This is a genomic window from Marinobacter sp. (assembly GCF_039977835.1).
Lineage (GTDB): Bacteria > Pseudomonadota > Gammaproteobacteria > Pseudomonadales > Oleiphilaceae > Marinobacter.
Genome location: NZ_JBDWCL010000053.1, coordinates 1 through 43,716, shown reverse-complemented (window position 1 = coordinate 43,716; position 43,716 = coordinate 1). Strand labels below are relative to the sequence as shown.

Annotated in this window: 44 protein-coding genes and 1 pseudogene; 17 read left to right on the top strand and 28 right to left on the bottom strand. The window is 58.5% G+C overall.

The window, feature by feature from the left end; translation table 11 throughout:
• A pseudogene (locus ABJM11_RS16255) lies at window positions 1-190 on the top strand (hypothetical protein); the annotation flags it as partial.
• Here ABJM11_RS16255 and ABJM11_RS16250 read toward each other — a convergent pair.
• The 5 genes from ABJM11_RS16250 to ABJM11_RS16230 form a co-directional block, all read right to left on the bottom strand.
• Complete coding sequence (locus ABJM11_RS16250) at window positions 182-568, bottom strand: hypothetical protein (RefSeq protein WP_348296658.1); 387 nt, start codon at window positions 566-568, stop codon at window positions 182-184. The pseudogene ABJM11_RS16255 and the gene ABJM11_RS16250 sit on opposite strands and share 9 nt — an antisense overlap.
• 183 nt (window positions 569-751) lie before the next feature.
• Window positions 752-1,306, bottom strand: coding sequence for a gamma-glutamylcyclotransferase (locus ABJM11_RS16245; RefSeq protein WP_348296657.1), 555 nt, complete (start codon window positions 1,304-1,306; stop codon window positions 752-754).
• Window positions 1,307-1,345: 39 nt separating this feature from the next.
• A complete protein-coding gene (locus tag ABJM11_RS16240; RefSeq protein ID WP_348296656.1) occupies window positions 1,346-1,978 on the bottom strand; it encodes a MarC family protein in 633 nt (210 codons plus the stop codon).
• A 79-nt stretch (window positions 1,979-2,057) separates the two neighbouring features.
• Window positions 2,058-3,011, bottom strand: coding sequence for a 23S rRNA pseudouridine(2604) synthase RluF (gene rluF / locus ABJM11_RS16235; RefSeq protein WP_348296655.1), 954 nt, complete (start codon window positions 3,009-3,011; stop codon window positions 2,058-2,060).
• An 18-nt stretch (window positions 3,012-3,029) separates the two neighbouring features.
• On the bottom strand, window positions 3,030-4,034 hold the full coding sequence (locus tag ABJM11_RS16230) for a helix-turn-helix domain-containing protein (RefSeq protein WP_348296654.1): 1,005 nt from the start codon (window positions 4,032-4,034) through the stop codon (window positions 3,030-3,032).
• A 110-nt stretch (window positions 4,035-4,144) separates the two neighbouring features.
• Here ABJM11_RS16230 and ABJM11_RS16225 point away from each other — a divergent pair, with 110 nt between their 5' ends.
• Window positions 4,145-5,053, top strand: coding sequence for an alpha/beta hydrolase (locus ABJM11_RS16225; RefSeq protein ID WP_348296653.1), 909 nt, complete (start codon window positions 4,145-4,147; stop codon window positions 5,051-5,053).
• Window positions 5,054-5,119: 66 nt separating this feature from the next.
• The gene (locus tag ABJM11_RS16220) at window positions 5,120-5,992 is read left to right on the top strand and encodes an alpha/beta hydrolase (protein ID WP_348296652.1); all 873 of its coding nucleotides are present in this window, start codon (window positions 5,120-5,122) and stop codon (window positions 5,990-5,992) included.
• A 4-nt stretch (window positions 5,993-5,996) separates the two neighbouring features.
• Here ABJM11_RS16220 and ABJM11_RS16215 read toward each other — a convergent pair whose 3' ends face one another.
• Together ABJM11_RS16215 and ABJM11_RS16210 are read right to left on the bottom strand one after the other, a co-directional pair.
• Window positions 5,997-6,830 carry a hypothetical protein gene (locus ABJM11_RS16215; protein WP_348296651.1) on the bottom strand — a complete coding sequence of 278 codons (834 nt, stop codon included), beginning with the start codon at window positions 6,828-6,830 and terminating at the stop codon, window positions 5,997-5,999.
• Window positions 6,820-7,440 carry a TetR/AcrR family transcriptional regulator gene (locus ABJM11_RS16210; protein ID WP_348296650.1) on the bottom strand — a complete coding sequence of 207 codons (621 nt, stop codon included), beginning with the start codon at window positions 7,438-7,440 and terminating at the stop codon, window positions 6,820-6,822. The genes ABJM11_RS16215 and ABJM11_RS16210 overlap by 11 nt, the downstream gene beginning before the upstream one ends.
• Window positions 7,441-7,622: 182 nt before the next feature.
• Between ABJM11_RS16210 and ABJM11_RS16205 the strand changes: the two genes are divergently transcribed.
• The 5 genes from ABJM11_RS16205 to ABJM11_RS16185 all read left to right on the top strand — a co-directional run bounded on the left by ABJM11_RS16205 (window position 7,623) and on the right by ABJM11_RS16185 (window position 14,545).
• Entirely contained in the window at window positions 7,623-9,719 is a 2,097-nt protein-coding gene (locus ABJM11_RS16205) for a 3-hydroxyacyl-CoA dehydrogenase NAD-binding domain-containing protein (protein WP_348296648.1), read from the top strand.
• A gap of 61 nt (window positions 9,720-9,780) precedes the next feature.
• Window positions 9,781-10,962 (top strand): acetyl-CoA C-acyltransferase, encoded by a 1,182-nt coding sequence (locus tag ABJM11_RS16200; RefSeq protein WP_348296647.1) that lies wholly within the window; start codon window positions 9,781-9,783, stop codon window positions 10,960-10,962.
• 445 nt (window positions 10,963-11,407) lie between these two features.
• Window positions 11,408-12,595, top strand: a complete 1,188-nt coding sequence (locus ABJM11_RS16195; RefSeq protein WP_348296646.1) for an acyl-CoA dehydrogenase family protein — start codon at window positions 11,408-11,410, stop codon at window positions 12,593-12,595.
• 9 nt (window positions 12,596-12,604) lie between these two features.
• Window positions 12,605-13,753 (top strand): acyl-CoA dehydrogenase, encoded by a 1,149-nt coding sequence (locus ABJM11_RS16190; RefSeq protein WP_348296645.1) that lies wholly within the window; start codon window positions 12,605-12,607, stop codon window positions 13,751-13,753.
• An 18-nt stretch (window positions 13,754-13,771) separates the two neighbouring features.
• Window positions 13,772-14,545: an SDR family oxidoreductase gene (locus ABJM11_RS16185; RefSeq protein ID WP_348296644.1), complete on the top strand. Its 774-nt coding sequence runs from the start codon at window positions 13,772-13,774 to the stop codon at window positions 14,543-14,545.
• Window positions 14,546-14,563: 18 nt separating this feature from the next.
• On the opposite strand, the gene ABJM11_RS16180 is transcribed toward ABJM11_RS16185, so the two are convergent.
• Both ABJM11_RS16180 and ABJM11_RS16175 read right to left on the bottom strand, forming a co-directional pair.
• On the bottom strand, window positions 14,564-15,529 hold the full coding sequence (locus tag ABJM11_RS16180; RefSeq protein WP_348296643.1) for a threonine/serine dehydratase: 966 nt from the start codon (window positions 15,527-15,529) through the stop codon (window positions 14,564-14,566).
• A 53-nt stretch (window positions 15,530-15,582) separates the two neighbouring features.
• Window positions 15,583-17,160 (bottom strand): NAD(P)/FAD-dependent oxidoreductase, encoded by a 1,578-nt coding sequence (locus ABJM11_RS16175; protein WP_348296642.1) that lies wholly within the window; start codon window positions 17,158-17,160, stop codon window positions 15,583-15,585.
• A 317-nt stretch (window positions 17,161-17,477) separates the two neighbouring features.
• Here ABJM11_RS16175 and ABJM11_RS16170 point away from each other — a divergent pair, with 317 nt between their 5' ends.
• The 3 genes from ABJM11_RS16170 (at window position 17,478) to pntB (ending at window position 21,206) form a co-directional block, all read left to right on the top strand.
• On the top strand, window positions 17,478-18,110 hold the full coding sequence (locus tag ABJM11_RS16170; protein WP_348296641.1) for a TetR family transcriptional regulator: 633 nt from the start codon (window positions 17,478-17,480) through the stop codon (window positions 18,108-18,110).
• Window positions 18,111-18,221: 111 nt separating this feature from the next.
• Window positions 18,222-19,799, top strand: coding sequence for a Re/Si-specific NAD(P)(+) transhydrogenase subunit alpha (locus tag ABJM11_RS16165; protein ID WP_348296640.1), 1,578 nt, complete (start codon window positions 18,222-18,224; stop codon window positions 19,797-19,799).
• Between the two features lie 12 nt (window positions 19,800-19,811).
• The gene (gene pntB, locus ABJM11_RS16160; protein ID WP_348296639.1) at window positions 19,812-21,206 is read left to right on the top strand and encodes a Re/Si-specific NAD(P)(+) transhydrogenase subunit beta; all 1,395 of its coding nucleotides are present in this window, start codon (window positions 19,812-19,814) and stop codon (window positions 21,204-21,206) included.
• A 4-nt stretch (window positions 21,207-21,210) separates the two neighbouring features.
• On the opposite strand, the gene ABJM11_RS16155 is transcribed toward pntB, so the two are convergent.
• The 5 genes from ABJM11_RS16155 to ABJM11_RS16135 all read right to left on the bottom strand — a co-directional run bounded on the left by ABJM11_RS16155 (window position 21,211) and on the right by ABJM11_RS16135 (window position 25,149).
• Window positions 21,211-22,341: a patatin-like phospholipase family protein gene (locus tag ABJM11_RS16155; RefSeq protein ID WP_348296638.1), complete on the bottom strand. Its 1,131-nt coding sequence runs from the start codon at window positions 22,339-22,341 to the stop codon at window positions 21,211-21,213.
• Window positions 22,342-22,372: 31 nt separating this feature from the next.
• The gene (locus ABJM11_RS16150; RefSeq protein WP_348296637.1) at window positions 22,373-22,912 is read right to left on the bottom strand and encodes a hypothetical protein; all 540 of its coding nucleotides are present in this window, start codon (window positions 22,910-22,912) and stop codon (window positions 22,373-22,375) included.
• A 69-nt stretch (window positions 22,913-22,981) separates the two neighbouring features.
• Window positions 22,982-23,569 (bottom strand): exopolysaccharide biosynthesis protein, encoded by a 588-nt coding sequence (locus tag ABJM11_RS16145; protein WP_348296636.1) that lies wholly within the window; start codon window positions 23,567-23,569, stop codon window positions 22,982-22,984.
• 27 nt (window positions 23,570-23,596) lie between these two features.
• Window positions 23,597-23,908, bottom strand: coding sequence for an outer membrane protein assembly factor BamE (gene bamE / locus ABJM11_RS16140; protein WP_348296635.1), 312 nt, complete (start codon window positions 23,906-23,908; stop codon window positions 23,597-23,599).
• Between the two features lie 128 nt (window positions 23,909-24,036).
• Window positions 24,037-25,149, bottom strand: coding sequence for an NADH:flavin oxidoreductase (locus ABJM11_RS16135; RefSeq protein ID WP_348296634.1), 1,113 nt, complete (start codon window positions 25,147-25,149; stop codon window positions 24,037-24,039).
• A 90-nt stretch (window positions 25,150-25,239) separates the two neighbouring features.
• Between ABJM11_RS16135 and ABJM11_RS16130 the strand changes: the two genes are divergently transcribed.
• Together ABJM11_RS16130 and ABJM11_RS16125 are read left to right on the top strand one after the other, a co-directional pair.
• Complete coding sequence (locus ABJM11_RS16130) at window positions 25,240-25,728, top strand: helix-turn-helix domain-containing protein (protein WP_348296633.1); 489 nt, start codon at window positions 25,240-25,242, stop codon at window positions 25,726-25,728.
• A 157-nt stretch (window positions 25,729-25,885) separates the two neighbouring features.
• A complete protein-coding gene (locus ABJM11_RS16125) occupies window positions 25,886-26,644 on the top strand; it encodes an OmpW family outer membrane protein (protein WP_348296632.1) in 759 nt (252 codons plus the stop codon).
• Between the two features lie 99 nt (window positions 26,645-26,743).
• Here the strand turns inward: ABJM11_RS16125 and ABJM11_RS16120 are convergent, their stop codons facing one another.
• Entirely contained in the window at window positions 26,744-28,066 is a 1,323-nt protein-coding gene (locus ABJM11_RS16120; RefSeq protein ID WP_348296631.1) for a DEAD/DEAH box helicase, read from the bottom strand.
• 350 nt (window positions 28,067-28,416) lie between these two features.
• Here ABJM11_RS16120 and ABJM11_RS16115 point away from each other — a divergent pair, with 350 nt between their 5' ends.
• Together ABJM11_RS16115 and dsbG are read left to right on the top strand one after the other, a co-directional pair.
• Window positions 28,417-29,265: a TlpA disulfide reductase family protein gene (locus ABJM11_RS16115; RefSeq protein WP_348296630.1), complete on the top strand. Its 849-nt coding sequence runs from the start codon at window positions 28,417-28,419 to the stop codon at window positions 29,263-29,265.
• Entirely contained in the window at window positions 29,262-30,038 is a 777-nt protein-coding gene (dsbG, locus tag ABJM11_RS16110; RefSeq protein ID WP_348296629.1) for a thiol:disulfide interchange protein DsbG, read from the top strand. Before ABJM11_RS16115 ends, dsbG begins: the two co-directional genes overlap by 4 nt.
• Before the next feature lie 36 nt (window positions 30,039-30,074).
• Here the strand turns inward: dsbG and ABJM11_RS16105 are convergent, their stop codons facing one another.
• From ABJM11_RS16105 to ABJM11_RS16085, 5 genes are all read right to left on the bottom strand, one after another.
• On the bottom strand, window positions 30,075-30,530 hold the full coding sequence (locus ABJM11_RS16105; protein ID WP_348296628.1) for a DUF302 domain-containing protein: 456 nt from the start codon (window positions 30,528-30,530) through the stop codon (window positions 30,075-30,077).
• 66 nt (window positions 30,531-30,596) lie between these two features.
• Window positions 30,597-31,517 (bottom strand): lysophospholipid acyltransferase family protein, encoded by a 921-nt coding sequence (locus ABJM11_RS16100; protein WP_348296627.1) that lies wholly within the window; start codon window positions 31,515-31,517, stop codon window positions 30,597-30,599.
• A gap of 91 nt (window positions 31,518-31,608) precedes the next feature.
• Window positions 31,609-33,135: an NAD(P)/FAD-dependent oxidoreductase gene (locus ABJM11_RS16095; RefSeq protein WP_348296626.1), complete on the bottom strand. Its 1,527-nt coding sequence runs from the start codon at window positions 33,133-33,135 to the stop codon at window positions 31,609-31,611.
• 172 nt (window positions 33,136-33,307) lie between these two features.
• Window positions 33,308-33,610, bottom strand: a complete 303-nt coding sequence (locus ABJM11_RS16090) for a YkgJ family cysteine cluster protein (RefSeq protein ID WP_348296625.1) — start codon at window positions 33,608-33,610, stop codon at window positions 33,308-33,310.
• A gap of 45 nt (window positions 33,611-33,655) precedes the next feature.
• Window positions 33,656-33,931: a hypothetical protein gene (locus tag ABJM11_RS16085; RefSeq protein ID WP_348296624.1), complete on the bottom strand. Its 276-nt coding sequence runs from the start codon at window positions 33,929-33,931 to the stop codon at window positions 33,656-33,658.
• A 424-nt stretch (window positions 33,932-34,355) separates the two neighbouring features.
• On the opposite strand from ABJM11_RS16085, the gene ABJM11_RS16080 reads away from it, so the two are divergent.
• A complete protein-coding gene (locus tag ABJM11_RS16080) occupies window positions 34,356-35,246 on the top strand; it encodes a carbohydrate kinase family protein (RefSeq protein ID WP_348296623.1) in 891 nt (296 codons plus the stop codon).
• A gap of 27 nt (window positions 35,247-35,273) precedes the next feature.
• Here the strand turns inward: ABJM11_RS16080 and ABJM11_RS16075 are convergent, their stop codons facing one another.
• Both ABJM11_RS16075 and ABJM11_RS16070 read right to left on the bottom strand, forming a co-directional pair.
• A complete protein-coding gene (locus ABJM11_RS16075) occupies window positions 35,274-36,578 on the bottom strand; it encodes an HD-GYP domain-containing protein (protein ID WP_348296622.1) in 1,305 nt (434 codons plus the stop codon).
• 141 nt (window positions 36,579-36,719) lie between these two features.
• On the bottom strand, window positions 36,720-37,280 hold the full coding sequence (locus ABJM11_RS16070; RefSeq protein WP_348296621.1) for a TIGR00730 family Rossman fold protein: 561 nt from the start codon (window positions 37,278-37,280) through the stop codon (window positions 36,720-36,722).
• A 102-nt stretch (window positions 37,281-37,382) separates the two neighbouring features.
• On the opposite strand from ABJM11_RS16070, the gene ABJM11_RS16065 reads away from it, so the two are divergent.
• Window positions 37,383-38,417: a histone deacetylase family protein gene (locus tag ABJM11_RS16065; protein WP_348296620.1), complete on the top strand. Its 1,035-nt coding sequence runs from the start codon at window positions 37,383-37,385 to the stop codon at window positions 38,415-38,417.
• A 6-nt stretch (window positions 38,418-38,423) separates the two neighbouring features.
• Here ABJM11_RS16065 and ABJM11_RS16060 read toward each other — a convergent pair whose 3' ends face one another.
• The 6 genes from ABJM11_RS16060 to ABJM11_RS16035 form a co-directional block, all read right to left on the bottom strand.
• Window positions 38,424-38,966, bottom strand: coding sequence for a YgjV family protein (locus ABJM11_RS16060; RefSeq protein WP_348296619.1), 543 nt, complete (start codon window positions 38,964-38,966; stop codon window positions 38,424-38,426).
• 45 nt (window positions 38,967-39,011) lie between these two features.
• The gene (locus ABJM11_RS16055; RefSeq protein ID WP_348296618.1) at window positions 39,012-39,221 is read right to left on the bottom strand and encodes an acetyltransferase; all 210 of its coding nucleotides are present in this window, start codon (window positions 39,219-39,221) and stop codon (window positions 39,012-39,014) included.
• Between the two features lie 230 nt (window positions 39,222-39,451).
• Window positions 39,452-41,050: an alkyl hydroperoxide reductase subunit F gene (gene ahpF / locus ABJM11_RS16050; protein WP_348296617.1), complete on the bottom strand. Its 1,599-nt coding sequence runs from the start codon at window positions 41,048-41,050 to the stop codon at window positions 39,452-39,454.
• A gap of 222 nt (window positions 41,051-41,272) precedes the next feature.
• Window positions 41,273-41,836 (bottom strand): alkyl hydroperoxide reductase subunit C, encoded by a 564-nt coding sequence (gene ahpC, locus ABJM11_RS16045; RefSeq protein WP_348296616.1) that lies wholly within the window; start codon window positions 41,834-41,836, stop codon window positions 41,273-41,275.
• Window positions 41,837-41,971: 135 nt separating this feature from the next.
• The gene (locus tag ABJM11_RS16040) at window positions 41,972-42,721 is read right to left on the bottom strand and encodes an NAD(P)H-dependent oxidoreductase (protein ID WP_348296615.1); all 750 of its coding nucleotides are present in this window, start codon (window positions 42,719-42,721) and stop codon (window positions 41,972-41,974) included.
• A gap of 125 nt (window positions 42,722-42,846) precedes the next feature.
• Window positions 42,847-43,578 (bottom strand): sodium-dependent bicarbonate transport family permease, encoded by a 732-nt coding sequence (locus tag ABJM11_RS16035; protein WP_348296614.1) that lies wholly within the window; start codon window positions 43,576-43,578, stop codon window positions 42,847-42,849.
• Window positions 43,579-43,716 lie beyond the last annotated feature (138 nt).

The following is a 43,716-nucleotide window of genomic DNA, read 5'->3' as shown; positions in this document are numbered from 1 at the left end:
CAAAACCGTAAACAGTGCAATCCTACTGCTGGTGATCGGCAACGCCATGGCATTGATCAGTGACGTCTTCATCAAACTGATGGAACCCGGCGCGCCGATCTTCCAGTTTGCCTTCCTGCGCTGCGTCATCACCCTGCTGCTATTACTTCCCCTGGCCGGCCAGAGGGTTCAATCCGGATACTTAGCGGGTCACGTCGATGAGTAGCTGAATGCCCTGCTCTACGGGATGATAACCACCGTTGTAACGAAACCGGTAACGGCTATCATGGTCATAGCGTTGATGATGGCGGCTCTTGTTCCAATGCCGCTTGTGGCCATGGTAGCCGTGTTTATGCTGGTGGTACTTCTTGTGTTTCCAGCCATGCTTGCGGTCGCCGTAGCCGTGGTCGGCGTACCTATCACGATGCTGCGAGGTCAAAAACTTCTTGTGGTGGGGGGCGCCCTTTCCGTAGTCCGCCTTCTGATGGTACCCCGCCTTGTGATTTTCACGCTTGTAAGAGTCGGCCATGGCCGGTGCGGTGGCCATCATCAGGCCAACAAGACAACTTCCGATCAGAAACTTTTTCATCGCTCATCTCCCGATCTTTCCGGATCCCGGAGTTCAGCACTCACAGGCACTTTGTGAGTGCTCCCTAAGTTCAGAGTACGGATTTACCGGGCGATGTCAGGCAATCGGGAGCCGCTTTGCACTTCTTTTACGTTGGCGCAGGCGGTCTTTACAATGATGAGAGCCGGTTGACCTTTCCCGGTTTCAAAGCAGGTGGGATTCCAGTTCAAATACGTGGGAATCATGATCCCCAAGCGCTCTGAGCGCCTCCGCCAGTTTCAGCAGATATTCGCTGTTGGGGCCACTGGGGCCGGCAGAGCGTGCAATCTGACGCGCAATGTCCAGGGAAGAGGCGGGGCCCAGAAAAGCGGCATTGTCTTCGGTGGCTCTGTAAACAAGACCTTCTGCGCCGTTACCATCGTCGAACACCATGGGAGTGCTGAATCGCAGGTAGCCGTTCTTTTCCCGTACATCCAGGTGCTGGAAAACCTCCGGAGATACCCGGTAGGCAATGCCCTTGCAAAGAGCGCCCGGCTGCTCAATCAGCGTTACTACCCGGCCAGGCGCCTCTGGTGTGCCGCGATGGTCATGGGAGCCCTGCCAGAAACGGCGGGCCCAGCCCTCAATGGTAGCGGGCCGTTGTTCGAGGAACGGGAAATCCACTTTGTAGATCAACGAACCGTAGCCAAAAAGCCACACGGAGGAGACGCCGTCGAACTGCTGTCGGCTGCGGTTATGCTCCACGGTATCAAATGACATGATGCGCTGCCCCCCGCTCACGAATGCTGGTTGAGATTATCAGGAAGTGGCCGTCGACGCGATAAATCCGGCAATGCCCGTCAGCACGATTTCCGCCGCCATGGCGGAGAGAATCAGGCCGCTGATCTTGGAAAGTATGTTCAGCCCGGTCTTGCCCAGCACCTTTTCGAGGTAGCCCGACAAGTGCAGCAATACCGCCAGGATAACCAGCCCCGACACCAACCCCAACAACCCGCCGGCCACTTCAGGCACACTGTTCAGCTCGGCCCCATAAACCAGTATGGCACCAATGGTGGCGGGGCCAATCATCACCGGGATGGCCAGCGGTACTACGGCAATATCGTCACGGTCTTCGTCCGGCAACCCGGTGGCATGGTTGCGGGTGCCGCTGGTAACCAGACTGATGGCGGTCAGGAACAGCAGGCTGCCGGCACCGATCCGGAACGAGTTCAGGGTAATGCCGATGGCGCTGAACAGCAGTGGACCGGCGAAAAACAGGACCAGCCCGAGGATCAGCGCTGATACGGTGGAGCGGCGGATAATGGAGCTCTTTTCCGCGGCCGGCAGCCCCCGGGTCAGTGCCAGAAACATGGTCACCACAAAGAATGGCGCCAGCAGAAAGAGGAAACGGATTGTACTGCTAATGTAGGTGCTTACAAATGCTTCAAACATTCGGAATATCCGGCCAGGTCTAAAAGCGCGATAGCATACCGGCAGTGAGGCCCGAGCGCCGTACGGAAGTGAACCTACTCTACCGTTTAACGCTGGGTTTCCGCGGCTTGCGCGGCTTTACCGGTCTTGCGGGTTTGCCCGGCCGGGGAGGTTTACCATGCTTTCCGGCCGGCTTCGCTGGCACTCCGCCTTTTACATTTTTACCCCGCACAGCCTGAGGCGGCTTGCCGGTCTTTTTGTCGGTTTTTTTCCCAGCCGGTTTCTTTCCAGCCGCTTTCCTGGTTTCGCTGCGGGTGTCCGGACTGACCTCCGATGACGAATCTCGGATCATGTCAAAAAGCCCCTTCAATTCCTTCTCACCCAGGTCACGCCACTCGCCGACCGGCAATCCCTTGAGGCTGATGTTCATGATGCGCACGCGCTCGAGCCTGGTGACGTCGTAATCAAAAAATTCACACATACGGCGGATCTGGCGGTTCAGGCCCTGCACCAGGGTGATACGAAATACGAAACGGGACACCTTCTCCACCTTGCAGCGCTTGGTGACCGTGCCCAGTATCGGCACTCCGGCACTCATGCCCCGTATAAACTCCGCGGTTACCGGTTTGTTGACGGTAACCAGGTACTCCTTTTCATGATTGTTGCCTGCCCGCAGGATCTTGTTCACCAGGTCGCCGTTGCTGGTCAGAAAGATCAGCCCCTGGGAGTCTTTGTCCAGACGGCCGATGGGGAAAATCCGCTCACCGTGGCCCACGTGGTTGACGATGTTCCGGGGTTCCGCCGGGTCGGTGGTGCTGACCACGCCTACAGGCTTGTTCAGGGCAATAAAGATCAGGTCTTCCTCGTCCCGGGGTTCAATCAGCTGGCCGTTAACCGTGACTTTGTCACCGGGCAGGACCTGGTCCCCAACCTGGGCGGCCTTGCCATTGATGACGACATTGCCGTTCTCGATATAGCGGTCGGCTTCCCGCCGGGAACACATGCCACTCTCACTGATGTATTTGTTGAGACGGGTCGAGTTTTTACCGGGCATGGGGTTCCTGTTCTGGGTCTAGGCCACTTTGGGGGAAACATAGCTGAAACGCTTGCGATATTGCTCCATGGTACAACCTACCGTTCGTTTGAACAGCCTTCGGAATGAACTGGCGTCTTCGTAACCCACGCTCCAGATAATCCGCGCGGTCTGCTCGCGGCTGGATTCCAGCAGGTGTTTGGCCGCCTCGATTCTCAGATGCTGCAGGTAACCAATGGGAGTTTCCCCGGTGGCCTCCTTGAACCGGCGCTTGAAAGTGCGGGTGCCAAGGCCGGCCACAGCTGCCACCTCATCGATGGTCAGCGCATCCGCATAGTGCTGCTCGAGCCAGGTTTGTGCCTTGCGGATGGCATCATCCTGGTGGGCTTTCTGGCTGTAGAATGCCATATAGGGCGTCTGCTCCATCCTGCGGCCGTCCAGTACCAGCATTTTGCTACAGGCCAGTGCAACGGCGGGGGAGGCAAACCGCTCCACCAGGTACATGCACAGATCCACGAACGCCGTCGCCCCGCCGGCACAGATGATCTGGCCATTATCCACCAGCAGTTGGTCTTCCTCCAGTCGCAGCTGCGGGTAACGGCTACGGAAAAGCGGTGCAGCCCGCCAGTGCGTGGTTGCCACCTGGTCTTCGAGCAATCCCGCTTCCGCCAACACGAAACTGCCTGTGCAGACACTCGCCAGCACGGCACCCCGTGCCAGCCCTTCCCGCAACCAGCCATACAGGGGACGTGAAGGCGCCAGGGTCTGCTCCAGGCGCTCCGCACCCACGGCGGCTTCCACGGATGAGCCCACCACGATCAGGTCTGGCTCGAAGTCTCCGCGCCCGCAGGTAGGCGTCACCACTGCGCCGCTGTACCCGCGGACCGGCTGATCGTCCACCGTCACCACCTGACAGTTGAACAGGGGGTCCCTTTGACCTGCCGGAGCTCGGCCGCAGTAATTGGCAACAGTGAAAAAATCCATGATGCCGTGCACACCGGACGCATGGCAGTTGGGAAAGGCGATGATGGCAACGTTGAACATGGATATGGCCTTTTCAGCATTTTATATGTCAAATATGACACTCCTGCTGGCCATCGGCAAGCCCTAACCTGAACCTGTCATTCACCAATGCAGGAAGAAGGACTTTCACCATGACCTCACAAATCAACACCCGGTCAGAGATCTTTCAACGTCCGACTAACCAACCCGCTCCAGACCCTACTGGATTTTCAGCCACACGGCTGGCGCTCCAATTGTACGGCAGGGTTTCACCGCAGAAGGCCGGTCGGCTGGTCAACCGCATGGCCTTCAGGCCCTCGCGATTGCCCGTGCCGATTCGCTATGAACCCCTGCTCGATAACACCGACAGCTACACTCAACTCCAGCATGGCGCCCGCACCATACCGGTCTACTCCTGGGGCGAGGGCCCGGTCATTCTCGGCGTTCACGGTTGGGCCGGTGCCGGAATCCAGTTTGGCGCCTGGGTAAACCCGCTGGTGGAAGCCGGCTATCGAGTGGTGCTGTTTGACGCCCCCGCCCATGGCCGCGCCCAGGGCGAAAGCACCGACCTGTTTGAAATGGCCGAGGTTACTGCCAGGGTGGCGGCCAGCGTTGGCCGGGTTCATGGCGTTCTGGCACATTCCATTGGCTGTATTGCCGTGGCCCGGGCCATTGCGGATGGCCTGGAGGCGAATTACCTGGTGATGCTGGCCCCTCCAGCAGGCCTCCGTGCCGTTATGGACAACCTGGGGCGGCAACTGGGACTGAGCGAAGACGTTCTGGCGGCTCACCTTCAGCTGATGGAAGAGCGTTTCGGGCCATCGGTCTGGGAACAGCTCGACCTGGAGGCGTTGTCGCGGTCGCTGACCCAGCGGGGCCTGATCGTGATTGATGACGAGGACACCTCCATCTCACCCGATGAAAGCGAACAGATATACGACAACTGGGAAAAAGCGAGTGTTTTACGCACGCGGGGGCTGGGCCATCACCGACTTTTATGGAGCCCCATGGTTGTGGAAACTGTACTTCGGGATCTGGGCAGACCGGTGGACACGGTCTGATTGCACCATTCTGCACGGCGGTTTATGGTTTGGCAGCAGAACCGCCAAGAGACACGGAGTCCCGCAATGCACCTGTCCAACCCGAAACAGCAACAAACGCCCCGGGGCCGATTCGCCTGGAGGGAGGGCGGCAACCCCGAAGGCCCGCCGCTGGTAATGGTCCACGGCTGGCCGGAGAGCTCCTACTGCTGGGAGCATGTGGCCGCATACCTGAAACCGGGATTTCGCATTATTGCCCCCGATCTGCGGGGGCTGGGCGACAGTGAACGTACCCCGGACATCGACCATTACCGCAAACAGGAAATGGCGCAGGATGTGGTCAGCCTGCTGGACAGCCTGGGCATCGGCGACTTTCAGCTTGTAGGCCATGACTGGGGCGGCATTGTGGCCCAGGAAGTGGCCCTGGCCACCCCCGAGCGGGTGCGCCAGATGGTGATCATGAACATTGCCATCATCAACAATCTCAAGGGTAATCAGGAGGTGATCGAAAAGGTTCGTTCCGGTAGCGGCGCCGCCTACTGGTACCAGCACTTCATGCAAACACCGGGGCTTCCGGAGGCCATGATTCCGGGGGCCGAAGAAACCTGGCTGGGGCATTTCCTGCGTACCTGGAACGGACAACCTTTTCCACAGGATGCGATGGACGAATACCTGCGCACTTTCCGGATTCCGGGCACGCCCGGTAGCAGTTCCAACTACTACCGAACCTTTCACGACGACGCCAGACGTTGGGCCACCACGGCGGGGCATCGTTGGCCCATGCCCTCAATGTACATATACGGCAACAAGGACAAGGTGATCATTCCGGAATACCTCAATCACATCGAGGAATGCTTCGAGTCCCTGCAAGTGGAGCAGGTGGAGGCGGGACATTTTCTGCAGGAGGAACAGCCGGCTGCGGTGGCGGGCTACCTGAACGATTTTCTGGAAAGCAACTGAAGCGCTAGCGTGACGGGCTGACGAACACCCAGTTGGTACCCACGTTGTCGCACACAACAATGTCGTGGTTAATCACCGTGCACAGCGAGATATCCTCCGGAAGTTCGTCGTGGTAGCGGGCTTTGACCGCCAGGGTTTTCTTGTCCTGCTTGAGCAGGGTAAAGGTCCGCTCCATGCGCCTGGCAAAGTCCACACCGCCTTCTTCGATGGTGTGAAAAGCATTATGGAACTCGGTGAAGCTCATGGTATTGGCACCCAGCCCGATATCTACCATGTTGGGGATGTACCGGTCGTAGGCGTCTGACAGGTAACGCCGCACCGCTTCCTCGTCATTGCGGTTACCCTCGAAGGGGCTCAGGCCCAGGCGGTTTTCCGGCGCCAGAGCGCCGTCTGCGAGCCTGTTGTTGGGCAGGTTTTCCATCAGTTCATAGCGGCGTTGTGGACAGGTGATGCGCTGGCCTTCCAGGCGGCACTCTGCCAGCCGGCCTGTGGGTTCGGGTTCATCTCCCTGCTGAGCCGGAATATCCTGAGAGCCTGCCGGAGCCGGGCCATCGTCTGACCTTGGAGGCTCTGTTGTCGCGGAAGCACCGGGATCGGGCACGTCCAGGCCTATCCGACCGGCAGGACGACGCAAAAGCAATGCCTGGACCCGGGGATCATTGCGCTTGAAATCCGTTGGCGACGGCAGGCCCGCGCCCTGCCCCTCGGCGACAGTTTTACAGTACAACTGTTCAAGTTCGGTTTTTGCGCCGTCCATACAGGCGTCATCCGCAAGGGCGGCCTGGGTGGCGCCAAAGCAGACACCAAACACCAGCAGTCCCAGCCATCTAGCCCTCATCACGCTGCCCCAACGCCACTCGTGCCATCAGATCCTCCACCCGGCGGATGGTCTCGGCATCCCCTTTCTTGCCCGTGAGTACCACCTGGGAGCCGATGGTGGCCACGTACATCAGTAATGACAGGTCCCGGATGCGTTGGGGGTCACTGCTCAGGCGTTCATAGAGTTCGCAGTTCTGGTTGATGCGGGCTTCGTCCACCTCCGTTACCAGATTCGCGGCATAGTCATTGCGGCGGGCAAAGTCCCGCACCGCCAGTTCCACCTGCAGACGGCGGATATTGCGGGAAGCATCGGTGAGCAACAACTCCAGGATCTGCCGCAACTCGGTTTCCACATCGCCGCCTTTGGGCTTCCAGTACTGCAGTTCGTGTAGACGACGGTCCCGCCAGCGGTCGAGAAAGCTGACCACCAGATCCTCATGGTCTTTGAAGTGCCAATAGAAACTACCCCGGGTGACACCAAGCTTTTTCGCCAGGGTCAGCACCCGCAGATGACTGAAACCGCCAGCAGCCACTTCCCCGGCGGCGGCGTCCAGCCAGTCGTCCCGGGTCAGTTGCGCTTTTTCAGGGTTCTTGCGGCGCGTACGTCTGGTCTGTCGGGCGTCAGTCATTCGGTGGTCGGATCCTGCTGCTGGCGATATCGGATGCATTCTACATGAACGGGGCCAGCACATCTGAAACCGTTGACCCCACCCAAAACATACATTAGTGTATGGACCAACAATACACCAGTGTATGGGGATTTCAACGCATATCTGCATACCAACCGATTCCAGTATCAGGGAGCTGCCCGATGAGTACCGCCCATTACGACGTGAACGGCGCGATTGCCGTTATCCGACTCGACAACCCACCGGTCAACGGCCTGGGCCTGGCATTGCGCCAGGGCATTGTAAGTGGCATCCGCCAGGCGGAAGCCGATGACGCCGTGAAAGCCGTTGTGTTGATTGGCTCTGACCGCGCCTTTTCCGGTGGCGCCGATATCAGCGAATTTGGCTCTTCCAAAGCCACCGCCGAACCCAACCTGAACACCGTGATCAACTACGTGGAAAGCAGCCGCAAGCCGGTCATTGCCGCCATCAGCGGCGCCTGTATGGGTGGCGGGCTGGAACTGGCGCTCGGGTGTAATTACCGCATTGCCAAACCTGACGCCCAGATTGCCCTGCCAGAAGTGAAACTGGGCCTGCTACCCGGTGCCGGCGGCACCCAGCGCCTGCCACGGGTGATCGGTGCCGAGCACGCCCTGAACATGATTGTCTCCGGCAGCGTGGTGCCGGCGAAGCAGTTCCGGGGCAGCGCGCTGTTTGATGAACTTGTCGATGGCGAACTGCTGGACGCGGCCATTGCCTACGCCACCAAGGTGGGGAACGAGAACCTGCCGCTGAAGAGAGTGCGTGACCTCAAGGCCAGGCACCCCAATCCGGAAGGCTTCTTTATGTTCACCCGCAACACCGTGGGTGCCATGGCAAAGAACTATCCCGCGCCGCTGAAGTGCGTGGACGCCGTGAAGGCCGCCGTGACCATGCCGTTTGACAAGGGCATGCAGGTCGAGCGCGAAGCCTTCGTGAACCTGATGCAGACGCCGGAATCCCGCGCCCTGCGCCACGCTTTCTTCTCCGAGCGGCTGACCAGCAAGATTGCCGATGTGCCTTCAGACACACCGGTTCGCGACATCAAGTCCGTGGGCGTCATCGGCGGTGGCACCATGGGCACCGGCATCAGCATCAACTTCCTGAACGCCGGGATTCCGGTGACCTTGGTAGAGATGAAACAGGAAGGCCTGGATCGCGGTGTGGCAGCCATTCAGAAAGTCTACGAAGGCCGTGTGAAGAAAGGCCGCATGAGCGAAGGCGACGCCAAGGCAAAGATGGCCCTGCTGACGCCGTCGCTGACCTATGACGACCTGAGCGATGTGGACCTGGTGATCGAAGCCGTGTTCGAAGAAATGGGCGTAAAGCAGTCCGTGTTCGAGAAACTTGACGAGGTGTGCAAGCAAGGCGCCATCCTGGCCTCCAACACCTCCACCCTGAATCTCAACAAGATCGCCAGCTTTACCAGGCGCCCGGAAGACGTCATCGGCCTGCACTTCTTCAGCCCGGCCAACATCATGAAGCTGCTGGAAGTGGTTCGTGGCGAGAAAACCGCCAAGGATGTACTGGCCACTGCCATGAAACTGGCCAAGACCATCAAGAAGACGGCCGTGGTCTCCGGTGTGTGCGACGGCTTTATCGGCAACCGCATGATCAACCAGTACCAGCGCGAAGCCCTACTGATGCTCGAGGAAGGTGCCAGCGTGCAGCAGATCGACAAGGCCATCGAGAAGTTCGGCTTCGCCATGGGCCCGCTACGCATGGCGGATCTGGCCGGCGGCGACATCGGCTGGGCGATCCGCAAGCGCCAATACGAAGAAAACCCAGACATGGTGAAGATGGTCGTGGCCGACCGCCTTTGCGAAATGGGCCGCTACGGCCAGAAGACCGGCGCCGGTTTCTATCGCTACGAGCCGGGCAACCGTAACGCCCTGCACGATCCGGAAGTGGACAAGGTGGTGGACGAAGTGCGCGCCGAACTGGGCATCACCCCACGCAAGATCAGCAACCAGGAAATCGTTGAGCGCTGTGTCTACGCCCTGGTCAATGAAGGCGCCCAGATTCTGGACGAAGGCATCGCCCAGCGTGCCTCCGACATCGATATGGTCTACCTGACCGGTTACGGCTTCCCCGTGTTCCGCGGCGGCCCCATGCATTACGCCGAAGAAGTCGGGCTGCCGAACGTGGTTCGCGCCATGCAGGCCTTCACCGAAGACCGCCACACCCAGCCAGGTTTCTGGGAGCCGGCAGCGCTGCTGGCCAGGCGCGCCGAGGAAGGCAAGGATTTCGACGCTAAATAACCGGTTCACAAATACCATCGGGGCGCCATGAAAGAAGGCGCTCCGGCACAGGAGAATTATTATGTCCAATGATGTTGTCATCGTTTCCACCGCCCGTACGCCCCTGGCCAAATCCTGGCGCGGCGGCCTGAACATGACCCACGGTGCTACTTTGGCGGGCCACGCCATCCAGCACGCGATCGAGCGCTCGAAAGTCGACCCCAACGAAATCGAAGACGTACTGATGGGCTGCGCCCTGCCCGAAGGCTCCACCGGTAACGATGTGGCCCGCATGGGCGCCATCCGCGCCGGCCTGCCGGTCTCCGTCGCTGGCGCCACCATCAACCGCTTCTGCTCCTCCGGCCTGCAGGCCATTGCCATGGCTGCCCACCACATTGCTGTGGACAAGGTCCCCGTGATGGTCGCCGGTGGTGTTGAGTCCATCTCCACCGTCCAGGCCAACGTGAACCAGAACTACTTCATGGAACCCTGGCTGGCCAAGCACAAACCGGAGCTCTACTGGTCCATGCTGGATACCGCCGAGACCGTCGCCAAGCGCTACGACATCAAGAAAGAAGACATGGACGAATACGGGGTACGCAGCCAGACTCTGGCCGCGAAAGCCCGTGAAGATGGCAAGTTCGACGACGAAATCGTGCCCATCACCACCACCATGGGCGTTGCCGACAAGGCCACCGGCCAGCTCAGCAGCCAGGAAGTTACCGTCAGCCAGGACGAGGGCATTCGCCCTGATACCAACCTGGAAGGCGTCAGCAAGATCCGCTCGGCGATGGAAGGCGGCGTAGTCACCGCCGGCAACGCCAGCCAGTTCTCCGACGGTGCTTCGGCCTGCGTACTGATGGACAGCAAAGTCGCCGAACAGCGTGGTGCCACGCCACTGGGCATCTTCCGTGGCTTTGCCGTCGCCGGTTGCGAGCCCGACGAAATGGGCATCGGCCCGGTCTTCGCCGTGCCCAAGCTGCTCAAGCGCGCCGGCCTGACGGTTGACGACATCGGCCTGTGGGAACTGAACGAAGCCTTCGCCGTTCAGGTGCTCTACTGCCAGCGCAAACTGGGCATCCCGATGGACCGCCTGAACGTCAACGGCGGCGCCATCGCAGTCGGTCACCCCTACGGCACCACCGGTTCCCGCCTGGTCGGCCACGCCCTGATCGAGGGCAAGCGCCGTGGCGTTAAGTACGTCGTCGTTACGATGTGCGTCGGTACTGGTATGGGTGCTGCCGGGTTGTTTGAGGTTGCCTAAAGCTCTGGTTGCCTATTGCTTGGGTGGAAGCGCCTGTTGGGTAGGGGGCTCCAAAACGCGCTCCTTCGGCACCTCCATGTGACGCTCGAGCTCCGCCATCCATGGCTCCGCACGGTTTTGGAGCCCCCTACCCAACAGCCGCCCATAGCTTTGTGCAGTGGCCAACAGGTGCAGCGTAAAAACGCGGAACCAGAACCGCGAAAGACAATTTGTTAAAGCAGGCATGCACAGACTCGAAGTGTCGGGCGGGGAGACCCTTTCAAAACTGTACGGAGCCATGGATGGCGGAGTCCAAGCGCCCCAGGGATGGGCCGAAGGAGCGTGTTTTGAAAGGGTCTCCCCGCCCGGCACAACCACCAAGAGCCGCAGGCCCGACAGTAATAACCAGCAGGCAGCTCCAAAAGCCAAAAACCATTTACCTCAGCCACCAGACAAGAGGTGCAACATGGATCTGAATTACACCGCCGAACAAGAAGCGTTCCGCGCCGAGGTTCGCCAGTTTCTTGAAGACAACCTGCCGGATGACATCCGTGAACGTGTGCAGAAACGCCTGCGCCCGGACAAGGCGATGACCGAGCGCTGGCAGAAGATTCTTTTTGATAAGGGCTGGGGTGCTTCCACCTGGCCGAAAGAATTTGGTGGAACCGGATGGGATCCGATTCAGCAGATTATCTTTGAGGAAGAGTGTGCCCTCGCCGGCGCGCCCCGCCAACTGGATTTCGGGCTGCGCATGGTTGCACCCGTGATCATGACGTTTGGTAGCGATGAACAGAAACAGCGTTTCCTGCCGGGCATCCTCAGTGGCGAAGACTGGTGGTGCCAGGGTTACTCCGAGCCGGGTGCCGGTTCTGATCTGGCCTCGTTGCGTACTTCCGCCAAACGCGAAGGCGACCATTATATCGTCAACGGTCAGAAAACCTGGACCACCCTGGGCCAGCACGCCGACTGGATTTTCTGTCTGGTACGGACCAGCAATGAAGGCAAGCCCCAGCAGGGCATTTCGTTCCTGCTGATTGATATGAACACCCCGGGCATCGATGTGAAGCCCATCATCATGCTGGATGGCGAGCATGAGATTAACGAGGTGTACTTCGACAACGTGAAAGTGCCCGCCGAGAACCTGATCGGTGAGGAGAACCAGGGCTGGACCTACGCCAAGTTCCTGCTGGGACACGAGCGTACCGGGCTGGCCAACGTGGGGCAGTGGAAAGCCATGATGAAGCGGCTCAAGGAAGTGGCGCGCCAGGAGCAGGATGGCCAGCGGCCGTTGATCGAGAACACCCGCTTCCGCGACCGGCTGGCGCAGCTGGATGCCGAGCTGCGTGCTCTTGAGCTGACCGTGTTGCGGGTTCTGACCGACAAGCGCGGCCCGGGCCCGCAGGCGTCTATTCTGAAGATCCGCGGTACAGAAATCGGCCAGCAGCTGTTTGAAATGTTGATGGAAGCCGGCGGCCAGGATGCCATTGCCCATATCCCGGAGGCGCTGGAGCTGGACTACAACGGTCCACGTGCGGGCTCCATGGAAGCCACGCCCTCTGCCGGCGATTACTTCAACATGCGCAAGCTGTCGATCTTCGGTGGGTCCAACGAGATCCAGCGCAATATCATTTCCCAACTCGTGCTAGGTCTTTAAGGAGGCGCTATGAATTTTGATCTGAGCGAAGAACAGCAAATGCTGAACGATTCTCTGCGCCGCTTCGTGACCAACGAATACGGCTTCGAAAAGCGCGGGGACATTATCAACTCCGGAACCGGCGTTGACCGGGCCACCTGGTCGAACTTCGCTGAAATGGGCCTGCTCGGGTTTACTTTCCCGGAGGACTACGACGGGTTGGGCGGCAACGCCGTCGACACCATGATAGTGATGGAAAACTTTGGCCGCGGCCTGGTCGTGGAACCCTATCTGGCCACCGTCGTGCTGGCCGGCGGGCTGATCCGGGATGCCGGTAATGAGGCCCAGAAAGCCGACATCCTGCCGGGTATCGCCAGTGGCGAAAGGCTTCTGGCCCTCGCTCACTACGAGCCGGGTGCCCGCTACAACCTGAGCCATGTGCAGACGACCGCCCGCAAGGATGGCGATCACTTCCAGATCAGCGGCCAGAAAACCGCCGTGCTCCATGGCGGCCAGGCGAACCAGTTGATCGTATCCGCCCGCACCAGTGGCAACGTGAACGATAAATCCGGACTGTCCCTGTTTCTGGTGGATGGCACCGCCAAAGGCGTCAAAGTGGACGACTTCAGCACCCACGATGGCCACCGTACCGCCGAGATCAGTTTCAGCAACGTTATCGTCAGCGCTGACAACCTGATTGGCACCATTGATGGGGCTTTCCCGGCCATCGAAAAAGCCGTGGATCTGGGCATTGCCGCCCTGTGCGCCGAAGCAGTGGGGGCCATGGAAGCCATAAACGCTGCTACCCTTGAGTACATCAAGACCCGCAAGCAGTTCGGGGTACCCATCGGCAAATTCCAGGTATTGCAGCACCGCATGGCAGATATGTTCATCCAGACCGAACAAGCCAGAACCATGGCCATCCTGGCCGCCAGCGAAGCCGACTCCGACGACCGGGCCAGCCGCCGCGAAGCCATTTCCATGGCCAAGACCCTGGTCGGGCAGGCCGCGCGTTATGTGGGCCAGCAAGGGGTGCAACTGCATGGCGGTATGGGCGTGACCGATGAGATGTTCGCCGCTCATCTGTTCAAACGCCTCACTCTGATCAACCTGCTGTTCGGCGATGCCGATCATCATCTGGCACAAGTCAGCGACGGCCTGCTGGCCAGGACCGCCTGAACCCTCAAGGAGGCAACCATGAGTGTGAAACAACTACTGGACCTGACCGGCAAGGTCGCTTTTATCACTGGCGGCTCCCGTGGCCTGGGCCTGCAGATGGCTGAAGCCCTGGGCGAGCTGGGGGCCCGAATTGCCATCAGCGCCCGCAAGCAGCATGAGCTGGATGAGGCCAAAGCGCATCTGGAAGCTCAGGGCGTTGAAGTGATCAGTATTGCAGCGGATCTGTCCGACCTGGAGGGTATACCGGCCGTGGTGGATCAGGTCGTCAGTCAGCTTGGTGACATCGACATCCTGGTCAACAACGCAGGTGCCACCTGGGGCGCGCCGGCGGAAGACTACCCGGCGGAAGGCTGGATGAAGGTGATGAACCTGAACGTGAACGCCGCCTTCTTCCTTACCCAGACCGTGGGCAAGCGCTGCATGATCCCCCGCAACACCGGCAAGGTGATCAACATCGCCTCCATCGCGGGCCTGTCCGGCAACCCCGAAGGCATGAAAACCATTGCCTACAACACCAGCAAGGGCGCCATGGTGAATTTCACCCGCGCGCTGGCCTCCGAGTGGGGGCATCACAATATCAACGTGAATGCCCTGTGCCCGGGCTTCTTCCCGTCGAAAATGTCCCAGGGGTTGCTGGATGCCCAGGGGGAGAAAATGCTGGAGCGCATTCCGCTGAACCGCTTTGGTGGCGAGGAAGACCTCAAGGGCGCCGCGGTGCTGCTGGCCTCCGAGGCCGGGCGCCATATTACCGGCCAGTGCCTGGCAGTGGATGGCGGCACGCTGGTCAGTTAAGCGTGCTCCACTAATCGGTCACAGGCACTGACTGACCTGTTCCGGGTCCAGGTTGCCGCCGGTAATGATCAGAACCGTGTTCTTCTCTGGTTCAGGCGGAACCTGGTTTTCCAGTAACGCTGCCAGGCCCACGCTGGCGCCAGGCTCCACATAGAGCCTGGCCTCGGTCAGCAGGCGCCGTGTGGCCTCCCGAATACCTGCTTCGGAAACCGTCACAATCCGGTCCACCACCTGGCGGGAGGCGGCATAGGTGCAGTCCCCCACCACCGCCGGCGCCAGGCTGGCAGCCCAGGTACTTACCGAATCCAGACTGGCGCCCGCATCCTGCTTTTGCCAGGCATTGAACATGGTGGCTGCGCCTTCCGGCTCCACACCGATCAGTTCCACCTCCGGCCGCTGCGTCTTGATAGCCAGCCCAAGTCCGGAAATCAGCCCGCCCCCACCAATGGGGCAGAGCACCCGATCCATAGCCGGTTGCTGACGCAGCAATTCCAGGCCCACGGTGCCCTGCCCGGCCATGATGCGGACATCGTTATAGGGGTGGACCAGGGTCAGTCCCTTCTCATCCCGCATTTCATGGCACAGGGCCACCGCTTGCTGGATAGTGCCCTGAACAATCACCTCGGCACCCAGTGCCCGGGTGCGGCGAATCTTCAGGGGACTGGAGCCCTCAGGCATGACCACCGTGAGCGGCACATCCTGCATGGCCGCCGCCCAGGCGAGTGCAATGGCGTGATTCCCGGCAGACACTGTCACCAGGCCGGCTTTGAGTTCGTCATCACTGGCGGTCAACAGCCAGTTCAGGGCGCCACGGGCCTTGAAGCTGCCAGTGCGTTGAAAGCTCTCGCACTTCAGCCCCAGGCGCTGGCCCATGGCGGCATCCAGGTCAGGCACATGCAGAAGCGGCGTTTCGCCCAGGTGTGGCCGAATACGCTGTTCTGCCTCACGAATCCCGGGTTGATCAGGAAGGGTTGGTTTGGTCATGGCGCGGCTCCTGTTTCTCCTTACCCAAACCATGGCCCCATCCGAGCCGACGATCAAGTCGCCGGCGTGGCTTCGCCCACCGCAACGGCCTCTGGCTCACACACATACTGCCCCGCATCAAACCGCCGCGTCTGCTGGCGGAACTGCCAGGCGAAGCCCGGCCACAGCGTGGTGTTCTTGCCGTTTTCGTTCACATACCAGCTCTTGCACCCAGTCTGCCACACCGAGTCGCCGAGTTTGGCGTGGATTGAAGCGTTGTATTTGCTGAGGGCGTCTTCCTTCACTTCCACACTCTTCCAGCCATACTTCTGCATCTTTTTGAGCGCATCCAGCACGTACTGGATCTGGCTTTCGATCATGTAGACCATGGAGCTGTGGCCCAGGCCGGTGTTGGGGCCCATCAGCATGAAGAAGTTGGGGAAGCCGTGGATGGTGCTGCCCTTGTAGGCTTCGGCGCCGTCTTTCCAGGCATCCAGCAGGTCCTGCCCGTTACGGCCGTGCACCATGCCGGCGGGGATCGGGTCCTGGGCCTTGAACCCGGTGCCGTAGATGATGCAGTCCACTTCCCGCTCATTGCCGTTGTTGTCCACGATAATATTGCCGCGCACCTCGCGAATGCCGTCGGTCAGCACGTCGACATTGTCCTGGGCCAGGGCCGGGTAATAGTTGTTGGAGATCAGCACCCGTTTGCAGCCAAAGTGGAAATCCGGGGTGACTTTCCTGCGCAGTTCCCTGTCCTTGATCTGGTTACGGATGTGGCGACGTGCCTGCAACTCACCGATCTTGAGGATGCGGGGGTTGCCCACAAAGCCCAGCACCCGGGCTTCCAGCATCCAGTAGATGCTCTGGCGGAAGGCATTGAGGGTCTGCGGGAACTTGCGGAACATCATCCGCTCCAGAGGGCGGATCTCGCGGTCCGGCTTGGGCACGATCCATGGTGGCGTGCGCTGGTAAAGGTCGAGGTGAGCAGCGTCTTTGGTTACTTCCGGGACGAACTGGATGGCCGAGGCGCCGGTGCCAATCACGGCAACGCGCTTGCCCCGGAAGTCGTAATCGTGGTCCCAGTCCTGGGAGTGGAAGCTTTTGCCTGTGAAGGTGTCGATCCCCTTGATGTTGGGGTAGGCCGGTGTGCTCAGGCCGCCCATGCCGGAGACGACGACATCCGCCTTGAAGGTGCTGAATGCCGGCAGATCCTTGTCTTTGCGATCCAGCTTATCGCCGGGTTTCAGGCCCTTGTCCTGCATGTAGGCCCAGAGTTTGGGGCTGTCGCAGGTCTCTACGGTCCAGCTCTGGGTCTTTTCATCGAACCGGGCGCCGGCCACGTGCGTGTTCAGGCGTACGTGTTTCATCAGGTCGTATTTTTCGGCGCAGGCTCGCAGGTAGGCCTGGATTTCTTTCTGCAGGGCGAACATGCGGGTCCAGTTGGGGTTCTGTTCGAACGAGAAGGAGTAGAGGGCGGACTGGACGTCGCAGGCGCATCCGGGGTAGTGGTTTTCGTGCCAGGTGCCACCGACATCGTCGCTCTGTTCCAGGATGACGAAGTTGTCGTAGCCGGCTTCTTTGAGCTTGATGCCCATGCCCAGGCCGGAGAATCCGGTGCCGATGATGGCAATTTTTGTTGTCTGACTCATGCTGCTACCTCGTTGTTCGCCGGCCGTCCGGCCTTGCCTGTTGTTGTGTGTTTCGCCATGATGACTGGCGGTATACACATGTATACACAAGGAAGTAGACAGCTGTATACTTTGGTTCGAACTGAAATGGTTTTTTGGCCTGGTTTGGTAAATGGCTGTCCTGTTTGTCCTTATGTTTTGGAGTTTGGGGCAATTGGGGAGGCCTTTCCGAAACACGCTCAAGCACATCCATGTGGCGCTTGAGCTCCGCCATCCATGGCTCCGCACAGTTTCGGAAAGGCCTCCCCAATTACCCCATCAAACCAAGGTGATACTTCATGAGTGTTTTGGCTGGCGGGAAGCTGAAATTGATTCAGGCGGCGCTTCGGTTGATTAACCAGAGCCGCAGCCTGACGTCATTGGGCTTACGGGAACTTGCCCGTGAGGCGGGCCTGAACCCGAATACTTTTTACCGTCACTTCAAAAACCTGGACGAATTCGGGTTGCAGGTGCTGGGGTATATCGCCGAAGACATGAAGTCAGGCGTGCGGGAGTTGCGGCAGATGGCGGAGTCGTCGGAGCAGGCGTCCCACGATACCGTTACGTTTGTGTACCACTACTTTCTCGCCAATCCTGCAGCAACCACTGTTGCTGTGAGGGAGCTGCACGGTCCGTCGCCCCTGCTACGAAGAGCTCTTGAGTCCCAGCTGGATGCCAGTGCCAGGGAGATGGCGGAGGATATTATTGACCGGCAGCTGGTCGCTGCCGTGCCAGCAGAGACGATCCATGAAATTTCCCGCATGACCATCCGCTACATCCTGGTCCGGGCCATGGATTACATCGAGAAGCCGGGTCAGCGGGAAGCCATACAGCGGGAAACCGAGCGCTTTATTAATCGCCAATTCAGAGGTGCGATGCTCGACCATCTGTCCCAGGCGGAAGTCGAGAGCCTTGCCCGGAAGTACGCCTGAAACCGCTCCACCCCTCCTCTTCGGACTAAGCCGAGCAAATCTGGCAACTTGCACTAGTATGTAGGTATCCAGACAACTGGTTCATCGGGCAATCCGGAGGACGTACCAACCATGAAAATCGGTATCCCCAGGGAAATCTTCAAGGATGAGCGGCGGGTTGCAGCCACTCCCCCTTCCGTTCACAAACTCATTGGCCTTGGTTACGAGGTGGTGGTTGAAGGCGGCGCTGGCGAGGCTGCCAATTACTCGGATCAGGCCTACGAGAAAGTGGGTGCGACCATCGCGGCCGATACCACCTCCTTGTGGCGGGAAGCGGACTTCATCCTGAAGGTCCGGGCTCCCATAGAAAATCCTTCCCTCGGCAAACACGAAGTGGATCTGATGAAGGACGGGGCCTTTCTGGTCAGCTATATCTGGCCGGCACAGAATCCCGAGTTGCTGGAGAAGCTGGCGGGAAAGAAGATTACCTCGTTCGCCATCGATAGCCTTCCCCGCATCAGCCGGGCCCAGAAGATGGATGCGCTCAGCGCCATGGCCAACATCGCCGGCTATCGGGCGGTGATTGAGGCGGCCAACAACTTCGGGCGGTTCTTCACCGGGCAGGTGACGGCGGCGGGCAAGGTCCCCCCGGCGAAAATCATGGTGATCGGTGCCGGGGTGGCGGGCCTGGCAGCCATTGGCGCCGCCAACAGCATGGGCGCCATCGTGAGAGCCTTTGATACCCGGCTGGAAGTAAAGGAACAGGTCGAGAGTATGGGGGCCGAGTTTCTGGAGCTGGACTTCGGCGACGAGGAAGGCAGCGGCGGTGGCGGCTACGCCAAGCAGATGAGCGATGAGTTCATCAAGGCCGAAATGGCGCTGTTTGCTGAGCAGGCGGAGGAGGTGGACATCATTATCACCACCGCCCTGATTCCTGGCAAGCCGGCGCCGAAACTGATCACCGCCGATATGGTGAAAGCCATGAAACCCGGCAGTGTGATTGTGGACCTTGCCTCGGAGCGCGGCGGCAACTGCGAGTTGACGGAGCCGGGCAAGGTCGCCCATCACCATGGTGTGACGCTGATCGGCTATACCGACCTGCCGAGCCGGATGGCCAAGGTGGCCAGCGACCTTTACGCCACCAATCTGGTACACCTGCTTACAGAGCTGACCCCGGAAAAAGACGGCACCCCGCTGGTGAATATGGAAGACGATGTCATCCGCGGCCTGACCGTCGTCCGGGAGAGTGATGTTACCTGGCCACCACCTCAACCAGAGGCGCCGGTGAGCCCGAAACCCGCACCGGGCACGGAGGAGCCGTCAGCTGCCGATAAAGCGGCGGCCAAGAAAGAGGCCGACCGCCGCAGCCTTGTCGGGAAAGGCACGCTGCTGATCGTGACGGCACTGGCTCTCTATGGTGTCGGCGCTCACGCGCCGGAAAGCTTCCTGCAACACTTTACGGTATTTGTGCTGGCCTGCTTTATCGGCTGGCAGGTGATCTGGAACGTGACACCTTCCCTGCACACCCCCCTGATGAGCGTAACCAATGCCATCAGCGGCATCATTGTGATCGGGGCCATTCTTCACCTGGCCCAGGCGGAGAATTTCGCCGTCGGAATCATGGCTTTTGTCGCGGTGCTGATTGCCAGCATCAACGTCGGGGGCGGCTTCCGGGTCACCCATCGCATGCTCAAAATGTTCCGCAGGTAGGAGGCGCCCGATATGAGTACAGGACTGGTGAGCGTGGCCTACGTGGTCGCAAGTATCTGTTTTATTCTCAGCCTGGGCGGCCTAAGCCACCAGGAATCCGCTCGGCGCGGTAACCTTTATGGCGTGGCCGGCATCATCATCGCGGTGGGGGCGACCCTGGCCAGCGTTGGCGACGGCGGCATTACCGCCATAGTGATTGCTGTGCTGCTGGGGGCAGGCATCGGCATTCCCATCGCCAACAAGGTGGAAATGACCCAGATGCCCCAGCTGGTGGCCCTGCTCCACAGTTTCGTGGGTCTGGCGGCCGTGCTGGTGGGGTTCTCCGGTTATATCGAGCCGTTAATTGCAACGTCCGGCGCTGAACACACCATTAAACTGGTGGAAGTGTTCGTGGGCATCTTTATCGGTGCGGTGACCTTCACCGGCTCGCTGGTGGCCTGCGGCAAGCTGGACGGCCGTATCGACAGCAAAGCCCTCACCCTGCCCGGCCGGCACCTGATGAATCTGGTGGCGATCATCGCCTGTGTGTTCCTGGGTGCCTGGTTCCTGGGTACCGACAGCATGGCGCTGGGGCTCATTGCGCTGGTACTGATGACCGTCATCGCCGCAGTGCTCGGTATCCACCTGATCATGGCCATCGGTGGTGCCGACATGCCGGTGGTAGTGTCCATGCTCAACAGTTATTCCGGGTGGGCGGCCGCCTCTATCGGCTTCATGCTGGGCAATGATCTGCTGATCGTCACCGGTGCCCTGGTAGGCAGTAGCGGTGCCATCCTCAGCTATATCATGTGCAAGGCCATGAACCGGTCGTTCATCAGCGTGATTCTCGGCGGCTTTGGCCAAACCACAAGCAGCTCAAGCGCCGCCGGTTCCGACCAGACGGTGTACGAGTCCAGTGCGGATGACGTGTGCGAGGAGCTCCGAAACGCCGACTCGGTAATCATAGTGCCCGGTTACGGCATGGCGGTAGCCCAGGCCCAGAACGGCGTCAGCGAAATGACGAAAATACTGCGGGAGCGGGGCGTGAACGTGCGTTTCGGCATCCATCCGGTCGCCGGTCGCCTGCCCGGGCACATGAACGTACTGCTGGCCGAAGCCCACGTTCCCTACGACATCGTGCTGGAAATGGACGAGATTAACGCCGATTTTCCGGAAACCGACGTGGTGCTGGTAATTGGCGCCAATGATACGGTGAACCCGGCGGCCGCTGAAGATCCAGGCAGCCCTATTGCCGGCATGCCGGTACTGGAAGTATGGAAGGCCCGGCAAGTGGTTGTTCTCAAGCGCGGCATGGCCACCGGTTATTCCGGTGTCGAGAACCCGCTGTTCTTCAAGGACAACACCCGCATGCTGTTCGGTGATGCCAAGGAAAGCATCGATAAACTGGTAGGGGGTTTGAGGGGCTGAAGGCTCAGGCCTCTTTGGCAAAGAACCGCTCGATCTGCCGGGCATGGCTTTGGCCATCCCGGTAGCCCAGTTTGATAAGGTCGCGGCAGAAGCGCTTGTCGAATAGCAGGAAACTGGCCAGGTTGGCGCCGGTAAACGCCGTCGAATCCGATGCGCCGGTAAGCCGCCGTAACACCAGAGGCATGGCATCAACGTATTTCATGGCGATCTCGTTAATAGGTTCAGACGGAGATATTTCCAGGATATCCACCGGGCTCAGGTCGAGCCCGGATTCCTTCAGCCGCTCTTCCGGTATCAGTGCCAGCAACCGATTGATAAGGCGCGAACGGTCAATGTCGTAATCCATCGTATCCAGGAACATGCCATTGAACACATGAGCCAGCACCTGCGTCAGCGTTGGCATGCCCGGTTTATCCTGCCGCACGGGCGGACACATGGCGTTGGCACTGACCCCAATCACCAGTACCTTTTGCGCTCCCAGCCGCAACGCCGGGCTGATATGGGCCATCTGCCGGGTAACGCCGTCACCAAAATACTCGCGGTTGATTTTCACGGGCCTGAACAGCGTGGGAATCGCAGCAGAAGCCATTATGTGGTCTATCGCCAGCTCCGTGCGCGTGCCTCCACGTTGCCCTACCGACCAGCCCTGAAGGCCCTCAGCCCCCTCAAAGAAGCAGACGTTCTGGCCAGAAGCATACCCACAGGCATTCAGTCCAACCGCGTCAATATGACCATCCCGGATGGTATTGCGAATACTTTCGAAATCAATTTCCTGCTCCAGCATCTTTCGCAGCGGCGAATTATTCAGAAAAGACACCGGGCCACTTTCGATCGGCCGGCTGATCAATTTGCGGGCAATGTCGCTGAAGCTGCGCATCAGGCTGATGGTATCAGCCCGGAACACCCGATCCATTGTCAGTTCTGACCACATTTTTTCCAGGTGATCGATGTTGTGGCGGAAGAGTCCACGATTACCAGCCACTGCCGTGGCGTTAATGGCACCGGCTGACGTACCGATGATGACCCGAAAAGGGTGACTCCAGTCCGGATACATATCCGCGATGGCGCGGAGTACCCCGACCTGATAGGCCGCCCGCGCGCCACCACCGGTCAGTACCACACCGGCTTTGCTCATGATGTCGCCCCAACCCGGTACTCGCGGTCAGTCACGCCTGCCTGATCCGTCGGCGCTTGCTGGCAAACGGATTATTGAAGCTGGTGTCATGTCCCTGCAGCCTGGCTTCGGGGTGGTTCTTCGTCATCAGCTCCTTGACCTTGGGAATATGCTTCTTCGGTGCATCAACCATAATCAGATACTGGCCCGCTTCAATATCGTCGTGAAAGGGCTCGATCCGATAGTTTTCACCCTGAATACCACCGAAGCCACCAACCCAGGCACCGGCCACAACAACAAAGATAAACAGGGCAATCCAGGCAGCCGCAGGCATTTCCAGAACATTCAGCAATGCCATGGGGACCAGAAAAGCGAGCGCCAGAGCGAAACCGGCTATGGCGCCACGTTCCACATATCTGGGCAGATCGGTGCGATCAAGGATGGAAGCGGTGTGCAATTGGTGAGTGTACAGCCCGGCCTCATCCTTGCTGACAATATGGAAACGCCAGTCGGTAACGCCATGTTCATGCAGGTCGTCAGAGATTTCCTTTGCACTGTCAATCGAAGATACCAGATAGAATAAACGTATCATGGTCTTTCTCCTTTTCCGCCAATCAATACGGCGTTCTTCATATGACAATCTAGTTCAAAATCTCCGGTTTTACGTAATCCGGGTGAAGATTACCGGGCCCGCAAGTGCAATGCCCCAGGCAAACAGGGCAAGACAACCATCTTTCGAAATCATCGCGAGGCCGAATGTCATAAGGGCAAGGCCGGCGATACTGGCACTGAACGGTACAAGCTCGGTTGCCGGCATAACCACCGCAATCACCATGCACGCCAGCGCCATTACATAAAGCCCGCCCCCCTTGACCAGGAACGTCAGCCGTGGGCGTATCAATCGATCAACGCGACGGGCGGGTGGGCGCAGCATTTCCAGCCCCTGCACAAGCTTGTCACGGGGTATCTGCCGCTGCGCCAGCCAGGCCGGCAGCCAGAAATGTTTTCTGCCCATAATGACCTGTCCCAGAGTCAGCAGAGTGAGCAGACCCATCAGGGTGGGCATGCCCGGAACACCGCTCAGTGGAGTCACCAGAATCAGCCCCACCAGGAGCACCACCGGCCCAAAACTTCTGCGCCCTACCGAGTCCATCATTTCCGCGATGGAAACGTACGACCGGTTGGTGGTTCCGGCTTCTATCCGGTCCAGCAACTCCTCGATATCAGCCGGGTCGCCCTGATGGTCCATGGCCACTGTCTCCGGAAAGTCCGACAGTTACTCGGTGGTGTTGTAGACGTAGGAGGACACGGTGCCATCCTGGTTGAACCGTACGACCAGATCGGTGGTTTCAGCGTCACCAAAGGCGGACCAGCGGTACTTGCCATAGGTCCACGTACGCTTGCCATCCTCAATACCGGTACGCCAGGGCTCGCCAAACATCTCCTGGATGTCTGAGCGGGTGGTTTCGCCGATCTCGATCTGGTCCACATTGTGGGTGGCGAAGTCGTGGCCGACGGTGGCGCAGCCGGTAAGAGTTATCGACAAAACAAGCAGGACGAAGGCAAAGAAAGATGTAACAGACCTCATGGTGTATCCCTTCTGTTGTTAATCAGTACATCAATCATACGGGTTTTGACTGAAGGTTAAATTACAGCCCGGAAAGACACAAAAAAGCCCCGGCATCTGGCCGGGGCTTAGCGTCAACGCATTGTATTTCAGTAGAGCTGCGCCAGCGACTTCTTCGCAAAGGGTTCCACCTCACCAATACGGCCTTCCTTCACTTTGACCAGCCATTCCGGGTCCTGCAACAGGGCCCGACCCACGGCGATGAGTTCGAACTCGTTGTTGTTCATGCGCTCGACGAGCTCGTCGATGCCGGATTGCTCCACAGCTTCCTTCTTACTGGCAAAGGTGCCGCTGATAAAGTCTTCGGTCAGCCCGACACTGCCGACAGACATCGTCGGTTTTCCGGACAGCTTCTGGGTCCAACCCGCAAGATTGAGGTTTGATCCCTCGAACTCCGGCTCCCAGAAGCGGCGTGTGGAGGCGTGGAAAATATCAACACCGGCTTCCACCAACGGCTTCAGGAACTGCTCCAGTTCCTCGGGCGAATTAACAAGTTTCGCCTCGTAGTCCTGCTGCTTCCATTGGGAAAAACGCAGCATAATGGGGAACTCCGGGCCCACGCGGTGGCGCACCGCCTCAATGATTTCAACCACAAAGCGCAGGCGGTTTTCCATGCTGCCGCCGTACTCGTCGTCGCGCTGGTTGGTGCCTTCCCAAAGGAACTGGTCCAGCAGATAGCCGTGGGCACCGTGAATCTCTACCCCGTCGAAACCCAGCGCTTTCGCATCCTGGGCAGCGTCGGCGAAGGCATTGATCACGTCGTCAATGTCCTCCTTGCTCATGGCCTTGCCATTGGGCTTGCCTGGCGCGAAAAGCCCTGAAGGGCTGTAACCCGGCACTTTCGGGTCCGGCTCCGTGCCTTCCTTGCGAACTGCGCCGACGTGCCAGAGCTGAGGGAAGATGGCGCCACCGGCTTCGTGAACAGCGTCCACCACATCCTTCCAGCCAGAAAGGGCCGTGTCGCCATGGAAAAACGGCACGTTCGGGTAACCATTGGCACCGGGGTGATTCACCGTGGTGCCTTCGGTGATCAGCAGGCCCACCCCACCTTCCGCTCGGCGACGGTAATAATCCACCACATCCTGGTTCGGTGCATTACCCGGCGAAAAATTACGGGTCATCGGTGCCATGGCAACGCGGTTGCGCAGGGTCAGATTATGGATTTCAAAAGGCTCAAACAGGGGGCCAAGGTTCATGCTCATGATAGATCGCAACCTCACTAATCTGGTTTCTTTAAGCAACCTTATTCAATCTGGTTTTAAAATGCAACCCTATTAGGTACACTTCAGATTATGGCCAGAAAACGTTTTGATGACTCCAGCTGCTCCGTCGCCCGTGCCCTGAATGAAGTGGGGGACTGGTGGTCCCTGCTTGTAGTGCTGCACGCCATGTATGGCACGCGCCGCTTTGTCGACTTCCAGCAAGAGTTGGGTATCGCCCGCAATATTCTTTGTGACCGGCTGGCACGGTTAGTGGACAATCAGGTTCTTAAAAAGGTGGAGGTTGGTGAGCACGGCTCACGCTTCGAATACCGCCTGACAGAAAAAGGCCGCGACCTCTTCCCCATCGTGATAGCCCTGCGCCAGTGGGGTGATAAGTGGAATCCGGCACCAGACCAGGCGCCGCTGGATCTCAGGGATCGTGAAACCGGGCAAACCATTCGCCAGGTGGAAGTGCAGGACGCCGATGGCAACCCTCTGTCTGTAAGGGACGTCTTTGTTCCGGAAGGTGATGGCGGCTCCGCTCGCAAGGCGTCAGACAGCAAAAAGAAGACGGGCTGACAAGGCGTAGAACTACTCTCTTCTTACTTTTTTGAGTTGCATCAATCCCCTGTCGAACTCGGCCTTCAAGACCTGGTGCATTTGCGCTATATCAAGTTTCCAGTCTCCGCAGTGATTAACCTGTAGCCATCTACTATTCAGGTTCAAGGAGATGGCGATGTCCCGCACGTTCACCCTAGGTATTCTGACTGCCAGCATTCTGGCTTCCGCACCCTTTGCCCAGGCCTATGAAGCTGGTGATTTCATGTTACGGGTTGGCCCCGCACACGTCGCTCCGGATGATTCCAGCAGCGACCTGGCATTCACGGGTAAAGGCCCGCTGGCTGGCCAGAATCTCGCGCTGCCGGGTACTGGTGTGGCCGTCGACTCCAACACCCAGTTCGGCATCACGGCTACTTATATGCTTACGCCCCACATTGGCGTTGGTCTTCTGGCTGCAACCCCGTTCAAGCACGACATCAGTGGTGCTGACGGCCTGAGCAGCTTTGGCAAACTGGCCGAAACCAAGCACCTGCCGCCGACGCTGACTCTGCAATATTTCCCTATGGACAGCGCATCCCGCTTCCAGCCCTATGCCGGCCTTGGCGTCAATTACACAACGTTCTTTGAAGAAAAGACCAGCGGCCGATTGGACACCGTGATTGATTCCGTTGCACAGGCAAACTTCGGCACGCCTGCGGGCACTGTTGACGGCTCGAAACTGGAGCTGGATGACAGCGTTGGCGTGGCCCTGGAGTTGGGCGTGGACTACATGCTGAGCAGAAACTTTGGTCTGAACGCGGCCATTTGGTGGGTAGATCTTGAAACCGATGCGACAATCACAGCACTGGCCGGCGATACCGAAGTGGGCGAAATCACAACGGACGTCGAAATCGACCCCATGGTTTACATGGTAGGCTTTACCTACAAGTTCTGATTCGTGCCCGCCGGAAACCTCACGGTCTGTGGGTTTCCGGAAGGCACGTCCTCCAGTGCGGGGCCTCAGGACCCCGCCTTTTTATTGGAGAAAGCAGTATCAGGCAGTTTCGCGCTGCGGTGAGCGCTTTGCCTGACCACCGTTACCATTCTGACTACGGCCACCACTGCGACCACCCGGCTTGCCGCCAAAGCTGCGGCTATTGCCCGCTGGTTTGCCATTATTGCCACCACCGTTCCGATTCCGGGCGCGGCTGGGGTCGGCCTTGGCCTTGGGCTTCAGTGGCAAGTTGTTGGTGGGCTCAAAACCCTCCACGCTCTTGCGCGGCAACTGCTTCTTGATCAGCCTTTCAATACCCGCCAGCATCTTGCCTTCGTCGGCGCTGACCAGTGACAGCGCATGGCCGCTTTCACCGGCACGACCGGTACGGCCAATGCGGTGAACATAGTCTTCGGGCACGTTGGGCAGCTCGAAGTTCACCACCTGAGGCAGCTGCTTGATGTCCAGGCCACGGGCCGCGATATCGGTTGCCACCAGAACGCGCACTTCACCCTGCTTGAAATCCGCCAGGGCACGGGTGCGGGCACCCTGTGACTTGTTGCCATGGATAGCAGCAGCAGTAATACCGTCACGCTCCAGTTTCTGGGTCAGACGGTTGGCGCCATGCTTGGTACGGGTAAACACCAGAACCTGTTCCCAGCCATTGTCACGTACCAGCTTGCTCAGCAGGGCGGTTTTCTGGCTCTGGTCGACCGGGTAGACAGACTGCTTGATGCTTTCCGCTGCGGTGTTCCGCGCCGCCACTTCCACCTGAACCGGGTTATCCAGCAGGCCTTCCGCCAGCGTACGGATCTCGTTGGAGAAGGTGGCGGAGAACAGCAGGTTCTGGCGCTTGGCCGGCAACAGAGCGAGAATCTTGCGGATGTCGCGGATGAACCCCATGTCCAGCATGCGGTCAGCTTCGTCCAGAACCAGAATCTCCACTTCGTTGAAGCGAACCGCGTTCTGCTGATACAGGTCCATCAGGCGACCGGGTGTAGCCACCAGTACGTCCAGGCCCTTGCGCAGCTTCATCATCTGCGGATTGATTTTCACCCCACCGAATACCACGGCGGACTTGGTAGGCATGTACCGGCTGTACAGGGCCACACTGTCGTGCACCTGCGCTGCAAGCTCACGGGTGGGCGCCAGGATCAGTACACGGGGACCCTTGCCTGTACGGGGGTTTTCCGCAAGGCGCTGCAGCAATGGCAGAGTGAACCCTGCGGTTTTACCGGTGCCCGTCTGGGCAGCCGCCATCACGTCCCTGCCGGAAAGTACGGCGGGAATGGCCTTGGCCTGAATGGGTGATGGGGTTTCGTAACCCTGGTCGGTAGTGGCACGGACCAGTTGCTCGGACAGACCGAGTGAAGAAAAACTCATATTGGATCAACTCTTGATTATTCTGCCTCCACGAACACCGTTATCGGCGAATGCGGGCAGATGCCATGAAGATTCATGGAATAAAAGACGACTACGGCCACCCACCGTTAACGGGGTGACGTCCTCTGACAGGTCGTATGGATGGTTCGCACGGGGCTTAATGCCTTGAACTGCGGAAATCCCTAGAGGCAGGATGGAAAGCACGTTAACAGAGGGTCCGGGAAATAGCCATAGGTGGTTTTGAGTAGGATGCTTTTTATTTTTCAGTGAAAAAGGGAACTCTCGTCCCTCTCACTGGTCACTAGCCGCCGTACTGAAAGCAAAAATCCACCCCGATGACCGGAGAAGTCATGCTCAGTGTAGGCGTTGGTCCCTTCAGCCTTTCCATTGGACACCTGTTGCTGATTCTGGCTTTTGTTGTGGCCCTCATTGTCGGGGCATTGGCTGGCCGTAAGGAAAACCTCCCGATCTCCGGCGCCTTGGCAGATATTTTCCTCGCCGCCATGGTTGGCGCACGGCTCGGCTTTGTCGTGCGCTACTTTGAACACTATCAGGGCGACTGGCTGGGCATCATCGACATTCGCGATGGCGGCTTCGACGTGGTCTCTGGCCTGGTGGTGGCGCTGGTTTTCACCAGCTACCTGCTGTGGCGGCGGACCAACATCCGGCGGCCACTGGGATTCGCTGTGGCGGCAGGCCTGATGACCTGGGGCTTCACCACCGGCGCAATTGCGCTAATCGACAACCAGAGCCGGGGGATGCCCGACGTTGCCCTGACAGACCTGAACGGGCAACCGGTCAGCCTGGATGCCATTACCGGGGGACAGCCCATGGTAGTAAACCTCTGGGCCACCTGGTGCCCGCCCTGCATTCGCGAAATGCCGGTGCTGGAGGAAGCCCAGGACCGCTACACGGGTATCAACTTTATCTTCGCCAACCAGGGCGAGCACCCGGAAACCATCAACCAGTTTCTGAGTGAGCAAAACCTGGATCTGGACCATGTGCTCAGCGATCGCCAGGGTGGCTTCGGCCGTGCGATCGGCAGCCAGGGCCTGCCAACCACGCTGTTCTATAACGCCCGGGGCCAAATGGTGGACAGCCACATGGGAGAACTCTCAAAAGCCGGCCTGGCTAGAGGCCTTGAACGCTTCGAGGCCAGCCATTCCGAACCTGTACCGTCGCAAGAGGTAACCCAATGACCTTGAAACTCCTGAAACGAGTCATGCCCTATGCATTGCTGTCCACCGCGGTTATTGCAACCAGTGCGCAGGCCGAAGACCTTCCACCGGCAATTCAAAACCTGGAGCAACAGGGAGTGGAGGTTATAGAAAGTTTTGAGGCGCCCGGTGGCTTAACCGGTTATGTTGGTGAAATGCGGGGGCGTTCGTTGGCATTCTATCTGACCCCTGATGGTGATCACGTGATCGTTGGCACGATGCTGGACAAGGACGGCAACAACCTGAGCGAGGCCAGTATCCAGGAACTCGTGGTGGGCCCCAAATTCGAAAGCGCCTGGCCGGAACTGGAAGACAGCAACTGGGTCCGTGACGGTGACAAAAACGCAGACACTGTCATTTACACCTTCACCGACCCCAATTGTCCTTATTGTCATCGTTTCCGTCAGCAGGCCGCGCCCTGGATCGACGCCGGCAAGGTACAGCTACGCCACATCATGGTCGGTATTCTCAAAGAAGATAGCCTGACCAAAGCAGCCACCATTCTCGGCAGCGAAGATCCCGAATCAGCAATGCAGAAGCACCAGACTTCGTTCGAGCAGGGAGGGATTGAGGTAGATCGCAAGCGCGTAAGTGCGGCTCATCTCGAGGTAAAAGCCAACAACAGTCTGATGCAGGAATTGGGCCTGCAGGCAACACCCAGCACCCTCTATAGGGGAGAGGACGGGAAAATCACCATGGTGCAGGGTCTGCCCAATCCGCAGGCTCTGGAACGCATGATGGGCCCGCGCCCCTGATAACACCGGATGTCCCGCCAGCCATGACAGGGGGGCTCATTCCGTCGCCGCTTTGGCAAAGTTTTCGAGCGCGCCCTTCACTTTTTCGATAACCTCGTCGCAGCCCTCGATATCATGGCGCTGCTTGAGGTACTCGGGGTCGTTATAGCCAAGCCAGACAACCCCTTCGCTGTCCTCCCATATGAGCGCTTTCTGCGGCAGATCAATGGCGACGCTCTGGGCGCACTGCATCAGCGGCGTGCCTACCTTCGGGTTCCCGAAAATCACCACTTCGGTGGACCTCAATTCCAGCCCCGCTTTTTTGGCACCTTCGGCATGATTGATACGGTTCATCACAGTCATGCCTTTTTCTTCAAGCACCGCCTCCAGCTTGTCTGCCGTGGCTTCGGTGCTGTAGTTACTTTTTATCGTCACCATACCCTCGGCAGCCATCACTGACAGGGGAAGGCTCAGCACTACCATCAAAATCAGCCGCTTGTATCCTGCAAACATTGGGCGCTCCTATTGTTGAAATAACGTCCCCAGAGCATAGGTCAGCACGATGAGAATTACCCGGCCTCAATAGACTTTCTCAGCACCCTCGGGACGGGTCTTGAAGCGTTTATGCAACCACAGGTACTGGTCCGGCTGTTCGCGGATGGTGTCCTCGATATAGCGACTCCAGATTTCCGTATCAGTTTGCTTATCCGCGCCAAAGGCCTCCTGTATCGGTGAGAAGACAACGCGGTAGTTGCCATCGGGCATTCGCAGATGGCTGACACAAATGACCGATGCCCCGGACACCTTGGCAATGTAACTGGGAGAGGTGATACACCCGGCATCAGTGCCGAAGAACGGCACAAAAAGCTCGGTCTTCTTGCCGAAATCCTGGTCGCAGGCAAACCAGACTTCACCACCTTTTTTGAGGAACGACACCAGCGGCCGCAACTCACGCTTGGTAAAGGGCCGGATACCGAAATGGCGCCGGCGGCCATTTTCGATCATGCGATCAATCACCGGATTGTTGTTGGGCCGGTACATGTAACCGGGTTTTTTCAGGTGGCAGGCAATCAACGGCAACGCAAAATCAAAAATACTGTAGTGGCCGCCAATCAGCAGAACACCCTTGCCCCTGGCCTGGGCTTCTTTCAGGTGCTCCAGTCCGTGTACTTCAGCGTGCTCACAAAAGCCCGACATGTCCCGCCACCAGGCGTGGATGCTTTCCAAAAAACCACGGGTACAGGCAACGAAATTATCCTGAACCAGTTGTTGGCGGGCCGCTGCGTCCAGCTCAGGAAAACAGGTCGCAATGTTGGTGTTGGCTACTCTGGCCCGGGATTTCAGCCTGCCTTCCAGAAAACAGCCCAGCCGCCGGCCAAGACGCTGCTTGGCCGGCATCGGCAGCAGGGAGAGCAGATACAGCGTGAAGACCAGAAACCACGACGACCAGAATGCGGGGTGCCACAAAGGCCTGTTGTTCTTGTTTTTACTGCCGGACATACTTCTTTGCCTGTTCCAAAACGAGAAACGAGCCTGCCACAGAATCCGGACAAAGTGTACTTCCAAATGTGACCGGATGGGCGGCCCGGTCTCAGGAACCAAACAGGGCAGACTTCAGCGGCCGCAGAAAGCCCGCGTGGGTGGCATCGCGGGCCAACGGACGGATGCCGTCGAACTCCAGATAACCGTCTTCAATCGGCCCGAATCTCAGGGTCTTTACGTCTGCCACGTAGTTCTGGGTAACCTTCCAGGGGCCGTAGGTTCCCTGGCGTGGAAGGCGATCATCGGCACGGCGAATGTATCCTGAGTCCAGCCCGCCCATCACCGTGCCTTCGCCGCGGCTGTCGCCAGTATCCCGGGGAACACACACACGATTGCCACGGGCATCCATATAGTTCAGCAGACGGCACAGGTACTCCGCGGCAATATCCACTTTCAGGGTCCAGGAAATATTGGTGTAACCGAAAATCATGCCGGCATTGGGCACGCCTTCAACCATCACGTTCTTGTAGATAACCTTGTCCCGCAGAACCACCGGCTGGCCATTAACCACCAGGTCCATGCCCCCGAGCATCTGGATATCCAGCCCCGTGGCAGGAATGATGATATCAGCCTTCAGCTCCTCGCCGGATTTCAACCGGATGCCCAGCTCCGTAAAGGTCTCGATATGATCAGTCACAACGGAGGCCTTGCCAGAGCGAATGGCCCCGAACAGGTCACCGTCCTTGACCACGCACAGGCGCTGGTCCCAGGGATTGTAACTGGGCGAGAAGTGGTGCATGTCGGCCTTGCCGTCCAGCTGCTTGCGTACCAGCCCCAGCATCAGCCGGCGTATGATGGCCGGGTTCTTGCGCGACCGGTTGTACAGGAAACGGGCAACGGCCACATTCCGCGCACGGGTCAGGCGATAGGCAGATTTTGCGGGCAGCATTTTCTGGAAGAACATCGCTACCTTGTCGTTTGACGGCAGCGGCATCAGATAGGAGGGCGAGCGCTGCAGCATGGTGACGTGTTCAGCTTCTTCCGCCATGGTGGGTACCAGGGTTATCGCCGTGGCACCGCTGCCAATAACCACCACGCGCTTGCCGGCGTAGTCCAGACGTTCCGGCCAGTGCTGAGGGTGCACAATCTGGCCCTTGAAACGTTCCTCGCCGGGAAAGTCCGGCTTGTAGCCGGCATCATAGTTGTAATAACCCGTGCAGCCGATCATGAAGCCGGCGGTGAATGTGAGAGATTCACCACTTGCCTCTTGCACTGCCGTCACTGTCCAGCACTTGTCGGTACCGGACCATTCTGCACGTTTAACCGCGATACCATACTGGATGTGCTTTTCAATATCGTTTTCTGATGCGGTTTCACTCACGTACTGCTTGATGGAGGGGCCGTCCGCCAGCACTTTGCCACTTGTCCAGGGGCGGAAATTATAGCCGAAGGTGTACATGTCAGAATCAGAACGGATGCCGGGATAACGGAAAAGGTCCCAGGTACCGCCCAGGGAGTCCCGGCGCTCGAGAATGGTGAACGACTTGCCCGGGCACTCACGCTTGAGGTGACAGGCCATACCAATGCCGGATACACCGGCACCGACAATCAATACGTCTACATGCTGCTTGCTCATACCTACCCTTGCCGCGGCTGTTATTGTTTTTATCAACACTTCAACGTGGTAGCCCACGCCAATGGTTTGAGAATAGCCCAGGACAGGAAAAGGGGAAATTGGCCCGAAGCGGGGAATCCGGCGCCGCTTCGGCCAGTTTTAATAGCTCAATTCGACGCGAAGGTGCAGGCAACTAGCACAGCGATAACGATATCGCTGCTCGTTCATCCAGGCATTCATCAGATCCCATTTCAAACTCCCGACAGATCCAGGGCCGGTTTTCATAAATCGTACACATGAACGTATCCCGGTCTATCGCCGAGCACCAGCCATCCTCCAGCCTCCGCATGGTTTCCCCGCCCCATTCATCCACAGCAATATGCCGTGCGGGAACACCGGTGTCAGAGATGATCATGACTTCCAGCCGGCAACAGCAGGCCTGGCAATTTGAGCAGGAGACCTCGGGGTCCGTTATATTCTTCACAGGGATGGTCATGCTTACTTCTTCGTAACTCCAAAGCCAGCGAAATTCAGGTGCTATTTACCGCTTTTCCTGTTGTTTCAGGAACAACACGATGCCCGGCGGCACGTGGGCCACCCCAAAGGCGGTCAAAAACGCCGCCAGCCCGCCGCCTTCTTCAGCGCCCATGTAGACGGCTGAGACAACCCACGCAAAGCTGGCCGCCACAACAGTTAGCAGTATGTGACCAAGCCAACGTTGGGGAAGAGACGTTATCTGACGATATAGCTGCCAGTGGGCGTACCCCGTCATCGCTATGGCGCCCAGAACCAAAAATATTGTCCAGACAAGACGCAAGGGCTTCTCCTCGGTAACGGAACAGGATTCCCCGTGATCATCTTCGGCATCGTTCTTCTCCTGTTGAGGAGTTATCGATGCGTGTCTACTGAGGTGGGGGAAGTCCAGCGACCGCCTACGCGGCTGGTTATCCCTGCCTCAGTCATACTCTGCATGCTGAGGCAGATCATCTGTAATCTCGAACCAAGGAGCCTCCTGGCCCGCCGAATTCCCTTCCATGATCGAGTATAACTCCATCACGCTCGAATTCACCCTCAACAGTATCGGATACTTACAAGGATTTCGCGCCCTTTGCCTGGAGTTTTGCGAACGCGTCCGTGTAACTCCGGGTACAAGAACACCCAGGGGCGTAGCCACGGGGAGGAGCCGGGCCAATAGAATAGTGGGTAGGATTATCGGATCTTTTCGTTAAGGTTCCGGACTCATGAACAAACCCATACTGATCATCGGTGGTGTCTCCGTGGACACCGTAATTCAGCTTGATGCGCTGCCACAGCCTGTACCGCAGACCATCTGGCCCAACGAGAGTTACAGAACCCTGGGCAGTACCGGCGCCGGCAAGGCACTGAATCTCTCCGCTCTGGGACGTCCCGTCATGCTGCACGCCCTCCTGGGGCGGGATCAGGAGGCGGCCTTTGCCGGCAGTGCGCTGAGTGTGCCGGGAATTGAGCTGTTGGTTGAAACAATCGATACACCCACCGAACAGCACGTGAACCTGATGGACCCGCATGGCGGGCGGGTCTCCCTGTTCGTGCAGGCACCTGCCGAACCGGCAACGGTTGATTGGGCCCCGGTGTGCACTGCCATGGAGAAGTGTGAGCTGGTAGTGGTCAATATCCTGGGCTATGCGAAGCCGGCCCTGGCATTAGCCCGGAACGCGGGCAAGCAGGTGTGGACCGATCTGCACGACTACGATGGCCAGAACCCTCATCACCAGCCGTTTATTGATGCCGCCGATGTGATTTTCCTGTCCAGTGACAACCTGGCGGACTATCGGGGATTTATGGAAAAGATGATTGGGGAGGGCAAGGAGCTGGTGGTTTGCACCCATGGTGCTGACGGCGCCACCCTGCTCAGCCGGAACGGGGACTGGCTCGAGCAGCCGGCGTTTCCGGTCGCCGAGGTGCGGGACACCAACGGCGCCGGCGATGCCTTCTTCAGTGGTTTTCTGACCGGCTACCTGGAAGGCCAAAGCCTGCAAACCTGCCTTCAACTCGCTGCCGCGTGCGGTGCCATCTGCGTAACCTCGCGCTCACTGGCCGCAGAAAACCTGAGCCTCCAGAGGCTTTACGACCATTTATGGGCGGGTGGCTGATAGCTTTTCAGGAGGGGCCGACGATACTCAACGGAACTCTGGTTTGACCCCCGGCTGAGGCTGGGCGGGATCGCTCTGGTGGCGAATGTGTTCCGCAAGACTGAAGCCCGAAGCCCCGTCTGGCAACGTTTTGCGGATGGCATAGGTCAGGCCTTCCCCGTCTTCCGGGTTCTCGCTCAGGTTGAGCACCCGGGGCAGGCAGGGATTCCCCTCCCGGTCCAGTACCACTTCCACCAGTGGGAGTAGCTTTTTGCGGGGGCTGGTGGCCAGTACCACGGCCACTTCCCCCGTGTGCAGTTCAACCAGCGAGCCGGGCGGGTAGATGCCGATCATGCGAATAAAAGCTTCTACCAGCTGCTCGTCAAACTGGTTGCCCCGATGCTTGTACAGAATTGCCAGTGCCTCTGAGGTGGGCATACCTTTTCGATATACACGGTCAGAGGTCATCGCATCATATGCATCGACAATTGTAACCATTCTCGTGAACCGGGTGATGGCAGACGCTTCCAGGGCATGCGGATAACCCTTGCCGTCCAGCCGCTCGTGGTGGGAAAGCGCTGCCTGCAGGACAGCGGGCTCCAGCTGGTGATCTGAACTCAGCAACTTAAACCCGAGTTCTGGATGAGCACGCATGATTTCCCATTCCTCCGAGGTGAGGGCCCCAGGCTTATTCAGAACTTCTGGAGGTACGCGCATCTTGCCTACGTCATGGAGTATGCCGCAAAGGCCGACGGTTTCCAGATCGTTTATATCAAGGCCGATGAAACGACCGAAGGTAATGGTGAGGATCCCCACCCTTACGCAATGCTCAGCTGTATAGGCATCCCGGTGGCGAATGCGGGTCAGCCAGAACATCGCGTTGGGATTGCTGTTGATGCTACTGATGCAGTTCCGGACGACCGTTCGTGCGTCTTCCAGGGGCAACTCGTTCCCTTTCGCCACGCTATCCAGCAACTCGTCAATGTACTTCTGGGCCTCGCGGTAGCGGCGGTTAGCGTGAGGTAACTCGTCAGCGAGCGGCTTCTTTGCCTCAAAATCGGACCCGGCCGCTGTCGCTTTGAGGTGGGCAATCGCTTCCTGAGCAATCTGTTCTGTCCAGGCTGTGCGTTCCACAGTAATCCACTGGCAATGAGTGCGCAGGGTTTCCGCCTGTTCGGGGTGGGTAATTACAAAGCTCTGAAACAGGACAGGAACCTGCTCCCATGGCCGATCCAATTCGACCACATGCATACCGACGCAAGCCCGTGAAGCAGGAATATCCACCTGGCGACGGCTGGCCACAATCTTTGACGGGCCTCTCCGGCGAGGAGATTTTCGGAACAGCGGAGGCATCCAGAATCAACCAATGATGGATAATAGATCTCTATTATAAGCCCCCATTCCCCCGCCCGGTGATATCAAATGTTAATATTTTTTTCAGCTTATGACCGAAGGAGCGTAACAGCAGGGAGAAGCCCTGGGCCTCCACAGGCTTTACGACCATTTACGGGCGGGTGGCTGATAGTTTCTCAGGGCCGATACCAGAGCATCCGGTTGCTGTTCCACAATCAACATAGCCGCGTATTCGGACCTCAGGAAGCCAGCGCCGGACATCTTGCGGATAAACGCCAGCAACTCGTCGTAGTAGCCGTCGACGTTGTAGAACGCGCAGGGTTTGTTGTGATAGCCCAGCTGACCCCAGGTCCAGGCTTCGAAGATCTCATCCATGGTGCCCGGGCCGCCGGGCAGGGCCACAAACGCATCCGCCATGTCTGCCATCAGTGCCTTGCGCTCGTGCATGGAGGCCACCACATCCAGCCGGGTCAGGCCCTGGTGGGCCAGTTCCCGGTCACGCAGGGATTCGGGAATAACGCCGTACACCTCGCGACCACCGGCCAGCACGGCATCGGCAACCACGCCCATCAGCCCCACCTTGCCGCCACCGAAGACCAGGTCCATACCCTGGCTGGCCATATAGGTGCCGAACTCACTGGCGGCTTCAGCAAAACTTTGGTCATTACCCCGACTGGAGCCACAAAAGACAGCGATTTTCATGACGGATTCCTGTGACTTGATTCGTTGTTTGGTGTGTTGGGCAATATACTGTCAGCAGCCCAAACTACCTGACTCACTGACATCAACACGGGTTATCTTCCCATGAAAACCGTTTTTTCGCCGTTGCACAACCGCCGGACAGCCACAACAGAGTTGGACGGCGGCATTCTGATCGCGCCGCATGAGAAGCCGTCACGGGCAGAGACCATACTGGCCCGGGTGATACAGGAAGAGCTGGGAGAGGTTCTGCAACCACAGGAGTTTGGCCTGGAGCCGGTACTCCGCGTACATACCCGGGATTACGTGGACTTTCTCAGGGCCAGCTGGGCCGACTGGACCGCCGAGGGCAAACCCGGTGAAGCCATCCCTGCCGTCTGGCCTGGCCGCGGCATGCGACACCGGGTACCGAAAGACATTGATGGTCGCCTGGGTTACTACAGCTTCGCCGCCGAAACCTCTATCACCGAAGGCACCTGGGACGCCGCCTGTGCCTCTGCCAATGTCGCGCTGAGCGCACAGGCACTGGTAGCCAAGGGAGAGCCTGCGGCCTTCGCACTGTGTCGCCCGCCCGGCCACCATGCCCACGCTGACCTGTTCGGTGGCTACTGCTTCTTCAACAACGCGGCCATATCCGCCCAGGCCTTCCGGGATCAGGGCTCCAGGCGAGTAGCCGTGCTGGATGTGGATTTTCATCACGGTAATGGTACTCAGAGCATTTTCTACTCGCGGGATGATGTAATGACCATCAGCGTGCACGGTGACCCGGACCTGGTGTTTCCGCACTTCCTCGGGTTTGAGGACGAGGCCGGGGAAGGCGCCGGCGAAGGTTTTAACCTGAACATCGTCTATCCACCCGGCACACCTTTCTCCGTCTGGCGAGAGGGCCTGGAAACCGCCTGCCGCAAGATAGAGGCCTTTCAACCAGACGCCCTGGTCGTTGCCCTGGGCGTGGACACCTTCGAGGACGATCCTATTTCCTTCTTCAAACTGACGTCCGCTGACTATCTGCTGATGGGGGACCGGCTGGGAAAACTGAATCTGCCAACGCTGTTTACCATGGAAGGCGGGTATGACGTGGATGCCATCGGCGTGAACGTGGTGAACGTACTGAAGGGGTTCGAAGGCGCCCGGCTATAAGCCGGGCTACTTCAGGTTTTCAAACACTTCCGGGTAACGGCGTTTCATCCGGGCAAGCCGGAAAATAGTGATGGCGTTGGTCACCACCACCATGCCTTCCGCCAGCGTGCCACCCACCGAGCCGATAACGATGTTATTCAGCATCCAGGCAATGGCGGCAGCCATCAACATCAGCCGCATGGGAATGCCGCGGAGCATGAACATGCCCACGGTCCCGAAAATGGCAGCGGCGATAGCGAAGAAGTCCACCGGGCTGCGCCAGGTCAGTGCCGCCGCCAGCAGGTTCACTGCCAGTACCGCCAGCATCACCTTCCAGTTGCCCAGATAGCGCCGGGCCAGCACGATGCGGCCAATCACCAGCAGGCTCAGGATAGCTGCCGTCCAGCTGCCAAACAGGGCAAACTGTGTTGCAAAGGCCACATTGGCGGATATCAGCAGCACCATCAGGCGGTCATCCCGCTTGCTGGCGAAGCCCACGATGCAGAAGCCCAGGGCAATCAGGCTGACAACCTGCCCAGCCATGTCGGTGTAACTCATCCCCTCAAACATGACGGACTAACCCGGACGACAGGGATGAATTGCACGAGGCCCGGATCACCTTCTGCGATAGTCCGGGTCCGTCCAGCAAAGCGGCAGGGATTCCCCGGACGGGAAGTTCAGGCCGGCTTTGTCGAAGCGCTCCGGGTCCTGGGCTTCCTCGCCAAAGTGCAGGCTGCCCTGAACGGTTGTCTCATTGGGATCAAACAACTCCTTGGTGTCCAGTACCTCAATCATATGGCCGGTAGACTTTTCGGCGAGAAACATAAATCCCTCCCGGATTTCCCTGACGATGTGTGAAACGATCTAGCTCGCTAACTCAATCTTCCTGAAGTCGAGTGTATTCTCTTTGAGCGAGGCTTCAATGCCTATTACCTCAGAGCGTGCCCCCGATCCTGTTGCCCGTGCCATAAAAAAAGCCCCGTTATCCGGAAACCGGACAGCGGGGCTGAAAACACGAACTGTCAGTTAGGGGTCAGCCGTGTGTGAACCTGTGTTCAGGCGGTCATTAAGGCCGCCTCTTCCTCGCTCTCGTCAGCAGAGTTACGGATCAGGAAGTCGAAGGCGCTCAGGGCGGCCTTGGAACCGTCACCCATGGAAATCACAATCTGCTTGTAGGGCACCGTGGTGGCGTCCCCTGCGGCAAAGACACCCGGTATTGAGGTCTCGCCACGGGCATCGACAGTGATCTCGCCGTGCTGGCTCAGCTCGATGTCGCCTTTCAGCCACTCGGTGTTGGGGATCAGGCCGATCTGGACAAACACGCCTTCCAGCGACACATGGTGACTGTCACCGGTGGTGCGGTCGGTGTACTGCAGGCCGTTCACCTTGCCATTCTCGCCGGTGATTTCGGTGGTCTGGCCCGATGTGATGATTTCCACATTCTTCAGGCTGCGCAGCTTTTTCTGCAGCACATCATCAGCCCGCATTTCCGCCCCGAACTCAATCAGAGTGACGTGGCCAACGATACCAGCCAGGTCGATAGCCGCTTCCACGCCCGAGTTACCACCGCCGATCACCGCCACACGCTTGCCCTTGAACAACGGACCGTCGCAGTGCGGACAATAAGCCACGCCCTTATTTCGGTACTCTTCTTCGCCGGGTACACCCAGCTGGCGCCAGCGGGCGCCGGTGGACAGGATCAGCGTGCGGCTTTTCAGCGAAGCGCCATTGGCCAGGCGTACTTCATGGAGGCCGCCCTTGCTGGCGGCCGGAATCAACTTTTCGGCACGCTGCAGATTCATGATGTCCACGTCGTACTCCTTGACGTGCTGTTCCATGGCCGCCACCAGCTTGGGGCCTTCGGTGTAGGGCACGGAAATCAGATTCTCGATACCCATGGTGTCAGCCACCTGGCCGCCAAAGCGCTCGGCGGCAATGCCGGTGGAAATACCTTTACGCGCCGCGTAGATCGCGGCTGAGGAGCCCGCCGGGCCACCGCCGATCACCAGAACCTCGAACGGGTCTTTGTGCCTGAGCTTCTCCGCTTCGCGGGCTTCGGCACCGGTGTCCACCTTGGCGATAATCTGCTCCAGGGTCATACGGCCCTGGTCAAAAGGCTTGCCATTGAGGTAAACGCTGGGCACAGCCATGACTTCCCGCTGCTCGACTTCGTCCTGGAACAGAGCTCCGTCGATGGCGGTATGCTTGATTTTCGGATTAAGAACGCTCATCAGGTTCAATGCCTGAACCACATCCGGACAGTTCTGGCACGACAGGGAGAAGTAGGTTTCGAACTCGAACTCACCGTCCAGTTCCTTGACCTGCTCAATGACATCCTGACTCGCCTTGGACGGATGCCCCCCTACCTGCAACAGTGCCAGCACCAGTGAGGTGAATTCATGGCCCATGGGAATACCGGCGAAGCGAACACCAATATCGGTGCCAACACGGTTAATGGCAAACGAGGGACGACGCACATCCACGGAGTCGTCGGTACGCTGGCTGATCTTGTCCGACATCGGCTCGATTTCATCCAGCAGCTGCTTCAGCTCCTGGGACTTCGGGCTGTCATCATAAGCTGCAACCAGCTCGATCGGCTGCTGCAGCTTTTCCATGTAGGCTTTCAACTGCTCTTTGATACTGGCGTCCAACATGCTCTCGGTTCCCCTTCGGATATCGTAAAACTGAATGTGCAAACTCAGGTTGAGTCGTGAATCGAATATGCAACCAAGGTACGGTCCAGCCAGGTAGTGATCAAATTAATTGACCTAAAGTATATGATAGGCCTTTGCTATTCGACTCTGAAAATCAACCAGATAGAAACAAAGAAGGCCCGCAAAGCGGGCCCTCGTACAGGTTTTAGTGGGACCAAAACCTTAGATTTTGCCGACCAGGTCCAGGGACGGAGCCAGAGTAGCTTCGCCTTCTTTCCATTTGGCCGGGCAAACTTCACCAGGATGGTTACGAACGTACTGGGCCGCTTTTACCTTGCGCAGCAGGTCGTCTGCATCACGGCCGATACCTTCGGCAGTGATTTCCATCGCCTGGATAACACCATCCGGATCGATCAGGAAGGTAGCGCGGTCTGCCAGGCCCTGGCCTTCACGCATCACACCGAAGTTGTTGGTGATGGTGCCGGTCTGGTCGCCTACCATGAAGTAGTTGATCTTGCCGATGGTCTCGGAGCTGTCGTGCCACGCCTTGTGCGTAAAGTGGGTGTCAGTGGACACGGAGAACACTTCCACGCCCAGTTTCTGCAGTTCTTCATACTTGTCGGCAACGTCGCCCAGTTCAGTGGGGCATACGAAAGTGAAGTCTGCCGGGTAGAAGAAAAATACCGCCCACTTACCTTTTACATCGGCTTCGGAAATTTCAACGAACTCGCCCTGTTTGAAAGCGGTAGCGTTGAACGGCTGAATTTCGCTGTTAATCATACCCATAAAAACTATCTCCATTTGGTTAATTGAGGCATTGGCTAACTTGAGATCAACAATATATTGATCCAATCAAGAACATTCAAATTGATTGTTTTTAGTTGTTCGATAGGTAACTACTATTTACGTTGCAAGACGCTACTACAGCCGCCAGCGCATGGGATGGGATTGCCTGAGCACGCCGGCCTCGTCCCAGTCATCCCAACCGGTAAACGGAATCGGGCATTCGTTATCCAGATCAATTAGTCTGGACGCCCACCGGTTTTTCATCACTTCCAGCTGTGCCCTGAATTTACCCTCATCCTGGTAGCTGATACCGCCACCCTGCACGCCGTAACTGACCTGGGGTGCCAGCACCTCGTACCCAACGTAGTAAAGCGAGGAGTGAATCGGCCACAACCACTCTACCATGTTACCGGCACGACCAAAGGGCATGAATGCCTGCTCCGGCGAAGCGGCAGTCACCGAGCAGACCGCCTTCCTGCCCCGGAAATAGCCATGATCGTAGCGCATGCGCCCCGAGTAAAGCCCGCCATAAATTAGCACCCGGTCAAACCAGCCTTTCAGAATAGCGGGCTGGGCGTGCCACCACAGGGGGAACTGGAAAATGACCAGGTCTGCCCAATCGAGCCGGGCAATCTCCCGCTGCACATCTGCCGGCAATAGACCCGCGTCATAGTGGGCCCGTTGTTCCGTCAAGGTTGCAAAATAGCCCTCGTCCACCCGCTCACCGTACCAGGAAGCACGCTCCACCGGATCAAAACCTTCACCGTACAGATCGTCTATTTCAACTTTATGACCAGCTCCACAAAGCGTTTCGATGGCCACATCCACCAGCCCGCCATTGAACGATGCCCTCTCGGGATGTGCCAGTACTATCAGTATGTTCATGCCAGAAGATCTCCTTCGCATCCATGTGATTACAGGCTAACCTGTCCCTTAATGGACAGATATTCCTGAAATCCGAGAACTCTGTTTGCATGGATGAACAGAAAACCCCATTCTCGGAACAGTCCCTAGGCCGTCAGAACCTCCAGAAAATAGCTGTACAAACCGATACCAATCAACACATTGAACGGGAAAGTCACACCGAGCGAGGCCAGCATTGCCAGCCCGATATCCGCCTCTGGAATGGCGTGGCGCACGGCCACCGGAGCGGCTATATAAGAGGCACTGGCGGTAAGCGCACCCAGTATCACGATGGAACCCGGCTCAAGCCCCAGCCAAAGGCCGGTTGCCAGGCCGGGCAGGGCCAGGATCGAGGGGATGCACAGGGCGAAGACAATCAGCCGCCAGTGGCGGAGCTGAATCTTCCGCAGGGTTTCAGCAGCCACCAGACCCATCTCCAGCAGGAACAGCGACAGCACCAGGGAGAAAGCACCCGTCAGCGGCGCGGTGACACCGTCACCCTGGTCCGGCCCATAGAGAATGCCAATAATGACACCGCCAACCAGCAGGACAACGCTTCGATTTGTCAGCGTTTCCTGCCACAGCGGTGTTCCACTGCTGCCTGTCTGGGCCGCACCCACAGTATAGCGCCGGTACAACCAAAGGCCGGTCAGAATGGCCGGCAGCTCCAGCAATACCAGATACAGGGTAACCTGGCCGCCAGTGGCCAACCCGCGGGACTCCACCCACGCCAGGGCAACAGCAAAGGTACCCGCACTGACCGATCCGTAGTGGGCACAGAAGCTGGCAGAGTCCGCCACGCTAAGGCGGACCAGGTGCCGGAGCATCGGAAACAGCACTAGCAGCCTGTCGGACTTGCACCTGACAGGCGTTATTTAACGTTGTCTGTTCGCTTGGTTTCCCGAGTTTGACCGTTAGGTGGTCATCAGGGAGTCCAGATTGGCCTCTATGGCACTTTTAGGTGCTCCAGATAAGGC

Excerpts from the sequence above, each read along its gene's own strand:
- ABJM11_RS16200 (WP_348296647.1), top strand. The coding sequence starts at position 9,781 with ATGTCCAATGATGTTGTCATCGTTTCCACCGCCCGTACGCCCCTGGCC.
- ABJM11_RS16130 (WP_348296633.1), top strand. The coding sequence starts at position 25,240 with ATGGCCAGAAAACGTTTTGATGACTCCAGCTGCTCCGTCGCCCGTGCC.
- ABJM11_RS16180 (WP_348296643.1), bottom strand. The coding sequence starts at position 15,529 with ATGACCAAACCAACCCTTCCTGATCAACCCGGGATTCGTGAGGCAGAA.
- ABJM11_RS16065 (WP_348296620.1), top strand. The coding sequence starts at position 37,383 with ATGAAAACCGTTTTTTCGCCGTTGCACAACCGCCGGACAGCCACAACA.
- ABJM11_RS16075 (WP_348296622.1), bottom strand. The coding sequence starts at position 36,578 with ATGCCTCCGCTGTTCCGAAAATCTCCTCGCCGGAGAGGCCCGTCAAAG.
- ABJM11_RS16135 (WP_348296634.1), bottom strand. The coding sequence starts at position 25,149 with ATGAGCATGAACCTTGGCCCCCTGTTTGAGCCTTTTGAAATCCATAAT.
- ABJM11_RS16100 (WP_348296627.1), bottom strand. The coding sequence starts at position 31,517 with ATGTCCGGCAGTAAAAACAAGAACAACAGGCCTTTGTGGCACCCCGCA.
- ABJM11_RS16190 (WP_348296645.1), top strand. The coding sequence starts at position 12,605 with ATGAATTTTGATCTGAGCGAAGAACAGCAAATGCTGAACGATTCTCTG.
- ABJM11_RS16150 (WP_348296637.1), bottom strand. The coding sequence starts at position 22,912 with ATGATACGTTTATTCTATCTGGTATCTTCGATTGACAGTGCAAAGGAA.
- pntB (WP_348296639.1), top strand. The coding sequence starts at position 19,812 with ATGAGTACAGGACTGGTGAGCGTGGCCTACGTGGTCGCAAGTATCTGT.
- ABJM11_RS16220 (WP_348296652.1), top strand. The coding sequence starts at position 5,120 with ATGCACCTGTCCAACCCGAAACAGCAACAAACGCCCCGGGGCCGATTC.
- ABJM11_RS16090 (WP_348296625.1), bottom strand. The coding sequence starts at position 33,610 with ATGACCATCCCTGTGAAGAATATAACGGACCCCGAGGTCTCCTGCTCA.
- ABJM11_RS16245 (WP_348296657.1), bottom strand. The coding sequence starts at position 1,306 with ATGTCATTTGATACCGTGGAGCATAACCGCAGCCGACAGCAGTTCGAC.
- ABJM11_RS16205 (WP_348296648.1), top strand. The coding sequence starts at position 7,623 with ATGAGTACCGCCCATTACGACGTGAACGGCGCGATTGCCGTTATCCGA.
- ABJM11_RS16175 (WP_348296642.1), bottom strand. The coding sequence starts at position 17,160 with ATGAGTCAGACAACAAAAATTGCCATCATCGGCACCGGATTCTCCGGC.
- ABJM11_RS16070 (WP_348296621.1), bottom strand. The coding sequence starts at position 37,280 with ATGAAAATCGCTGTCTTTTGTGGCTCCAGTCGGGGTAATGACCAAAGT.
- rluF (WP_348296655.1), bottom strand. The coding sequence starts at position 3,011 with ATGCCCGGTAAAAACTCGACCCGTCTCAACAAATACATCAGTGAGAGT.
- bamE (WP_348296635.1), bottom strand. The coding sequence starts at position 23,908 with ATGAGGTCTGTTACATCTTTCTTTGCCTTCGTCCTGCTTGTTTTGTCG.
- ABJM11_RS16230 (WP_348296654.1), bottom strand. The coding sequence starts at position 4,034 with ATGTTCAACGTTGCCATCATCGCCTTTCCCAACTGCCATGCGTCCGGT.
- ABJM11_RS16225 (WP_348296653.1), top strand. The coding sequence starts at position 4,145 with ATGACCTCACAAATCAACACCCGGTCAGAGATCTTTCAACGTCCGACT.
- ABJM11_RS16105 (WP_348296628.1), bottom strand. The coding sequence starts at position 30,530 with ATGTTTGCAGGATACAAGCGGCTGATTTTGATGGTAGTGCTGAGCCTT.
- ABJM11_RS16250 (WP_348296658.1), bottom strand. The coding sequence starts at position 568 with ATGAAAAAGTTTCTGATCGGAAGTTGTCTTGTTGGCCTGATGATGGCC.
- ABJM11_RS16115 (WP_348296630.1), top strand. The coding sequence starts at position 28,417 with ATGCTCAGTGTAGGCGTTGGTCCCTTCAGCCTTTCCATTGGACACCTG.
- ABJM11_RS16095 (WP_348296626.1), bottom strand. The coding sequence starts at position 33,135 with ATGAGCAAGCAGCATGTAGACGTATTGATTGTCGGTGCCGGTGTATCC.
- ABJM11_RS16165 (WP_348296640.1), top strand. The coding sequence starts at position 18,222 with ATGAAAATCGGTATCCCCAGGGAAATCTTCAAGGATGAGCGGCGGGTT.
- ABJM11_RS16195 (WP_348296646.1), top strand. The coding sequence starts at position 11,408 with ATGGATCTGAATTACACCGCCGAACAAGAAGCGTTCCGCGCCGAGGTT.
- ABJM11_RS16170 (WP_348296641.1), top strand. The coding sequence starts at position 17,478 with ATGAGTGTTTTGGCTGGCGGGAAGCTGAAATTGATTCAGGCGGCGCTT.
- ahpF (WP_348296617.1), bottom strand. The coding sequence starts at position 41,050 with ATGTTGGACGCCAGTATCAAAGAGCAGTTGAAAGCCTACATGGAAAAG.
- ABJM11_RS16055 (WP_348296618.1), bottom strand. The coding sequence starts at position 39,221 with ATGTTTCTCGCCGAAAAGTCTACCGGCCATATGATTGAGGTACTGGAC.
- ABJM11_RS16240 (WP_348296656.1), bottom strand. The coding sequence starts at position 1,978 with ATGTTTGAAGCATTTGTAAGCACCTACATTAGCAGTACAATCCGTTTC.
- ABJM11_RS16060 (WP_348296619.1), bottom strand. The coding sequence starts at position 38,966 with ATGTTTGAGGGGATGAGTTACACCGACATGGCTGGGCAGGTTGTCAGC.
- ABJM11_RS16040 (WP_348296615.1), bottom strand. The coding sequence starts at position 42,721 with ATGAACATACTGATAGTACTGGCACATCCCGAGAGGGCATCGTTCAAT.
- dsbG (WP_348296629.1), top strand. The coding sequence starts at position 29,262 with ATGACCTTGAAACTCCTGAAACGAGTCATGCCCTATGCATTGCTGTCC.
- ahpC (WP_348296616.1), bottom strand. The coding sequence starts at position 41,836 with ATGGGTATGATTAACAGCGAAATTCAGCCGTTCAACGCTACCGCTTTC.
- ABJM11_RS16080 (WP_348296623.1), top strand. The coding sequence starts at position 34,356 with ATGAACAAACCCATACTGATCATCGGTGGTGTCTCCGTGGACACCGTA.
- ABJM11_RS16210 (WP_348296650.1), bottom strand. The coding sequence starts at position 7,440 with ATGACTGACGCCCGACAGACCAGACGTACGCGCCGCAAGAACCCTGAA.
- ABJM11_RS16215 (WP_348296651.1), bottom strand. The coding sequence starts at position 6,830 with ATGAGGGCTAGATGGCTGGGACTGCTGGTGTTTGGTGTCTGCTTTGGC.
- ABJM11_RS16185 (WP_348296644.1), top strand. The coding sequence starts at position 13,772 with ATGAGTGTGAAACAACTACTGGACCTGACCGGCAAGGTCGCTTTTATC.
- ABJM11_RS16120 (WP_348296631.1), bottom strand. The coding sequence starts at position 28,066 with ATGAGTTTTTCTTCACTCGGTCTGTCCGAGCAACTGGTCCGTGCCACT.
- ABJM11_RS16125 (WP_348296632.1), top strand. The coding sequence starts at position 25,886 with ATGTCCCGCACGTTCACCCTAGGTATTCTGACTGCCAGCATTCTGGCT.
- ABJM11_RS16145 (WP_348296636.1), bottom strand. The coding sequence starts at position 23,569 with ATGGACCATCAGGGCGACCCGGCTGATATCGAGGAGTTGCTGGACCGG.
- ABJM11_RS16155 (WP_348296638.1), bottom strand. The coding sequence starts at position 22,341 with ATGAGCAAAGCCGGTGTGGTACTGACCGGTGGTGGCGCGCGGGCGGCC.